Origin of the sequence: Streptomyces sp. NPDC088254 (assembly GCF_044740925.1) — a bacterium.
Classification (GTDB): domain Bacteria; phylum Actinomycetota; class Actinomycetes; order Streptomycetales; family Streptomycetaceae; genus Streptomyces.
Map to the genome: position 1 here is coordinate 458,798 of NZ_JBIURQ010000001.1, position 57,326 is coordinate 516,123.

Below are 57,326 nucleotides of genomic sequence, written 5' to 3' on the forward strand. Positions count from 1 at the left end.
ATCAGCATGGAGTCGGCGCCGAGGTCGTCGAAGAAGTGACTGTCGACTGAGACGTGGTCGGTGCCCGTGATGTCGGCCAGCACTCCCGCGTAGCGTTGCTCGCATTCGGCGAGAGTGGCCAGAGAGTCACCCGGATCCGTGGTCAAGACGTCGTAAGAGTTCCCCATGAGTTGGGTCCCTTGCAATATCAGAGCGGTCGATGCAGCGCGCTGAACTACATGAACGAGGTCCCCGTACCTGCATGGACTGCTGTGGGAGCTGGGGTCGGAACGCAGCTGAGTGATCGCCCACCTTGACCGTGGCAATTTTGGCCGGCCTTGCTCAACGGTTGATCCGGCCGACTAGATCGACAACATTCCTTGCGCGGCAACGCTTCCCTCGACCGCAGGGCCAAGAGGCTGGCCGATGGAAGTTCCTTCCCCATCAGCAACCGCCGCTGTGAAGAGCTGTGAACAGTGGCCGCCAGAACAGAAAACCATGGTCTTTTCCCAGGGTACGACTGTGCGCGGTACGTGCAATGGGGGCGAGCTGACGCCCGCCGATGAGGAGAGGCGGGAGCGGGTGCGGCTGGAGACGGGGTTTCCACCCTGGCCTATGAGCCCAATGCCGGAAAGTCAGGGCCTGTGGATCACTGACTCGCCGTCTTGATCTTTGATGGAAGGGCGATTCCGGCCGCGCCGGCGTGGTGGTGGAGGTTTTCCAGCGTGGTGAGTTGGTCGGTGGGCTCGATTGTGTGCTCCGACTTCTCCACTGCCTGTTGTCTGTCCGCTCGCGTCGAACAGCGCCCTGGATCAAGTGAGTTGGCCGATGCTCAGGCATGGGCCCTTCCCATGAGCCACACGCTGCACCGGGGCGACGCCCTGACCGTGCTGAAGTCCCTCCCGGACGAGAGCGTCAACGCCGTGATCACCGACCCGCCGTACAACTCCGGCGGACGGACCAGTTCGGACCGCACCGGCCGTACCGCGCGAGCCAAGTACGTCACCAGCAACTCAGCCGATGCGCCCTGGAACATCAGTCGGTCCGGACGCCGCCTGCGCCTCGGATGACCTGCCCGGCGTTCCACCTTGGGGAGCAGCGGCTCGACGCAGGGCGAGGCCGGCCATCCCGGACTGAATCGTCCAGATGCCTGCCGCCTCGGAGGAGTCGATGAGCGTGTTCAGTCGCGCGCGTGGGGGTGGACGTACACGGGGTGCTCCCCGACGTCGGCGTACGCGCAGCGGTCGAGCACGGCAGTGGCGGCGACCCGTCCCAGCACCGTAGCGACGGGCGTGCCTACGCGCGCATAGGCTGGTGATGTCTCGCCGAACCGGAGCGGACGCCATGAATGCAATCCCGAAGGGACCTTCCTGGCTACATCGGAGGCGGTCGCGCCATCCGTTTGCCGGGCAGCCACGTAATCGTCGCGAGTCCCTGCTGAACCCGCGCAGCATCGCCGGGCGGGTGTTCCTCATCGAGATCCTCATCGTCGTGCTGCTGGTCGCGGCCGGGGTGATCTCTGTTGTGCTTCAGGCGGCCCGTGACGCGCTGCAGCACGGGCGTCGGGAATCGGTCGTCGCGGCCCAGACGTTTGCGGGGGCCCCAGGCGTCGCCGAGGCGCTGCGCAGCCCGAACCCGACGGCGGTGCTGCAGCCGCGTGCGGAAGCGGCTCGTAAGAGGGCGGGTGTGGACTTCATCGTCGTCATGAACACCAACGGGATTCGCTACACGTACCCGTACCCGGAAGAGATCGGGAAGAAGTTCGTCGGCACCATTCAACCGTCGCTGGAAGGCCGCACCACCATCGAGCAGGCGGGCGGGCCGCCTCTGCCGGCGGGTCGGGGAACGGCCGTCCAGGCAGTGGTCCCCGTGACCGATGCCGACGGCGAGATCGTCGGCCTGGTGTCCGCCGGGATCACGGTAAAGAACCTGGCGAGACTGTGGATGCCGCAGCTGCCGATCACCTTGGGTGCCGGTGCGGCCGCGCTGGCTCTGGCTGCCGGCGGGACAGTTCTGGTGTCCCGGCGCCTGCAGCGGGAAACCCATGGCCTGGGCCCGGCCGAGATCACGCGCATGTACGAGCACCACGAGGCGGTCCTGCACGCGGTACGGGAAGGGGTGCTGATCACCGACGCAGGCGGACGGTTGCAGCTGGCCAACGATGAGGCGAAGCGGCTGCTGAATCTGTCGGCGGACGTGGAGGGACGGCATGTGCGGGAGCTGGGTCTGCCGGTGGAGATCACGCGCATGCTGGCGTCGGGGGAGGCGGTCACGGACGAGGTGTACGAGGTGGAGGGTCGGTTGCTGGCGGTGAACAAGCGGCCCACGTTCCCGCACCGGGCCCGAGGAGGCAGCGTGGTGACGTTGCGGGACACCACGGAACTCACGGCGGTGTCGGGACGGGCAAAGGCGGCCCGGTGGCGGCTGGATCTGCTCTATGAGTCGGGGGTGCGGATCGGGACGAAGCTGGATGTGGTGAGTACGGCTCAGGATCTGGCTCAGGTGGCGGTACCGCGGTTTGCCGACGTCGTCACGGTCGATCTGCTGGATGCGGTGCTGGAAGGCGATGAGCCCACGGCGGACAATGGGGGACAGCTGCGGCGTGCGGCAATCAGCGGCGAGCAGCAGGCTTTGCCGCTGTACCCGGTGGGCGCAAAGGTCCCGCTTCACCCGGCGACGCCGCAGATGCGGGCGTTGGAGCGGGGCCTGGCGGTGCTGGAGGCGGACCTGCGACACGCGCGGGCGTGGCAGGAGCAGAACCCGGATCGCACGCGCGGGGCGCTGGAGCTGGGCGTGCATTCGCTGGTGACCGTGCCCCTGCAGGCGCGAGGCGTTCCGCTGGGCGTGGCGAACTTCTACCGGATGGGGGATTCGCCGGCGTTCGAGCAGGAGGACCTGTCCTTCACGGAGGAGTTGGCCGCGCGGGCGGCGGTGGCCATCGACAACGCGCGACGGTTCACCCGCGAGCACACGATGGCGGTGACGTTGCAGCGGAGTCTGCTGCCGCGGGGGCAGCCGGAGCAGGATGCACTGGCGGTGGCCTGGCGGTATCTGCCGGCGGAGGCAGGGGTGGGCGGGGACTGGTTCGATCTCATCGCGCTGCCGGGCGGGCGAGTGGCGCTGGTGATCGGTGACGTCGTCGGTCACGGATTGCACGCCGCGGCGACGATGGGGCGGCTGCGCACCGCCGTACAGAACCTCTCGGCGCTGGACCTCCCCGTGGACGAGGCGCTCGGGTACTTGGACGACTTGGTCGTGCGTATGGACGAGGAGGAGAGCACCGGCGAGGCCACGGAAGCGCACGGGGGGCAGGGGGTGACGGGAGCGACGTGTCTGTACGCGATCTACGACCCGATAGCAGGAGTGTGCACGGCGGCCCGTGCCGGACACCCCGACCTGGTGGTGGTGCACCCCGACGGGACCGTCACCTGTGCGGACGTGCCGGCATCTCCCCCACTCGGACTGGGTGGCTGCCCCTTCGAAACCCGTGAACTGCACCTGCCCGAGGACTCACGACTGGTGCTGTACACCGACGGGCTGGTGCGGGACCGCACCCGCGACATCGACGTCGGGCTGGTCCGGCTGCGTCGGACGTTGGAGCGAGCCGGGGCGGAACGCACGCCCGAGGAGATCTGTCAGGCGGTGGTCGACGCGATGGTGCCGGGACACCCCTCCGATGACATCGCACTGCTGGTCGCGCGTACCCGGATGTTCCCGCCGCCGGGCGTGGCGGAGTGGGAGGTGCAGCCCGAGCCTGCGGCGGTCGCCTCGGTTCGGGCGCACTGCAGGGGGAAGTTGCGTGAGTGGAGGGAGGAAGAGATCGAGTTCAACACGGAACTGATCATCAGCGAGTTGGTCACGAACGCGATCCGGTACGGATCACCACCGATCAGGGTACGACTCCTGCACGGGCGCTCCTTGACCTGCGAGGTGTCGGACGGCAGCAGTGTCTCGCCGCGTCTTCGCCGGGCGGCCACCATGGACGAGGGTGGGCGGGGGCTGTTCCTCGTGGCCCAGCACGCTCAGCGATGGGGAACGCGGTACACATCCGGTGGCAAGGTCATCTGGGCCGAACAACCTCTTGGCAGCGGTCCGTCAACCGACAAGGTCAGCACACCGGCCGAGGTTCTTTTTGAGCAGTTCGACGATCCCACCCTCTGAGTTCAGACGGTGCTGCACGCCCGTTCTGCACCGAAGACGCGCTCGCCCGTGCCGATGGCTTCCCCTCGTCGGACAGGAGCCGCGGCCCCACTTGCGCTGATGTCGCCATCCGCCGGTCGACGGTCTCTTCGCAGGCGTCGGGCCTGCGACAACGGCCATCCGCCCCCGAGCAAGGGGGCGGAGCCTCTGCCCGTTGGAATGCTGCCCACCGGCTCGGGAAGGGCCTCGAACCCGCCCCCACCACTTTCCGCGCTGACGGGTCGTCGCCGCGCGGCTGCGGGCTTTCCTCGCCCGGCCGAAAATCCGCCACCGCTGGGAACTGACGACTGGCTGGCTGTTCATCGGCATCGGCGTCGCCGCAGCCTCCTGAGAGGGGGTTGGGCATAAGACTTCGAGGGGACGACAGCCTGACAAAACAATCCATCGGCTACCGGTAGTTGAGCTCGGCGAGTTCGGTGGCGAGCTTCCGGGGCATGGCTGTGCGGCCGAGCAGGGGAAGCACCATGTTGCGTGCCCGGCGGGCCATCGGGTTGCGCGTCGTCGCCACGCGGGTCATCCGGTGCGTGAAGGCGACCACGCGCTGGGCGACGGGACGGCGTTGCGCCTCGTAGCCGTCGAGCTGCCCGCCGGCGAACGCCCGGCCCAGGGCGTAGCCGTCCTGGATGCCGGTGTTCATCCCCTGCCCGCCGGCGGGGCTGTGGACATGGGCGGCGTCGCCGGCCAGCAGCAGGCGCCCCGCCCGGTAGCGGTCGGCGACCCGGTGGTGCACCCGGAACCGTGACGACCACGCCAGCTGAGTGACCTTGGCCTGGCCGGGGGCGCGCTCGTCGAGCAGCTGCTGGACGAAGTCGATGTCCGGTGCGGCGGGCGCGTCGTCCACGGTGGCGACGACCCGGTAGTGGCCGCCCGGGAGCGGGGCGACGACGGTGAGGCCCGCGGTGCCGAAGGTGAGCGAGACCTCGGCGGGGCCCGGGGCCCAGTCCATCACCACGTCGGCGAGGACGAAGGACTCGGCGTAGGCGTTGCCGGTGAAACCGACACCCGTTGCTCGGCGCACGGTGCTGTGCATGCCGTCGGCACCGACAGCGTACGCAGCGCGCAGCGTTCGGCCGGTCGTCATGGTGAGTGTCACGCCGTCCTCGTCCTGGACGACGGAGGCGACCTCGTAGGGGCGGTGCACGTCCCCGCCGAGCGCGCGCAGCCGGTCCAGCAGCACGTTCTCGGTCTCGTACTGAGGGACCATGAGCGTGTACGGGTGGGGCGTGGGCAGCCCGTCGAACGGCACGGTCAGCAGTCTGCGGGCGCCGTCGCGGACGGCGAACCGGGTGACCTGGACGCCGCGCGCGATCAGCGCCTCGGAGGCTCCCAGCTCGTCCAGGACCTCCAGGGTGCGGGCGTGGACGACGGCGGCACGCGAGGTGTTCGCCCCCTCGGCCAGCCGGTCCAGGACGACGAAGTCGATGCCGGCCGAAGCGAGCGTCACGGCGAGCGCGAGCCCGGTCGGGCCGCCGCCCACGATGGCGACCTCGGTACGGTCGGGGAGTGCGGTGGTGTTCATGTCGCTTCCCTCCAGGATATGAGTCAACAATTGTTTGCCAACGATTGTTGGCCAACATTCGTTGACATGATGCGCGACCTCGCACTGGAAAGTCAACATGTGTTGGCCTACAGTCGTTGGCATGACGTCACCCGACGAGATCACCAGTACCGACAGGCGCTCGGATCGCACCAAGGCCGCGATCCTGCGCGCCGCACGCGAACGGTTCGCAGCCCAGGGCTACGAGCGCACCACCATCCGAGCCGTGGCCTCCGACGCCGGCATCGACCCCTCGATGGTCATGCGCTACTTCGGGAACAAGGCCCAGCTCTTCGACGCCACACTCGCCATCGACCTGCGCCTGCCCGACCTCACGGGCGTCCCGGCGGACCAGTTCGCCCAAGTCCTGGTGCGGCACTTCCTCGAACGCTGGGAGGGCGACCCGGCCGACGACGCACTGCTCGTCCTGATGCGTTCGGCGGTCACCAACGAGCAGGCCGCGGCGCGGATGCACGAGATCTTCGCGGCGCAGGTCGCCCCGACGCTTGCCGCCGCCCTGGGCCCGGAAGTCGCCGCACAGCGCGCGGGCCTGGTCTCCGCGCAACTCCTCGGCCTCGGGCTCACCCGCTATCTGCTGCGCCTCCCGGCAGTGACCACCCTGACACCGGACGACATCGAAAGAGGGCTGGCCCCGGCCATCCAGGCCGTGCTCGACCCCGAATGGGCGGGCGACACCGCAGCGTGACGACCTCGCCCGCGGAATCCGCTTGAGCTGAAGGCTTGTTCAGCCGGTGTCCTGCACCATCAGCGAGGCCTGCAGTACTCGCAGTCGGTCAGCGGTACAGAACGACAAGGGACGAGAGAAGGAGCGCGGCTGCGGCGGAGAGTGTCAGGATCCTGTAGCGGCTCCAGGCGGCCGGCGCGAGCAGGGACGCCCACGCTCCGCCCGTGAGGGCGGCAGCCCACCAGCCGGCGTTTGTCTGCGCGGCGGCGAGCGGGATCGGAGCCAGTGCGAGCGTCGGCGGGACGACCGCGAGCCGTGGCCTGATGCCCAGTCGCTTGTAGACGGCGAGCAGCCGCTCGCCGACGGAGCGGACCGCTTCGAACCCTTGCTCCTGCACTACGTCCTGGCGATCCTCGGTGCGACGCACGACCAGGCGGCACTGCCGATCGTCGACCGGTTTCGTCACCACCCCCACCACGATGTGCGCAGGGAGGCGGCAGGGGCAGTGAACGAGCTGCAGTGGAGCCGGCAGAGGCGGCACAGCAGCTCTGGGGGCCGGCCGTAGGGCAACCGCATTGGCCATCGCCGCCCCCGGACCCCCGCTTGCCGCGGCCCGGTGCATGCCGGATATCGCCGCGGATCGGGGGGAACGGGAACTTCGCGGTCGGCCTCGGCGACCCGGGGCGTCCGTGTCTTCCGCGTGGAGCCCGTCACCGATACCTCAGGCGGCGACAAGCTCCCGCTCGCGGTCCGGCGTCGTGACGCCGGGCTTCCTGTTCGGCAGCGAGAGGCGGAAGACCTTGCGCCACGCCGAGAACACCTGCTTGGGCAGCGGCCCGGTGACGTACTCCAGCTCGTACTTCTCGAACAGTGCGCGCACCTTCACCGCGACCTCGGCGTACCGGTTGCTCGGCAGGTCCGGGAACAGGTGGTGCTCGATCTGGTGGGACAGGTTGCCGGTCATGAAGTGCATGGCCTTGCTGCCGCTGATGTTCGCCGAGCCCATCATCTGGCGCAGGTACCACTGGCCGCGCGTCTCGCCCTTGATCGACCGGCGCTCGAAGACCTGCACGCCCTCGGGGAAGTGCCCGCACATGATCACCGAGTGGGACCAGAGGTTGCGGACCAGGTTCGCGGTGAACGTGGCGGCGAGCGTCGGGAGGAACGACGGGCCCGACAGGAGCGGGTGGATCACGTAGTCCTTGAGCACCTGCTTGCGGATCTTGCGGCCCACGGCCCTGGCCCGCGCGCGGAACTCCGGGTTCTTGCGGCGGCGCTTGTGCAGGTTCTTGCCGAGCTCCAGATCGTAGGCCGCGATGCCGTACTCGAAGAAGCAGGCGTTGATGAAGTTCCACAGCGGCTGGCCGAGGTGGAACGGGTGCCACTTCTGGTCCTCGTCGACGCGCATGATGCCGTAGCCGAGGTCGTTGTCCTTGCCGATCACGTTGGTGTACGCGTGGTGCAGCTCGTTGTGCGAATGCTTCCACTGGTCGGCCGGCGAGACGTGATCCCATTCCCAGGTGGTGGAGTGGATCTTCGGGTCCCGCATCCAGTCCCACTGGCCGTGCAGGATGTTGTGGCCGATCTCCATGTTGTCCATGATCTTCGCCACGGACAGACCGGCGGTGCCGATCACCCACGCGGGCGGGAAGATCGAGAACAGCAGCACGCCCCTGCTGACCAGCTCGAGCTTGCGCTGCGCCGAGATGACCTTGCGGATGTAGGCGGCGTCCTTCTCGCCGCGGCCGGCGATCACCTCGTCGCGGATCGCGTCGAGTTCGCGGCCGAGCTCCTCGATCTGCTCCGCGGTCAGGTGGGCGGTGGGGTCGATGGCGGTCAAGGTGCTCCTACCGTTCGATGTCGCACGGGCCCGCCGCGGCGGACACGCAGGTCTGGATGAGGACGCCCGGCTCGGCCTCGGTGATCTCGCCGGTGCGCAGGTCGCGGACGGCGCCCGCCTTGAGCGGGGTGATGCAGCCGAAGCAGATGCCCATGCGGCATCCCGAGGGCATGAGCACGCCGGCCCCCTCGCCGACGTCAAGCAACGGCGTGGCGCCGTCCGCGTCGACGGTCTTGCCGGTGGTGCTGAACGTGACCTCGCCGCCTTCGCCGGCCACGACAATGCTGGGGCGGAAGCGTTCGGTGTGCAGGCGTTCATGGACGCCGTGCTCGGCCCAGTGCTCCTCGGCGGCGTCGAGCAGGCCCGCGGGCCCGCATGCCCAGGTCTCGCGCTCGGCCCAGTCGGGCACGAGTTCCTTGAGACGGGCGATGTCGAGCATGCCGTCCGTGTCGGTGTGCACCTCGGTGAGCTGAAGCTTCTTGTCCGCGACCAGGGCGTGCAGCTCGTTGCGGAAGATCACGTCGTGCGGCTGCGGCGCGCAGTGGACCATGACGACGTCGTCGAACTCGGTGTCGCGCAGCATGCCCATCACAGGCGTGATGCCGCTGCCGGCCGTCAGGTAGAGGACCTTGGCGGGCTTGGCCCGCGGCAGCACGAAGTCGCCTGTCGCCTGGTCAAGCTGGATCAGCGTGCCCGGCTTCACCGCGCGGACCAGGTGGTTGCTGACCTTGCCGTCCGGGATCGCCTTCACCGTGATCGTGACGCGGCCGTCCCGGCGGTTCGTAGGCGAGGTGATGGAGTAGGCGCGCCACAGGCGCACCCCGTCGACGTCGACCCCGATCCGCACGTACTGACCGGCTGTGTGGCCGCGCCAGCCCCGTCCCGGTCTGATCACCACAGTCGCGGCGTCATCCGTCTCGGGGTGCACGGCCTCGATGCGCCCGCGCAGGTCGGCGCCCGCACGCAGCGGGCTGACCAGGTCGAGGTAGTCCGACGGCAGCAGCGGCGTCGTGACCATCTCCAGCAGTTTCCACGCCCCGCTGCGGAGGGCTGCACTCGTCATGACTCCAGCTTGCTGCGCCTCAAGGCGTAAAGTCCTGACCGCAGGACGTAAATCTGGCCGACTGAATTGTTCGCAGGGAACAAAAACGTGAGCCATGCAATCCAGAGAGCCAGCGAACTGGCTCTCGATGAGACGACGGTCACCGCACTGCGGGCCGAGCTGAAGACCACCGCCGACGAGGTCGTCCAGGCGATCATCGACGAGGTCCCTCCCTACGCCAACGCCCTTTCGGGCCACATGGGCGGCACCATCCGCCGAGCCGTCCGCACCGCCCTCGGGCACTACCTGGACCTCGCGAGCGGGAACGCCACAGGCGGCGACGCCGGTGACGCGGCCTACGAGCTGGGCCGCGGCGAGGTGCGCGACGGCCGTTCGATGGACGCCCTGCTCAGCGCGTACCGCGTCGGCGCCCGCGTGGCCTGGCGATGCCTGGCAGCGGGCGCCGTACCCGCAGGCCTGCCCGCCGCCGAGGTCGCCAAGTTCGCCGAGCTGACGTTCGCCTACATCGACGAGCTCTCCGCCGCGAGCGCCGCGGGCCACGCCGACGAACTGGCCGCCCAGGGCAGGGACCACGAGCGCCACCTGGAGCACCTGGCCCGCGACCTCCTCGCCGGCGCGAGCCCGGACGTGCTGCTGACCTCTGCGCAACGGGCCGGGTGGCAGCCCCCGGTCTCACTGACCGCGGTCCTGCTGCCCACCGCCCAGGCCCGGCCTGCCTACCGCGCGCTCGACCCGAGCACCCTCGTCCTCGACGATCTGCCGGACGCCACCGGTGTGCTGCTCGTCCCCGACGCCGACCGACCACATCTCCTGCGACGACTGGCCGACCGCACCGCCGTGGTCGGCCCGGCCCGCCCATGGACCCGCGCGTCCGCCTCGTACGCACGAGCCGTACGCGCGCGCTCACTCTCCTCAGACATCCGCGACACCGAGGCACACCTGCCCGAGCTGGTGCTGAGCGCCGACGTGGACGCGTTCGCAGACCTGCGCGCCAAAGCCCTCGCACCGTTGCGGACCTTGCCTGACGCGACCGCACGCCGACTGGAGGAGACGCTGCGGGCGTGGCTGCTGCACCAGGGCAGACGGGACGAGGTGGCGGCGGCGCTGTTCGTCCACCCCCAGACCGTCCGGTACCGGATGTCGCAGCTGCGGGAGCTGTTTCCGGACCTCGCATCGCCACACCGGGTTCTTGAACTGACGTTGGCGGTCGGTCTTCGGGGCGACTGACGAGTACTGCCTCGGCCGCCGGTCTCCGGGGCGACCGACGAGTACTGCCTCGGCCGCCGACGACTACGGACGGGGCGACCGCTCAGCCTGCGAGGGCCGGCACCGTGCGTCGTACGGCGGCTTCTCCTCGGAAGGAGTGACGGGACGGGGTGACAGTGGTGCTGCCGCCTTGCCGCGTCCGGTACGCCAGCGCCCCGAGCGTCAGCGGTCAAGGTCGCGGAGTACTCCACCTGGCCGGTGACGGCGGCCTCGAAGAAGGGGCCATGGCCCGGTGCAGGCGCTGTTCTTCGGCCGGGTCGATCGCGACCATCACGGGGGACTCGGCCACGCAGTTCGGTCAGGTGACGACCGGTAGGACGGACCACGACCAGCCGGCCGGTCGGGCGCAGCACACGGTGGAACTCGGCGAGGTTGCGCGGAGCGAACACGTTCAGCACGGCATCGGCCACCGCGTCGGCGAGCGGAGAAGGGGCGGAAGACGTCCCAGGCCGCCGCGGCAGCTCGGTCATGGGCCCGGGCGGCCGAGCGCAGCGCGCCCGCCTATGTGTCCAGAGCCAGACCGCGCGCCGGGCAGCCGGTCCGGCACGCCGGCCAGGCAGTAGCCCGTGCCGCGGCCCACCTCCACCGTGGCCCGCTCACCCATGGCGTCGGCCGCCAGGCGGGCCCCGACCTGGCGGATCGGGGCGTAGGCGCCCGTCGCGAGGAACCGGCCCCGGGCCTGGACCATGGCCGCATCGTCGCCGCTGGTGGCGCGGGCACCCGTCAGCGGGCCGACGTAGCCGTGGCAAGCTCTGTCGAAGGTGTGGCCCGCCGGGCAGCGCAGTGCGCCTCGGTCGGGGTGCAGCCGGCGCGTGCGGCACGTAGGGCCGCGCAGCAGGTCGAGGGACAGTTCCAGGGCAGAGGGAAGTGAGGCCGGCAGGAGGCACTCCTGGCAGGGATGACGGATGGAGACCGTGCCTGCGCGTGCGCTCGGACCGTCACTGCCTCAGGAAGTGATGGACGGCGGGGGGAAGATGGTTCATGCGCCAGGCACGCCGAGGAGGGTGACGCCCTCCGGCCTCGCCCTCGGCGTCTCCCGGTCAGAGGGAGCAGCAGTGCGGGGTGCCCGTGAACGCCATGTCATGAGACTGCAAGCATCTGTGAAGCCCCATCCACCTCAGGGGAGTTGAGAGAGCCGCATGGCTGACGACTGCTTCGGGCATCCACGACTCGCCGCGATCTATGATCCGCTCGACCCCGACCGCGGGGACCTCGACGCCTACCTCCGGATGGCGGAAGACTTCGGGGCGCGCCGGGTCCTCGACATCGGCTGCGGCACAGGGGTGTTCGCCCTCCTCCTTGCCGACCGCGGGATCGAGGTCGTCGGCGTCGACCCCGCCCGGGCCTCCGTCGACGTCGCCCGGGCCAAGCCGGGCGGTGAGCGGGTGCGCTGGATCTGCGGTGACGCGACCGACCTCCCGCCCCTGCGGGTCGACCTCGCGACGATGACGGCCAACGTCGCCCAGGCCATCGTCGATCCGCACGTCTGGCGGGGGACGCTGCGGGGAGCCCGCGAAGCGCTGCGGCCGGGCGGGCACCTGGTCTTCGAGACCCGGGATCCGGCCGGACGGGCCTGGGAGGAGTGGACCCGCGAGCACTCCTACCGGGTGACGGAGATCGCGGGCGTCGGCCCGGTCGAGAGCTGGGTCCGGCTGATCGAGGTGAGCGGACCGCTGGTGACCTTCCGCTGGACCTACGTCTTCGCAGCGGACGGGCAGGTGCTGACGTCGGACTCGACCCTGCGCTTTCGTGAGCGTGAGGAAGTCGAGACGGATCTGATCGCTCACGGCTTCTCGGTGCAGGAGGTCCGCGATGCGCCCGACCGGCCGGGCAAGGAGTTCGTGTTCCTCGCACGACGCTCCTGATCCACGTTCACGTACCGCCTCGAAGACCGCGTCACCGACCGTCTCGGCGCGGCCAGGGGCGAGCGCCGCCGACCTGGTGGGTCAGGCGGAGGGGCCACCCACCAATATCGGCAAGTTCTTCACCCGCCACACCGGCGTCACCCCGGATCCAGGTCCGCGCGACCGGCATGCCGTCGATCGACGACTTCGCCTTCACCGGCCGCGGCGACACCCTGCTCGCCGCCCGCGACGACGACGAGGCCGACCTCGTCCGCCCCGACGGCACCCACACCGCCGTCCTCACCGCGGCCGACGGCCTGCGGACCCCCACCTCCGTCGCGGTCCACGCACACAAGGTCTATGTCCCCGGCGCCGCCTGCCTCACCGGTGCGGACCCCGACCTTCTCACCGCCCGCCTCGACCGCTGACAGTGCGGCCTCCCGGCGCGGGAGGCTCCGCGCTGACCGTGCTGGTGTGGGCGTAGCGACCTCAGGTGTTATTCAATGAGGTGTGCGGTCAGGGATCTCGGGGCCCGTCGCACGGACCTGAGTACGGCCCCGGCGCCGCCCCCGCCGGGAATGCCTGAGAGAGCCGTATGGACTCCACCCCCTCTCCCTCGTCCTCTTCGGCGTTCGACCTGGTCAGCAGCGCCCTGGGGCGCTACATCCCGCGCGGTGGGGCGGCAGCGCCGGTCGGCCCCGCCGACGCGCAGGGCGACCGCACGAACTGTCGCCGTGTGTCCGACGGTCCGTCGGGCGGCAGGCAGGACCAGATCCTCGGCGCGGTCAACATGGACAGGGACCTGAGGATCACCCGCTGCAACCTGGAAGCTCCCGTCTTCGCGGGACTGGACGTCATGGCAGGGAGTTCCTTCGTCGATCTCCTGCCGCCCGGGGACGTGCCGACGGTCACCCGGCGGCTGCGGCAGGTCCTGGAGACGGGGGAGGCGCACGTCGCCCGGATCCAGCGCCTGCGGCGCGGCGACGGGTCGGAGCTGGTGGTCTCGATGAGCATCCTGCCCGCCGCGCCGCCGCACGAGGGCCTGACCGTCTCACTGATCGCCATGGCCCGGCGGCTGCACCTGTACGCGGCCGAGACCGCGATCGGCACCTCGCTGGACATCGGCGAGACCGCGCAGTCGCTGGCGCAGTCCCTGCTGGCCTGGGGGGACGTGGCCGCCGTCGACCTCGACTTCACCGTGTGGACGGGCGAGGGCGTCACCGGGCAGCGACAGGGGCGCATCCGGCTGCGGCGGGCGGCGCTGGTGCCGGACCGTGTGTGGCCCGAGGGCTATGTGACGCCGGGCGACGACCTGCCCGGCGACGCGAGCCTGCTGCTGGCGCAGGCGATACGGCGGGACGACGCCCCGCAGACCATCGTCATCCCCGACCGGGAGGCGGTCGAGCGGGTCCTCGGCAGTCCACGCGTCGTGCGTGCCCTGGTGCCCGGCGAGCGGTCGGCGGCCGTGGCGTGCGTGCCGCTGGTCCTGGACAGCGAGCCGCCCGTCGTCCTGGGCCTGGCGGAGATCTGGCGGCGGGCGGACGCGCCCTTCCACGACAGCGAGCTGTTCGACCTTCAGGAACTGGTCGCCAGGACCGCCCATCACGTCGACCTCGCCCGTCAACACCAACGTGAGCACACGCAGGTGCTGGCCCTGCAGCGCCGGCTCCTGCCCCGGAGCGGCGACGACACCATCGAGATCGCCAGCGTCTACCAGCCCGCCACCCCCGACAGCGCGGGTGTCGGCGGCGACTGGGTGAACAGCTTCCCGCTGCCGGACGGACGTACCGCACTGGTCGTCGGTGACGTCGTCGGGCACGGCCTGGGAGCGGCGGCGACCATGGGCCAGCTGAGCATGGAGGCCCGGGCCCTGCTGTCCGCGGGGCTCGCGCCGGACGAGGTGCTGGAGCACCTGGACGGGACCGTGACGCTGCTGGACGACACCGAGTCCGGGCTGACGGCCGGCTACAGCGCCCTGGGCTCGACCTGCTGCATCGCCCTCTACGACCCGGTCAGCCACCGGGTCGTGCTGTCCAGCGCCGGCCACCTCCCCCCGGTCCTGATCACCCCGGACGGGCAGGCGGGCCCGCTCCCGGTCCGCCCCCACCCCGGACTGGGGGCCGAGTTCGCGCTCCGCGAGCCGTTCCACGTGCACACCTTCGGCGCACCTCCGGGCTCCCTGCTCGCCCTCTTCACCGACGGTCTCGTGGAGGACCGTGCCCTGTCGATCGACGAGGGCATCGCGAGACTCACGGACACCGTGTCCGGGGTGCACCCCTGGGACTCCCTCCAGCAGGCCGCACGGCACGTCGTCTCCTCGCTGGTGCCCGCGAGGCAGCGCGACGACGTGACCCTGCTGCTCGCGCGGATGATCGGCTACCGCAAAGGGGACACCGCGACCTGGCGGCTGCCCGCCCGCGACGACGCCCCCGCACGTGCCCGCGCGCAGGTCTCCGCGCTGCTGCGGAACTGGCGCACCAGGGCCGACACCCGGGACGACGTGCTGCTCCTGGTCAGCGAACTGGTCACCAACGCGGTCCGTTTCGCCGCCGGTCCCGTCACGGTACGGCTGATCAGGACCGGTCACGGCCTGTTGTGCGAGGTGGGGGACACGGGCAACGGCAGGCCGAGCCTGGGCCGGGGCGGCCTCTTGGACGACGGCGGCCGCGGCCTGCACGTCGTGCACCGGCTCACCAACCGGTGGGGGGTGCGGTGGACGGACACCGGCAAGGTGGTCTGGGCGGAAGTCGCGCGGTGACGCGACCGCGCGGTGAGGCCGCGGTCGGCGAGGCGGGGTGTCACCGGATCCGGCGGCGGCACCCGGACACCCGACCTCAGCCCGCTGATTCCGCTGCGGGCGACTGCGGGCGGATCTACAGCCACTCGCCTTCCAGGGCGGTGGCGGTGAGGCCCGGCGCCGCCGCGTAGAGGACGGCGCGGCTGCCCGGCTTCTGTCCTGCGTCGTGCGCCCGCCGCATGATGTCGAACACGGCGGCGCCTCCGCGGTTGCCGCTCGTGTAGCTGTCCCGGCTGTGGTCCAGCAGTCCCGACGGCCAGGCGTCCGGCATGGTCTGCTCCATGTACTCCAGCACCCGGGTTCCGCCGGGGTGGGCGAGCAGCACGTCGGGGTGCCAGGAGTCGGGGTCGTCCTGGTACCGGAGGCGCAGCCACTCCCACATCGCGGTGACCGTCTCCTGCACGGCGCGCGGTCCCCGCCGGTCCATCACGAAGTGGGTGCCGTCCGCCCGCGTCTCCAGGCGGTGCAGGTCCTGTGTGCCGGGCAGGGTGTGGTGCCAGGCGGCGTCCAGCCGCAGCACCGACTCGCGTCTGGTGCGGCCCGTGACCACCGTGGCGACCGCGGCGTCCGCGAACAGCAGACGGACGATCAAGGACTCCAGGGTGTCGTCCGCGGGCTGGTAGGTCGTGCTCAGCGCCTCCGAGATCACGACCAGGACCACCCGGTCGGGGTCCGCGGCCACGAGCTCGGCGGCGAGCGCCAATGAGCGGGTGCCCGCGATGCAGGCCCACTGCGTGGCCGGCAGCAGCATCACGTCCTCGCGGAGGCCGAGCCTGTTGGCCAGGGCGATGTCCAGTCCGGGCAGAGCGGGGGTGGTGGAGTGACTGGTGATCAGGCAGTCGACGTCCGCTGTGTCCAGCCCGGCGATCTGCAGGGCCCCGCGCGCCGCACGCTCGCCGTAGGACCGCACGGCCTCCCAGGCCGGCGCCGTGCGCTCCTGGACGGTCTGCGGCGCGGGCACCGCCTCCAGCGCGGCGATCACGCGGTCCACGTCCTGCCGGCTGAACCCGTCGTTCGCCAGGGCCTCTTGGGCCGGCCCGATGTCCGCGGCCCGCAGGGCGCCGCCCTCGCCCGGTGCGACGGCGGCCTCCAGCGGCAGCATCCAGCCGCGCGTCTCGATGCCGGTGCTCGCGGCGATGCCGTCGATGCGCGGCTCCCAGGCCGCGCGCGGATGGCGGTCACGCACCTCCGCGACGATCTGGCTGGTCCGCACGGCGTGCTCGCCGTGTATCACGGCGGGAGGGCAGAGATAAGCGGCCATGGTGGGGCACCTTTCCAGGGGGAACCGGCGGGGAGGTCACGAGTGCTGTGCGATGGGTCACTTCGGGGTCGCGCGCCCAAGGGGTCGCCGGCGAACTCCACTTGGGGAGTCGCCATCTGCCCTCGAGCATGGACCGTAAAGGGACATTTCCGCTGTGATGCACACAACTCAGACGGCCTCTCGGTGTGTGACGCGGCACACACCGGCGAAACGCTTGGTATGAGCAGCGCTTGACCTACCGTCAGCCGGGGCGGCCGGCGGGCGTCGGTGTTTCGCCTTCTCCGGCTGCGGATTCATCGCTGGTGACGCCAGGGGAGCCGTGCGCTGAACTTTCCGCCCCACCTGGGGTAATGTCCCCTCCGATTTCAGCTGCCGACCGAACGTGTGTCGGTACGGGGCGTGCGGGAGGACGGCGACACGATGGCATCAGGGGTGGGCGACGGCGGGTCCGTGGACCTCGATCAGGCGCGGTTGGAGGAGTTGAGCCCTGAGCCCCTGCTGACCCGGGACTACGAGACCCGCCCCTCGCTCGTGTACGAGCGGCTCAGGGAGCGGCACGGCCCGGTCGCGCCGGTCGATCTGCTCGGCGTGCCCGCCTGGCTGGTCATCGGCTACCGCGAGGCGCTCCAGGTGCTCCAGGACGACGACGCCTGGCCCAAGGGGCTGGAGAACTGGCGGGCCCGCACGCAGGGCGAGGTGCCGGCCGACTGGCCGCTGGGACCGTCCCTGGAGGTCAACCACATCCTGATCCAGGGCGGCCCCGGCTACCGGCCGCTGCGCACGGCCTGGGACGCGGCCCTGAAGCCCTTCCAGGACCCGCGCCACGCCCAGGCGAAGCGGCTGAAGGCGGCCGTCACCGCCTACGCCGACGATCTGATCACCCTCGTCGGACAGGCCGGCGGCACGGGCCTCGCGGACCTGTCCGCCCAGTTCTCCCGCCCCCTGCCGTTGATGGTGGCAAGTCACCTGCTCGGCTTCCCCGGTTCGCAGGGCGACGACGCCCTGATGGACATGTGGCGGGTGCTGGACGCCGGCCCGGACGCCGAACCCGCCCTGGAGCGGCTGCTGGCGACGCTGACCGAACTGGCCGCCGCCAAACTGGAGAAGCCCGGGGACGACTTCCCCTCCTATCTGCTCGCCGCCCACCCCGAGCTGTCCCTGGACGCGCTCGCCCGCGAACTGTTCATGCTGCTGGGCATGACCTCCGACCACGTCGGCATCCTCATCTCCAACACGGTCGTCGAGGTCGTCTCGGGCGAGGGCGGAGTACGGGCCAGCCTCTCCGCCGGGATGGTCAGGGAGTCCATGAACCGGGTGGTCATGCGCAAGCCGCCCCTGGTCAACTTCGTGCCGCGCTTCGCGGCCAAGGACACCCCGCTCGGCAACTACACGATCCGCGCGGGCGATCCGGTGTGGGTGTCCTCCGCTGCCGCGCACGCCGACCCGCTCTTCGCCGACGGCATGGCCGCGAGCACCATGGTCAGCACCCGGGCGCACCTGTCCTGGGGCGCGGGCCGGCGCCAGTGCCCGGCACGCGAACTCGCCTCGACGGTCGCGGCGGTCGGGGTGGGCCGGCTCTTCGAGCGCTTCTCCCACCTGGACTTGGCGCTCCCCGCGGATCAACTGCCCTGGCGGTCTTCGCCGTTCATGCGGGGCCTGCGCTCGCTCCCCGTGCGGTACGAGCTGGTCCCGCAGTCCGTGGCGCCGCCGGCGCTGCATGCGGCGTCCGGCGCGGACTCCGGCGCCGAGTCGGCGCCCGGGCCCACCGGGACGATGAGCGCCGACCCGTCGGCCAGGCAGCGCTCCTCCCTGTGGCGCTACCTGACAGGCCTGATCCGCACGGGCCGCTGACCGGGCGACACTTCGGTATTCTGACGGTCTGTCACACCTCGCCCCTGAGCAGGCGGCCCGGGTTGGCGACGCGGAACGCGTACGCCGCCGCGCCGCCCAGGCCGAAGCCGGGGTGGCGCGGCGGGCTCGCGTACGGCCGGTCCGAGCCCTGGACGACGGCGTCCACGCCGAGCGAGCGGACGACCGCGTCGACGCCCGCCGGACCGTACGACGACGTCTCGACGTACACGTCCGGGTCCGCGTCGACGAGGCTGCCGTCGCCCCGGGCCGCGAAGCGCTCGCCGTGCAGCGGGGCCAGCCCCGCCAGCAGGGCGAAGCAGACCCGCAGCCGCGGATGCCGGGGCCGGCCGAAGGCGCGGAAGGCGAACCAGGCGGCGTGCATCTGCTGGACGTAGGGGACCATCGCGGGCCACCAGGGCGGCCCCTCCGACCCGCCCGCCGCCGGCCCCGGGTGCACGAACAGCGGGAGGCCGCGCTCCTCGAGCAGGTCGAGCAGCGGGGCGCAGCGCGCGTAACCCGCCGCGTCGGCAAGGGCGTTCGCCGGAAGCTGGAGACCGGCGAAACCCTGGTCCAGGACGGCGGCCGTCGCCCCCGCGTCGACGTCCCTGACGCACGCGGCGGCCCACGCCCCGAACGGTTCCGGCAACGCGGCCGCGTCCTCGTGGTAGGCGTCCAGGAGCGGCCGCGCCCGGTCCGCGGGCAGCCACTCGACGCCGAGCGGGCAGGACAGCGACACCAGCGCACGGCCCAGCCCGTCGCCGGCGGCCAGCTCGGCGCGGCGGGCCACGTCGTGGTCGGTGGGGGAGACCCGGTAGGGCGCCTCTCCGGCGAGGTGCAGGGTCCAGCCGTCGAGGAACGGCGGCTCGTCGCGGGCCCGCAGCGCCGCCAGGAAGGCGGCGCCCCACAGATGCTGGTGTACGTCGACGCTGGTCAAGACGCTCCTTCCGCAACGGCGCGCAGCGCACCGTGGACGTCGTCAGCCCCCAGGATGTCCCAGCCGCCCCCCTCCCCGTCCACCAGGGCCGGACCTGGGCCGGCTCCCCGTCAACCAGGGCCGGACCTGGGCCGGCTTCCTGTCAACCGCCGATCTCCACCACCCGTGCCCACGCGGGCGGCCTGTCCGGGACGTAATCCGGGTCGTCCTCGTCCCAGGAGCCGGCCGACAGCGGCCGGGGGAACAGGCCCACCACCGTCCGGCACGGCGGCTGTGCGCTCGGCCAGGGCGTCTGGCCGTCGGTCAGGACCACGATGACGTCCGGACGCGCCTGCGCCCGCAGCGCCCTCGCGAACCCCGAGCGCAGGTCCGTCCCACCACCGCCCACCAGTGGGATCCCCTCGCCCTCGCACAGCGGGTGCACGACCCGGGCCGAGGCGTCGCACGACAGGACGGAGACCAGGTCACGACGGCCGCCCACGGCACGGGAGATCGCCGCGACCTCCACAAGCGCGCTTCCCAGCTCGGAGTCGCTGACCGACCCCGAGGTGTCGATGATCACGGACACCCGGGGCGGACGCCGCCGCAGGCTCGGCAACACCACGCCGGGCAGGGCGGAAGAGCGGCGCGCGGGCCGCCCGTAGGAGTAGTCCTCGCCCGCGCCCGGAGCGGACGCCGCCGAGCGGACGGCCGCGCCCAGCAACTCCCGCCACGGCTGCGGCGGATGGAACGCCTCCTCGGCCCACCGCCGCCACCCCCGCGGCGCGGAACCGGGACGCCCGGTGATGCCCTGCGCCACCCGGAAGCGCACCGCGTCCCGCTGCTGCTCGCTCAGGCCGTGCGCCCCGTCCGGGCCCAGCTCCCACGCCCGTTCGCGGCCGTCGGCGCCGCTGCCGCAGTCCAGCCACGCCAGGTCCTTCAGGCGCGGCCCGAGCCGGAACATGCGCAGGTAGTCCTCCATCAGCTGCCCGCCGGGCAGCCCCAGCAGCTCGGGCAGGGCGGCACCCTCGGGCCGGAGCAGCCCGTCGCCGAACACGTCGTCGTTGATCTCGAAGTCCGCGGCGATGTTCAGCCGCAGGCGCTCGCCCGGGCCGGTCAGCCCGCGCTGCCGCGCCACCCGGTCACCACGCCCGTGGTGGTCGCGCAGCAGGTGCGACACCTCGTGCACCCACACCCCGGCCAGCTCCTCCACGGGCGTGCGGTCCACGAACGCCGGCGAGACATAGCACCGCCAGTGCCGGTCGACGGCCATCGTGGGCACCTGCCGGGACTCCACCGTGTGCAGCGCGAACAGGGCCGTCGCCAGGTAGGGACGCACCCGGGCGGCGTGCAGACGGGCCGCGAAGAGCTTGTCGAGGTCCAGGGCTCCCGGTGGGTCCGGCGTCCGGGCGCCTTCCTGTGTGGCCACGTCCACCGTGCCGGCTTCGCGTTCGCCGCACCTGTCCGCGTTCACCGTCCTGCCTTCGCGGCCGCGGCGGCGCGGGTCGCCGTGCGAGTCGCCGCCTGGTCCGCGCGCCGGGACATGGTCACCACACCGGCGAGCCGCTCGATCGACTCCGGCACGTTCCAGTCCCCTTGGCGCAGGGAGGCCAGGGTGGTCGCCGGGACGACGACCAAATCGGGGGCGCCCGTCTCCACCGCCCGCACGAGCAGCGCCCACGCCGCGTCCCAGCGCTGCTCGTCCGGACGCCGCCGCACGGCGTCCACCACGCCGTCGAGCGCGGCCTGCCGCAGGTCGCCCCGCTCGGGCAGCTCGGCGCCCGCCGGATCGGCGAGCAGCGTCTCCGGGTCGGGGAGGTCCATCCGGTCCAGGCTCGCCAGCAGCTCCAGCCCAGGACCGTCGCCCACGGCGCCCCGCACCAGCAGGGACAGGACCTCCCGGGAGGAGCCCGCCGCGGTCGCGAAGGCGACCAGGGTCATCGCCATCTCCCAGCTCCGGGGCGACGGCCAGGCGCCGCCCCGCCGGGTCTCGCTGCCGGGCAGCCGGTGCACCAGCGTCGGGCGGGTGGCCAGCAGCCCGCACACCGCGCGCCGCGCGAAGTCCACGGCGTCCGCCAGCTTCCCGGCGTCCAGCCGGGGCAGGGTCGCCCGGGGCCAGGTCCCGCCGAGGCCGCGCACCACCACCTCGGGGTCGTGGGCCCACTGCACATGCACGAACCGGTTGGCCAGCGGCGCGCTCAGCTCCCATCCGTCGGCAGCCGAGGACCGGGGGTTGGCGGCGGCCACGATCCTCACCCCGGACGGCAACCGCAGCGCGCCGATCCGGCGTTCCAGCACCAGCCGCAGCAGGGCGGCCTGGACGGCGGGCGGCGCGGTGGACAGCTCGTCCAGGAACAGCAGCCCCTTCCCGGCCCGCACGAGCCGTACGGCCCAGTCCGGCGGGGCCATCGGGACACCCTGCTCCGCGGGATCGTCCCCGATGACGGGCAGCCCCGAGAAGTCGGACGGCTCGTGCACACTCGCGATCACCGTGGTCAACGGCAGATCCAGGGACGCGGCGAGCTGGGTGAGCGCCGCGGTCTTGCCGATGCCCGGCTCACCCCACAGGAGCACGGGCAGATCGGCCGCCACGGCGAGCGTCAGGGCTTCCAGCTGGTCGTCGGGGCGCGGTTCGGTCGCGGTGTCGCGCAGCAGACGCAACAGTGAATCGGCGAGGTCGAGTTGAGACGCCTCGGCAGGCTCGGAGCGGAGGACGGAGTCCATGGCGAACGGGGTGCGTGTGGGCATGGGTGATCACCATCGGTATCTCGGAGGGGGGTGACAAGGAGTGGCGTAGCGTCAGAACAAGCAGCAAAAAGAACAGTTGCCGGAGTGATCGGTCGTCGGGCCCGGCGAGCCGGCGCGAGTCAGTGGAAGGCGCGGCCGTCCGGGTGTGAACGGCTGCGGCGTGAACGGGTGTTGCGCCGGCGGCGCTCGCCGCGGTCCTCGGTGCGGAAGCGGGCCGGCTGGGGGTCGGAGAGGCCCGCCCGGTACAGCCCGTAGGTGATCCGCCGCAGGGCGGCGTCCTCCAGCGCGTCCCGCAAGGGGCCGCCGCGCACCACCGCGTCCGGGCCGAGCAGACCTTCCACGACGGCCAGCGCGCCGGCGATGTCACCGTGGTCGAGCCGTTCGCGGACGCCGGTGAGGCAGTCCGGGCGGCGGTGCGCGTCGTCGACGGCCTGGAGACAGGGGAGCGGAGTGCCGGTCAGCGCGACCAGCAGCTCCTCCCGCCTGAGCTCGTCCGGATCGTGGTCGAGCGGGGCCAGCGCCCCGTCGACGAGACCGATCCGGTGCGTGGCTCCCCGGCACTCCACGAGCCGTGGCGCGCCCGCACGGTCCGGCGACGGGCGCGGCTCGGCCGGCGGCGTGTGGCCCGGCACCAGCGCCGAGGCGACCAGCGGGTGCAGCCGGTCCGCCTCGATCGCACCGGCGCGCAGCAGCGCCAGATCGGGGAGCTCCCAGGTCGCCGCCTCGGGCAGGACCGGCAACCCGGAGCCGACGACGTCCTTGGTCGCGGCGGTGATGCGCGGGACGGGAGGCCCGCTGCCGCCCGCGAGCAGCTCCAGGAGCAGCCGCTGCCGAGCCCCGGACCGTACGACGACCGCGCCGACGCCGGCGCTCCGGCCCTCCGCGCGTAACAGGATCTGCGCCTCGCCGGCCCACCGGTGGACGGCCCGACGACGATCCTGGCGGAGACCGGCAAGAGGCGGGGCGTCCCAAGGATCGGGGTGAGGCGGGAGCTCGGGGAGACCGGGTGGGCCGGGAAGCGCCCCCAGGAGCTCAAGGCCGGCGTCGGGACCGATCTCCGGCCGGTCCGCCCCCGACCGTGCCCTCAGCTCGTCCGTCCTGCGCGCGTCCCACAGGTGACGGTGCAGGTCCAGGCGGTGACGCCGGTGCGGACGGGGGTGCGGGTGGCGGCCGACGCCGACGGTGCGGTCGGTCCCGTCCCACAGGGCGAGGCTGATCCGCTGACCGGCGTCCGCCCAGGCCGGCGGCGTGCGCGCCACGAGGTGCAGCGGGCGGGGCCTGCCGCGGCCCGTGCCGTCGTCGTCGACGTCGTAGCGCGCCAGTGTGAGGGTCAGACCGGGGCGCAGCAGGCCGTCGGGAGCGATCCTCGGCATGTGCCAGCGCAGCAGGTCCGGCGCCAGGTGCCGCAGGTCGGCCCGTAGTCGGGCGGTGAGTTCCCGGCCGTGGGTGCGCGCCACGGCGCGGAGTCGGAGATCGACGTCGACGCCGGCTGCGGCGCACGCGCCCGCCCAGTCCCCGGCGTGGCGCCGGGCGGTGGCGGTCTCGATCATGGAGGGCGGCACGGCGAACTCGCGCACGCGCAGCCAGAACGAAAGGCGGGAATCCCCGTTCGCGGTCGAAGTGAGCATCAGCGCTCACCTTGCGCGGACGGGACCCCCGATCTGGTGTCGGAGTGAGTGGTCATCGCGGGCGAGCGTAGTGCCCGTCCGCGTGACCTGTCACTCGATTAACGTCCGGGCGTCCGGGCCCGGTTGTCGGCTGTCCGGCTGCTCAGCCCATGCTCTTCGAGCCGTCCAGGGCCTCGCGGATGATGTCGGCGTGGCCGGCGTGCTGGGAGGTCTCGCCGATGATGTGCAGCAGCACCCGCAGGGCCGACCACCGGGCGCCGGGCTCGAACCACGGGGCGACCGGCAGCGGATGGGACACGCTCAGGTCGGGCAGCGTGGCGACGAGCTCGTCCGTGCGGCGGGCCACCTCGGCGTACTCCTTCAGCACCCCGGCCAGCGTCTCGCCGGGCAGCATCCGGAACTCGTCGGCACGCCGGGCCCAGTCGGCCTCGGTCATCTGGTCGAAGTCGCCCATCGCCGAAGGGCCTTCCAGGATGAAGTCCCCCCACTTCCGCTCGACCGAGGTGACGTGCTTGATGAGCCCGCCCAGACACAGCTCGCTGACGGTGGTGCGCCGCCCCGCCTCCTCGTCGCTGAGGTCGCGGGTGGTGAGACGGAGGAAGTTCCGGTGGTGGGCCAGGGCCGCCAGCAGGTCGGCGCGCTCGCCGGCGGCGGCCGGGGCCGCGGTGCCCTGACCGGTGGTGTCGGGGGCGAGGGGCTGGTTCGCGTTCATCGTGATCTCCGGCTCGTCGGCGGTGCTGTTCCGTGGACAAGCACCACAGTAGGAGCCGTGTAGGTCAGATCATGACCTAGAAGGACGCGTGGAGGAACGCGTCTCGCCGGACGCGTTCCAGGCCCCCGCGCACAGCGCCCGCTCCACCTCCCGCAGGTAGACGGCGGAGGCCAGCCAGGCGCGGGCGAAGCGGTCCGTGTCCGCCGGGAGCAGGCGGCCGAACGCGTCGCGGGAACGGTCGGCGGCGGCCGCGTGCAGCCCGTCGAGGCAGTCGCCCGCCGTGGCGAGTCCCAGGCGGCGCAGCCGGCCGCCGTCGCCGCCCGCGCCGCCGCCGGGGAGGGCCAGGACACGGCGTCCGCCGGAGACCGTCTGGTGCACCCTGCGGCGCAGGAGGTGCAGCGGCGCCTCGTCCGCTGCGGGGATGGGCAGGGACACGGGGACGGCGCCTTCCGACGCGGGCAGGTCGGCGTGCTGGAGGCGGTCCAGGCCCAGATCCACCCGGGCGGCGCGGTCGGCGGGGTGCTCGACGGCGAGCAGCAGGGCGCGGGGCAGCGGGCCGGGCGTCAGCCGGGCGACGATCCGCAACCGGGCGCCCCGCGCGGCGGCGAGCAGACGCAGGTTGTCGCGGTGGGGGAGGGCCGGGTCGTCGTGGGCCGCCGCCAGTCGGAGCGTCAGCCCCTCGCAGTCGGCCAGCAGACACTCGCCTGCCGCCTCCCGGATCGTGCCCGCCAGGGTCACGTCGAGGAACAGCAGGCCGTGCGCGTCCGGCCCGCCCGCGAGGGCCCGGCCGACCTGCTGGGCGACGGGAACCGCCCACAGCCGGGCCGTCGGCCCCTCGTGCCAGGACGCACCGGACGCGCGGACCGCCCGCACCCCCGCCCCGGCGCCGAGCCGGCCCGTGGGGGAGACGGTCGCACCGGACACCGCGAGTCCGGCGCGGGACAGTTCACGGGGGGTCAGGGCGGTGTCGCCGATCCGTACGGCGCGGTCGGCGGCGCCGGTCACCCGGCCGGGGCCGCCCGGCGCCACGTCGGACACCGTGTAGAGGCGGCCGTCGGCGTCGGCGGTCCAGGTGACCGCGCCCGCGTACCCCGTCGCCGTGAGGACGGCCTCCGAGAACAGCCCGTACAGACGGAGCGAGCCGTCCGGACGGTACGGCTGACGTGCGGCGCCGCGCAGTCCGGCCAGGTCCGCCCCGGTGGCCGCGGGTAGCCGGTGGGCGACAGCCAGGGCGTCACACACGGTGTCCGCCAGATCCGCGAGCCGGTACGCGGGGTCGGCGGAGCGGGCCGCGCGCACCCCGGTGACCACGGCGACCGCCGAGGCGGAGGCCCGGGGGAGTGCGGCGAGCCGTGCGGAGTGCGCGGCGCGCAGCAACTCCGCCTGGAGGACGGCCCCGGCGCCGTCCGTCCCGGCTTCCAGGACGGCGGCCGTCGCCTCGAACACCGCGCGGGCGGCGTTGAGTTGAGCGGGCGTGACGGTATCGGGGGCCGGTGCTCCGCCCCCTGTCTGTGGCGGCCCCGCCTCACCTCGCGGCGGTTCGGTATCGCCTCGCGGCGCGTTCGCGTGCTCATCGGCCGGGGCTGCGGCTGCGGTGGGGCCGGTCCGGGGGGCCGCAGCGTCGTCGACGGCCACCGGTGCGGCCGAGGCCGCCGCCGCGCGGTGCAGGCAATCCGGTGCGAGCAGGCACCCGCAGCGGATGGCGTCCGCGCGGTTCACCGCCCCGCCCGCCGTGTGCAGGACGAGTTCGGTGTCGTCGTCGACGGCGATCCGTACGATGTCGCCCTCGCGGACGACCGGACGCGCCGTGAGCTTGGCGACGCCGGCGTCCAGCCGCTTGCGCAGCCGCGGCGACAGCGCCCCGACGAGCTCGGCGGTGACGGACGGGTCGACGGGAGGCAGGCCCGGGTTCATGCGATCTTCTCCCCTACCCAGCGGGCGAGTTCGAGCGGACTGAGAGCGGCGACCGGCATGCCCGCGGCGACCAGCCGGCCCGCGACGCCTGTCGAGTAGCGGGGCCGGCCCGTGTCGTCGAGGCTCGCGCAGCCCAGGACGTGGCAGCCCGCGCCGACCAGCGCGCGGACCTCGGCCAGCAGTCCGCCCAACGGATAGCCCTCCTCGAAGTCGCTGACGACCACGACGAGGGTTCGCGAGGGGACGGTGACCAGTTCACGCGCGTGCCGCAGCCCCGCGGCGATGTGCGTGCCGCCGCCCACGCTGACCTCCAGGAGCAGCGACAGCGGATCGTCGATGTGCCCGGTGAGGTCGATGACCTCGGTGGAGAAGGCCAGGAAGTGCGTCGACAGGGTGGGCACCCCGGCCAGCACGGAGGCGGTCAGCGCGGCCCACACCGTGGACGCCTCCATGGACCCCGACACGTCCGTCACAAGGATCAGCCGCCAGTCCGCGGCCCGTTTGGCGCGGGTGCGGAAGACCGGGTGCTCGGGAACGACGTGCACCCTGCCGTCGGAGCTCCGGCGCGCGTTCATCAGGTTCGCCCGCAGGGTGCGGGGCAGGTCCAGGCCGCCGCCCGGGCGCCGGCTGGGGCGCGGCAGGGCTGTGCCGTGCAGGGCGGGCCGCAGACGGGTGGCCAGCTCACGCGTCAGCGCGTCGACCAGTCGCCGCACGAGCGGACGCAGCGCCGCCAGCCGCGCCTCGGGCAGTCCGCCCGCGTGCTGCAGCACCGTCCGCAGCAGGTCCACGGAGGGGCGCACGCTGTCGGCGTCCAGTTCGGCGAGCACGTCCCTGCGGCCCGACGCGGCGGCCGCCGCCAGCACCTCCTCCCGGATGCCGGGGCCGAACAGCGCGGCCAGCTCCTGCGACCACTCCCGCACGCCGGGATACGGCGCCTCCCGGCCACCGCGCCCGCCAGGGCCGGACGGCTCGCCCCGGCTGCCCTCGCCGCGCCCGCTGCCGTACAACTCGTCGAGGGCAGTCGCCAACGAGGCGGCAGCGGGCGGCAGCGCGTCCCCGCGCCGACCGAGGACGAGCCGCCAGCGGTCGGCGGGGGCGAGGAGCCGCTCGTCCTCCGGGGGAACGGCGAGGGGGGAGACGCCCCCGGTGTCGCCCCGGCGGCCGGATGCCGTACCGGTGCCTGCCCCGGCGTCAACCCCGGCTCCTGCGTTACCCCCGGCTCCGGCGTCACTCTCGGCTCCTGCGTTACCCCCGGCTCCTGCGTTACCCCCGCCTCCGGCGTCAACCCCGGCTCCTGCGTCACTCCCGGATCCGACGGTCGCCCCGGCGTCAGCCGCGACCGAGGCCGCCGCGTTCGCCTGGATCCCGCCCGCCTGTGTCGCGTCCGCCCGGGGTGTGTCCGACGCTCCCGCCCTGCCCCCGCCCCCGGCAGGCAGCAGGCCCAGTTCGCGCAGCGCCTCGCGGGCCGTGAGGTCCGACCGGGTCCAGGCGGCCAGCGCGATCGGGTCGACGCCCTCCGTGTCGGCCACGCGTGTGCCGCCGAGACGCTCCTCGACGGCGGTGAGGAGGCGGTCGCGGGCGGCCGGGCTCAGCGCGTCGAACCCGCCCCGCAGAGCCGGAAGCCGGTCGAGGAACTCCCGGTCCTTCAGCTCCGAGATGCGGTCGAGCAGTGGCTCCAGCGCGGGCACGGCCGCCTCCAGCAGCGGGCCCGCGACGGTCAGCAGCCCGGTGAGGCGCGCGGTCAGCGCGGACCGCGCGTCAGGGTCGACGGCCCCGTCGACCCACGAGGCGACGCGCTCACCGAAGTCCCGGGCGTCCTCGTGACCGAGCAGGACCCGGACGGCGCCGGCCGCCCCGCGCATCAGTGGAGAGCCGTCGGTGGCCAGCCGGCCGAGCGCATCGGTGAGACGGATGCCGCCCGACCGATCGGCCCGCTGGGCCAGATCGAGAAGGGCATGCGCGTCGGCCCGGTCCTCGGACCCCGTCAGTCCGTCCACCTGCCGGACCGCGGCCGCGGTGAGCAACTCGGCCGCGTCGGTCACCCGGTCCGCGCGCTCCGCAGGATCGAGCCCCGCGAAGTGGCCGGCCCGCAGTCGGTCCAACAGGGCCAGTCCGGCGAGGAGTTCGGGCAGGGTGCCGGCCGGCGGCAGCACCTCGGCGACGTCGTGGAGCCGTTCGTCCGTGAGCGCGCCCAAGCCGCACTCCGCCGCGCCCGCCAGTCCCGCCGACACCTGCGCGGCCGTCGGTCCGCCTTCGTCCCGCTCGGCGCGCCGCCGCTCACGCAGCACACCCTCGGCGGCCTGCGCCGGGGTCACGCCGCGCATCCCGGCGGCGGTCAGCATCGCGGCCGTGGCCGGCGTCCAGCGCACCTCCCAGCGCGAGGTGAGAGCCTCAGCTCCGCCCGCGCCGACGACCTCCCTGGCCTCCCCGTACGGCACCCCGCACACCGTCAGCCGACGCAGCAGCAGCTCGCGGCGGCGGTCCAGGTCGGAGCGCAGCGGGTCCAGACGCAGATCACGGGCCTGTCCCTCACCGCCCTGCGCCGGCCCGGGCAGTCCGAGCGCCGCCACCTCGTCCTCGACCGCCGGGGCGAGTCCGCTGCGGGGCGCGTCCGGCGCGGGCCGCCCGGTACGGCTGCCGACGAGCACCCGCTCCATCGCCCGCGCCACCGCCCGGCCCCGCCCGTACGGCTCACCCTGTGCGAGGACCGTCTGCACCGCTTCGACCAGCTCCCCCCGGCCGGCGGCGGGCAGCCCCCTCAGCCGGGCGAGGTCGGAGGCGAGGCGGACGATCTCGCGGGCGTCGGCGGGGCCCGACGGGTGCCCGAGGGCGCGCAGCTCCGCGCACACCCGCACGGCCGCCCGCGTCAACGCCTCCTCCAGCGCCGCCGGATCGCCGGCCGCGCGCAGCACCATGTCCTGCCACTCCGGGTCCCGGATGCCCGCCGGGTAGCCGGAGCGCTCGTCGAGCAGGGCGTAGGCGTACGGGATGAGCGACGTCGTCCACGCGGAGCCGCTCGTTCCGTCCGGCGCCTGCGCCGCGTCCCCTGGGACCGGTCCCACCAGCGCGGGAGCGTGGAAGGCCCCGACCACGGCGGCTGCCCGCTGCCCGCCCGCCGTCGCCTCGGCCAGCCGGGCCCGCATCCACCGCTCGCGCCCCAGGTCCACCCCGGGCACCCCGCCCTGCGCGACCGCGTCCGCGCGCAGTGCCCACCCGGTGAGCAGGGCCGCCCGGCGCAGCGACTCTGGCGGCGAGCCGGGGGCGGTCGCCTCGACGAGCCGGTCCCACAGATCGTCGCCCGGCCGCCCCGTCAAGCGGGCCCGCAACGCCCCGGCGAGCCCCGGCCTCCCGCCCTCGGACGCGGGCTGCCGCCGGTCCTCCTGCCAGGCCCGGTCGGCGAGCGGCAGATCGCAGGCGACCACCGGCGTCCCGCGCCGGGCGGCCCACCGCACGGCGGCCAGCTCGGGCGAGAAGTCGGCGAACGGATAGAACGCCGGCTCTTCACCGCCCCGCCCGCCCCCGGGAGCCGCGGCGAGCGCGACCGGGGCCACCGTCTCCTCGTGTCCGAGCCACGGCAGCCACTCCTGCATCTCGGCGGGCAGTTCGACGAGCAGCACGTCCGGCTCCGCCGCGTCGAGCAGCGCGGGCACGGCGGCGGCCAGCGAGGGCGCGTGGTGCCGCACACCGATCAGATAGGGCGCGTCCGGCCCGGTGAGGACGGCGAGCGCTTCGGCGGGCGTGCCGGTCAGGGTAGCGAGCGTCCCAGCGGGCATGCCGGTCCCGCTCTCGGCGCCGTCGCCGGGGCCGGACAGGGCAGGGGCGGGGGAGAGGGACACGGCGTCAGCCCTCCAGGACCGTGCGCAGGTCCCACAGGGTGCGCCAGGTGGCGGATCCCTGCTCGGCGCGCCGGCGGACCGGGCCGTCCCAGTAGCCGCGCAGCCGCGCCGCGTCGGCGGGGTCGTCCTTGCGGACCACACCGAGCAGATGCCCGGGCAGCAGACCGAGCACGTCACGGTCGCCGGGGAAGTACGCCGCGGCCAGCGCCAGCGCGCCCGCGACGGACACGGCCTCGGCGGTGCTCATCACCGTCGACGGCCGCTCCACCTCCCACCCCTCCGCGGACCGGCCCTCGCGCAGGTCCCGGAAGGCGGTGACGAGGGCCTCCAGGACGGCGTCGTCGACCTGGAAGGGCGCCCCGGCCCGCTCCACCGAGGCCCGCGCCTGACCGCGCACCAGCGCCGTCTCCGAGTCGAGGTCCGAGATCGGGCCCACCGTCTCGAAGTTGAACCGCCGCTTGAGGGCCGCGGACATCTCGGAGACGCCCTTGTCCCGCAGGTTGGCGGTGGCGATGAGGTTGAAGCCCGGAGCCGCGTGCGCCAACGCGTCGTCCGTGCCCGACAGTTCGGGAACGGCGATGCGCCGCTCGGAGAGCAGCGACACCAGAGAGTCCTGCACCTCGGGCAGACAGCGCGTCACCTCCTCCACCCGGGCGATGCCGCCCCGCCGCATCGCGGTCAAGACCGGCGAGGGCACCAGCGCCTGACGGCTGGGGCCCTGCGCGAGCAACAGGGCATAGTTCCAGCCGTACTTGAGCTGGTCCTCCGTGGTGCCGGCGGTGCCCTGCACGACCAGGCCGCTGGTGCCGCAGACCGCGGCCGACAGCAGCTCCGACAGCATCGACTTCGCGGTGCCGGGCTCGCCGACGAGCAGCAGGCCCCGCTCGCCCGCCAGAGTCACCACGCACCGCTCGACCAGTGCCCGGTCACCGACGAACTTGCCCTCGACCACGAGCCGGCGCGGCACCCCCTCGGGAACGTGCGCGCCGTCGGGCAGCTTCAGGGCCCGGCCGTCGCTGCCCATCACGAACGTGACCACCGCACGCGGGGTCAGTCGCCAGGCCGGCGGACGCGGTCCGTCGTCGTACGCGGCGAGGAAGGCCAGCTCGTCGGCATACCGATCCTCGGGCGGCGCGATCTGGCGGGCGGACGCCGACTCGGAGGCGGAACCCGGGTCGGACAGGGGGGCGGGGACAGTGGTCATCGGCGCGGGTTCTTCCGGGTAGGGCGGGCGGGACGGGTGCGGCGGACGGACGTCATCGGCGTCGGCCCCTGCGCGTTGCGCGGGTGGTGAGCTCCTCGTACGCCGGGGCGTCGCCGGACCGGACGCGGGCCCACGCCCGCTCGAACAGCTCCGGCACCGGCAGCAGCGGGACGGCGCGCGCCGGGCCGAAGACCGGGTAGAGGCCTTCCTTCCAGATCTCCACCGGCAGCGCGGGAGCCTTCAGGTCGCGCCAGCCGCAGGGCAGGAAAAGAGTGCGCCCGGCACGCGGCCGCCTGGCCTCCACGACCAGGCCGGTGGCGGCGAGCTCGGCCCGGGCCTTCTTCAGCCGCGCGGGCTTCCAGCCGGTCCAGCGGGCGCAGTTGCGGTCCGTCGGATCCGGCAGCGCCAGCAGCTGGAGGTAGAGCGCCGCCGTGTCCTCGCCGAGCCGGTGCGCCTCGGCGACCTCCGTCACCAGCCCGGGCACGCTCACGGTCGGGTCCTGGGCGTGCCCGGCGAACTCCCCGCCACCGGTTCCGGCCGCGACCGCGCCGGCCAGCTCGTCGTCGAGGATCGTGCGCAGAGCCCGCAGGCCCATGCCACGCCCGGGCCCGACGAGCCCCTCCACCAGCCCGAACACCGGGTCCGTCGGCCCGGACAGCGCGGCCGGGCGCACCAGGACCGCTTCCTGCTCGCCGTACCACGGACGCAGGACCAGTGCCTCGCCCAGCGGGGTCAGACCGTCGGCGTCAAAACCGCCGCCGTCGGTCAGCCCGTACGCCTTGCGCAGCCCGACCGCCGTCGAACCGCCCTTCTCCGCCCAGGAGACGTCGAGGTCGAGCAGCAGTCCCGGATCGGCGACGCGGCGGCGCAGCGCGGCCAGGCCCTCGGGCAGCGCGGCACGCAGCGGGTGCCCGTACGGCAGCGCGTAGGCGAGCCCGGCCAGCGCGCTCACCGCCTGCGTCAGCTGATACCGCCCGGGCAGCGCCTCGGCGTCGTCGGGGACGAGCTCGCCGCCCTTGTCGGGGCGCTGCACCGTGGTACGGCTGATCCAGGGGGTCCGTGCCGGATTGAGCACGGCCTCGGCGGACCCCGCCGGCACGCCCGTGAGGCCGAGGTCGGCCGCGAGGTCCTCGGGCAGCCGCACGAACCCGCCGAGCCGCTCCTGCCACACCCGGCCCGCGGCCGCCGTGTCCGGACCGGCGGCCCACAGGTCGCCGGGGCTCGCGGGCAGCAGCGCCCCGATCAGCGCCGCCCGGTCACCGGACCTGAGGGAACCCAACAAGCCCTCGGCAAAGTGCTTCTGACGTGGCTTCAGACCGATCGCCGTGAGCGTCTCGGTGGAGATCTCGGAGGGCTTGCCCACGAGCAGCAACGCGGCCTGCACGGGACCCAGTCCGCCCCGCGTCGCCTCCGCCAGGGCCGCCGGAGCCTCCGGCTGCCAGGGCGCGGCGCCCTTGTCCCGGATCAGCCCGGTCACCACGGCGAGCGCCTCGGCGTCGAACAGCGGGGGGCGCGCGGTCTCCTTGGTGAGGACGAAGTGCGCGATCGCACCGAACGCACCGGCCGGGTCGTGGTCCAGGGCCAGCCAGTTCACCGTCCCGCTCCCGCGGTCCACGCTCTGGCAGCCCAGGATCACGACGGTCCGGCCCTCACGGCGCAGCACCTGGCCGACACGCTCCTGCTTGTCGTGCGGCTCGCTCAACACGACCTCCCGCAGCGCGCCGCCCCCCGAAGCCGCCAGCGGACCGTCCACGACCGCCTCGAACAGCAGGAGCAGCGCCTCCCGGTGCGCCTCGGTGAGGGCCGGGGACGCGGCGCGGTAGGCGAGTGGACGCAGCGCGCCCAGCACGGACGGCCAGACCAGGCCGATGCCGGGGACGGTGAACTCGTCGCTGCGCCACCCGTCGCAGTCGGCGTCGAGCGCGGAGCGCCGGGGCAGCGGCTTGCCGTCGGCGGGCTTCCCGGACAGCACATGGTTCACCGCGCGGATCTGCCGCAACGCGGTCCAACTGGCCCTGCCGTTCCACCAGCCGTGCTGGTCGGCGAGGCCGGCGACGGCCTCGCGCAGCGTCTGGTCGTCGCCGTGCTCGGGACTGAGCTCGGCGAACATCCCCTCGGTGCGCCGCCGGTCCGTCTGCGGACGCCGCTCCGGGGGTGCGACGAAGGAGGCGGTCGACTCCGCCAGGCGCAGCACCGCCCGCACGAGCGAGGCGACGCCGGTCAGCACGCGCGGTTCGGCGAGGTCGGGCAGACAGCGGGAGACGACCTCACGCAGGACCTCCTCGACGGAAGGCGCGACGGTGGCGCCGCCCGCGGTGACGACGGCACCGGAGGACGGAGCCGTCCCGGCGGAAGTCCCTTCCGTGGTCGCGCCGTTCGCCGCCGCCAGGGCCGCACGCTTCAGCAGCGCCGTGCGCTCCGCGAGCGCCTCGGCCCCCGCACTCAGCAGTTCGGCGGCGCGGGCGTCGCTCAGCGAGCGCAGCAGGGCCGACGCCCGCTCGTCCCGTGGCCGCAGCGCGTGCCAGAAGTCGACCGGCGGGACGAGCCGGGTGCCGGCGGCGAACTCCCCACCGCGCTCCAGCGGCGTCAGCCGCCCCAGCTCCCCGGCCGCGGACGTGTCGTCCCCGGCGTACAGGGCGATCTGCCGGTGCAGGGCGACGACGACGGGCTCGGCGCCCCCGGGCAGCCGCAGCGCGCCCACCGGAACGCCCTGCCCGCGCTCCTGCGCCGCCGGCAGGGCGACCGTGCGCCCGTCCGGCGTCCCGGCGACCGTGCGGGCCTCGGCCCCCTCGCCCTCCGTGCGCACCCAGCGGCCGAGCACCGTGCCGTCCGTGCCGAACGGGCTCTGCTCCAGGCCCGGTCGGAGGGGCAGAACCGCACAGTGCCGCTGCCGCAGGCTCGCGCCCTCCAGGATTCCGGTCCGCAGGAACGCGGGCAGCGAGGCACGCCCGTGCGTGCCGGTGGCCGGGTCGTACTCCAGCCAGACGTGGTGCCGCCCTTGCCGGCCCTGGCGCCAGTACGAGGTGCCGTCGCCGAGGATCGGGCGCGAGGCAGGCACCACCGTGTCACCGGCGTGCAGCGTCCGCCCGCCGGTGGCCCGACCGCCGCCTGGCAGCGGCAGGGAGGGCTCACCCGCGTCCCCGCTCGCGAGCCATCGCGCGGCCCGCTCGCCGCCGACGGTGAACACCTCGTGCGGCCGGGCCGACCAGTAGCCGCGCTGCTTGTTGTCCTGCCACCACATCACCAGCAACTCGCCGTCCGTGTAACGGAACGTCGGACGCTGCCAGCGGTCCAGCTCGACGGGCAGCCGCAGCTCGTGCTCCAGCCAGATCCCCTGCGGGCCGACGACGATCGCCAGGTGCCGGCGCGAGAGGATCAGGGCGGGCCAGGCCTCCTCGACGCGCAGGACGTCCTCGCGGTCGCTCCGGGTCCGGGCGTCGAGCCGCTCCAGAGCCTCCTCGAGCGCGGGCCAGCCCAGCTCGTCCGGGATGCCGGCGCGCAGTGTACGGCCGAGCAGCGGACCGGTCTGGTGGGCGGCGGCCTCGGCGACGGCGGCCGGAGCGACCCGGGCGGCGACCGCGCGGAACGGACGGAGCCGGTCCAGCGCCTCCCGCGCCGCGGGCAGGCCGCGCGCGGCCGTCAGCGCCTCGGCCGAGTCGTCCAGCCACTCCCGCAGCACGTCGGCGAGCACCGGGTGCCCGGCCAGCCCCTCCACCAGCTGGTCGTCGGGGCGTTGACGGCTCAGCATGCCCACCGAGCGGTACAGCAGACGCCGGTGGCGCGGGTGCGCCGCGAGGGCGGTCAGATCACGCCGTCCGGGCCGGGGTTCCTTCAGCCACGGCCCCAGCGGCAGGAACACGTCCCGGCCGGCGTCGGGCAGCGTCAACGGCACGTCCCGCGCCGCGCACAGGTCGTACAGGTCGAGATCGGCGCCCGCGTGCCGGCGGCTGGTGAACAGGTCCACCGGGCGGCCCTGCGCGCGCAGTCGCGGCGCCATCCGCTCCACCAGCGCGAGTGTGGCCGGCGAGCGGCTGCTGAAGGCGGCGCCGTGCTTGCGGTGCAGCGACCACCGGCTGAGCCAGTCCGCCGCGTCCACGTCGCTCGTCACCGCACCGGCAGCGTCCGGGTCGTCCGCCGTCGCGCTCGCCGCGTCCGGGCCGTCCTCCGCACCGGTCAGCAGCAGATCCGCGCCGGTTTCCGCGAGCAGCGCCAGCCACGACTCGTCGTCCGCAACGGAACGGCCCAGACCCGCGGGCATGATCTCCAGCAGTCGGCGCCTCACCGCCGGCCGCTCCTCGGCCAGGGCTTTCAGGGTCGTCCGGTAGGCGTTCCAGAAGGAGACGGGCGCCCGGACCACCGCGGGCGAGGCGATCAGGTCGGCGACCAGGGCGCGCTCCTCGGCCGCCCGGTCCAGCCCGGCGGCCTTGATCAGCCCGCGCGCGTCCTGCGGCAGCGACGCGTACGGCGGCATGCCGGCCGCGCAGCGCTCCACCGCCAACTGCCGGAACTGCGCCCACGCCTCGGCCGGGCTGAGTCGCGCCCCCAGCGCTTTCACGTGCTCCTTGAGCGCCTTGACGGTCAGCGCGCCGGCGAAGGCGAACTCCAGGAACACCGCCCGCTGCCGCTCCTCGTCCACGGCCAGCGCGTGCACCCGCTCGGCCTCGCGGGCCTTGCCGAAGAAGGCGGCGGCGTAGGCGGTGTTCTCGTGCTGGAGGAAGACCCGGGCGGCCTGCTCGTAGAAGGTCGGCAGGAAGTGCGGCACGGCCCGCCCGAGTCGCTCGCCGAGCGCCTCGAAGCCCTCCTTGGCGGTGCCGGGGCGGGACTTGGCCTGCCGGGCGAGCCGCTCGACGTCCTTGACCAGCGCCAGCGCGTGGTGGCCGTTGGCCGGATCGTTGACCAGCGCCCACGCCGGGAAGCCGAGCGTCTCCTTGCGGACCTGGCCGACCTCGGGCGCCTCCGGCTCCCGGGCCAGCCCGAGGAAGTCCAGCGCGAGGTCCTCGGCCTCCCCGAGCGTGCCCGGCACGAGCCGCACGACGCTGCGGCCGGCCAGCGCCGCATGGGTGTACGTGCGGACGGTGAGGACGTCGGCGTCGGCCCGGTCGGTGGAGCCGGGCGGCAGTACCGCGCCCGCGTCGAGCAGCGCGGCCGCCGTGGTCTCGTCGTAGGTCGTCATGCCGCCCGCTCCTCGTCCTCGATGTCGCGCCCGGCGTACAGCGCGGCCGCCATGCGCATGCCCTCCGACCAGGCCACCGGCCCGACCTGACCCAGCTTCAGCGCCCTGCCGGCGGGGTCGGTGAAGACCAGCGGGCCGGTCTCCGTCTCCTCATAGCCGTCGTAGTCGCCGACCCACACCCGGGCCTCGACGCCGCGGCCGTCCTCCAGGACGGAGCAGACGGCGTGACCGCCCCGGACGCGGTAGCCGAGCTGGGCGGCCCGGCCGTGCAGGAAACGCAGCTGTTTGAAGACGCCGCCCGCGTACTCCTCGACGGAGGAGGCCTCGACGTCGAGCCCGGCGGGCCGGCGCCAGACCTCACGGAAGAGCTGCCGGGCACGCTGCTCGACACCGAGTTCGACGGCGAACTCCCGCAACTCCTCCAGGTCTTCGAGGAGAACGGGGTGCGGCAGCCGGACCAGGTCGGGGGTGATGCGTACGGTGTCGCCGTCGAGGTCGACCAGACCGAGACCGCGCTCGAGGTCGGCGTCCCGCAGGAAACCGGCCACCTCGCCGTCGTCCCCGGTGACGACGAGGTCGCGCAGGGCGGACTGCCAGGCCGGGTCGGGCCACACCCGGGCGAGGACGGCGAACGGCACCGGCAGCGAACGCACCATCCACCGCTCGACGTCGCTCAGGCACCGCTGTTCGTGCCGCTCCAGCCACTCGACGAGCTGACGCAGCCCCACCACGGCCGGATCGTCGGCGATCTTGGACGGCACGGACTTCAACCGCCGCCCGGCCGCGTTGCGGCACACCACCTCGCCGTCGTCGAGGGCGACCTCGTAGTCGCCTGCCGACACCCACCCCATGCGTGCCTCCCGCACCCGCAGTGATCAAGTGTCGGGAACTGTAGATCAGGCCACTGACAACGGGGTCCGTGCAAGCGGCCGCCCGGCCGTGGGGGAGGTGGAAAGCGCAGGTCGGCGGCCTGTCGGGCGTGTCCACCGGCAGAGGGGGACGTCTGCGGCAGGACGGGTTCCGGTCATCGCCGGAAGGTCACGCGGAGCCGCGACACGCCGACGGCCGTGGGCCACGCCGGACGCCGACGGCCGTGGGCCACGCCGGACGCCGGACGCCGGACGCGGGGCGCACGTGCCCCGCGTCCGCGCCCGGTCAGCCCTCGACCCAGCCGTGGTTCTTCGCGAACTGCGCCAGCGCGCCGCGGACCTGGAGGATCTGCTCCGCGGTCAGCGAGGGCGCCGCCGTCAGCAGCGTCTCGGTGACGTCCCGGGTGAACTCCTCAGTGCTGAGCACATCGCATAGGACGTCGTCGTCGGCCGCCAGCGGCTTGCCGTCCTCGCCTCGCGCGAGCCGCACCCCGGACGCCTTCGGCCCGCGCTCGCCGTCCTCGATCTCGAACTCCACCACCACGCCCCGCCGCACCTGCGACTCGGGCATCAGCATGTCGTTCACATGCAGAAAGACGTCCTCGCCACCGTCGTCGGGCGCGATGAACCCGTAACCGCGCTGGCTGTCGAAGCGCACCACACGACCAGCAACCATCCCAACCCCCAGCAACCTCGAAACACCACGCCGGGGGCCCGCCCTAGGCGGAGCCCGCCCGACGGCCCACGAGCGACTCCCGCGGGCTCACTGTGCACGGTACAGCGCGGCGGACGGCCCGGCGCCGCACACCCGGCGGGCGACGGGGACGGGTCGCGGGGACCCGCCGCGCGCCCCGTACGCGACCCCCGCGCGCCCGCTACGACTGCTCCGCCTGCTCGGCCTTCTCCGCGGCGCGCTTCTTCAGGCGCGCCGTCTCCTTGCGGACCTCGGCCTGGGTCGCGCGCTCCTTCTCCAGCCACTCGGGCCGCTCGTCCTTCAGGGCGTCGATCTGCTCGGTGGTCAGCGCCTCGGTGACGCCACCGCGGGCGAGTCCCGCGATGGACACGCCCAGCTTCGCCGCGACGACGGGACGGGGGTGCGGGCCGCTCTCCCGGAGCGCGCGCAGCCATGCGGGCGGGTTCGCCTGGAGCTCGTTCAGCTCGGCGCGCGAGACGACACCCTCCTGGAACTCGGCGGGGGTGGCGGGGAGGTACACACCCAGCTTCTTCGCCGCGGTCGCGGGCTTCATCGTCTGGGTGCTCTGCTGCGACTTCATGCCGCCCAGCCTATCGGCCGCCGGGGGAGCCCCTGACCGGGGCCGGTAACCTGGCGGGATGACCGACTCGGCGGATTCCCCCTCGTTCCGGCTCGCATACGTCCCCGGAGTGACACCCGCCAAGTGGGTGCGGACCTGGGAGGAACGCTTCCCGGGCGTCCCCCTCACGCTCGTCCAGGTGACGCCCGCCGAGGCCTTCGACACCCTGCGCGACGGCAGCGCCGACGCGGGCCTCGTACGGCTCCCGGTCGACCGGACCGTGTTCAGCGCGATCCCCCTCTACACCGAGACCACCGTCGTGGTGGTCCCCAAGGACCACCTGCTCACGGCGGCGGACGAGGTGACCCTCGACGACCTCGCCGACGAGGTGGTCCTCCACCCCCTCGACGACGTCCTCGGCTGGGACCGGCCGCCCGGCGAGGCCGCCTTCGAGCGCCCCGCGACCACGGCCGACGCCGTCGAACTGGTCGCGGCGAACATCGGCGTCCTGGCCGTGCCCCAGTCGCTGGCCCGGCTCCACCACCGCCGTGACCTGACCTACCGGACGCTCGTGGACGCGCCCCGGTCGGACGTCGCTCTGTCCTGGCCGGAGGACGCGACGACCGAGCTGGTGGAGGACTTCATCGGGATCGTCCGCGGCCGCACCGTCAACAGCACGCGCGGGCGTGCCCCGCAGCAGACCCAGTCGAAGGCCGCCGACAAGCGCGAGCCGCGCAAGCGGGCGGCGGGCAGGACGACCGGCGGCGGCAACACCGCGAAGGGCCGCACCGGCGGTGCGAGAAGCGGCGGCGCCAAGGGCACGGGAGCCAAGGGCGGCGGTTCCAGGTCCGGCGGCGTCAAGCGGGGCACGGGCAAGCCGCGCCGCCGGTCCTAGAGTGCGTCTCGGGCGCATCTCGAACGTCCCGGCGCGCTCGCGCGGGGCGTCGTGCCAGGTCAACGTCCGGGCGCGGACCGTCCGATCGACTCCACCAGGGGCAGCAGCCGGTACGGCACGCGCTCGCGCAGCGCCACCTCGGTGCGGGTGCGGACCACGCCGGGGAGACTGATCAGCTTCTGGATGACGTCCTCCAAGTGGGCGTTGTCACGCGCCACGACCCGGGTGAGGAGATCGCCGCCCCCGGTGATCGAGAACGCCTCGACGATCTCCGGGACAGCGGCCAGCGCGTCGCCCACGTCGTCGAGGTGGCCCTGGGTGACCTCGATGTGCACGAACGCCAGCACCGGGTGGCCGAGTGCGGCGGGGGAGAGGGTGGGCCCCGTTCCGGTGATCACGCCGTCCCGCTCCAGCCGGTCCAGGCGGGCCTGCAGCGTGCCGCGCGCGACGCCGAGCACGCGCGCGTACTCCCGCACGCTGGTCCGCGGCTGTTCCAGCAGCAGCCGCAGGATGCGGGTGTCCAGCTCGTCCACGGCCATGGCGCCGGACCTCCTCGTGCCTCGGTGTTCCGCCGCGCTCGCGGAACCCCCGCCGACTGTACCAATGGCCCGCCGGGCAGGGACTTCGCGAGCCGTCTGCTCATGGCCTCGCACCAGGTACGGCGGAGGGCACCAGGACGAGCGTGCCGTCGGCGTCGGCGGCGACGCGCCCCCCGTCGCTGATCCGGCCCAGGACGTCCCGCAGCCAGGCGCGGTCCTCCGGTGGCGCGTGCTCCAGCCGCATCCTCCGGGCACGCAGGGGCAGCATCCGCATCTCCGTCAGCCGCCCCGGGTCGGCCCCGCCGGCGCCGGCCTCCAGGGTGACGAGGTAGGCGATCCGCAGGTCGGCGCGGTACTCCTCGTAGCCGGCGATGCCCTCGTAGTCGTCGATGAAGTCCCCGCAGCCGTGGAGGACGAGCCGGCCGCGGTAGACCTCCGGGCGGCGCGGGTGGTGCGCGGAGTGGCCGTGGACCACATCGACGCTCCCGTCGACCAGCAGGCGGGCGAAGCGGACCTGCTCGCGGGCGACGCGGTACCCCCAGTTCGAGCCCCAGTGCACGGAAACGACCACGAGGTCGCCCGGACGCTTGGCCCGCCCCACATGACGCACCACCGCGGCGGCCGTGCCGGCCGAGAGCTCGGGGACGTAGGCCACTCCGGACGTGCCCGGTGTGGCGGCCCAGGCGGGCGGCACACCGGCGGAGGGCGCCGCGAGGGCGAACACCAGTACCCGTCCGCCGTCCGGAAGGGCCGCCACCGCCGGCGCGTACGCCTCCGCCGGGTTCCGTCCCGCGCCCGCCGTGCGCAGACCGGCGCCGCGCAGGGAGACGAGCGTCTCCTCGAGGCCCGGGCGGCCGAAGTCGAGGACATGGTTGTTGGCCAGTACGCACACGTCGGGGCGGGCCACGGCGAGGGCGGGGAGGTTGGCCGGGTGCATCCGGTAGTGGACCGCCTTGTCGAGCGCGAAGGCGCTGCCGCGCGTGACGGACGTCTCCAGGTTCAGAATGCGTACGTCCGGGTCCCGCTCCGCCAGCCACCCGAGCGCCTCACCCCAGGGCCACGCCGGGTCGACGGGGGCGGGGACGGGCCCGTTGACGGCCTCCGCCAGCCGGACGTAGGACCGGGCGTCCCGCACGTAGTCCTCGCGGAGCTCGGGACTGCCGGGGTGCGCCAGGATCTGGTCGACGCCGCGTCCCAGCATCACGTCACCGCACAGAAACAGCGTCACCACGCCGCCGCCCATGCCCCCAAGGTAACCCCGCGCCCACCCGCTCCGCCCGGGACGACGGACAAGCCTCCGACGTGGGACGTCACACCTCGACGGTCACCGCGCACGACCACCCGTACGGGTCCGGCCCGATGCGCAACTCGTGCCATCCGAGACAGCTCGGCACGGGACCGACGGCCTCCGCATCCGACAGAGCGACCACCGCCAGCCGCACGTCCATCCCGTCGTCGGTGGGCTCCGCCTCCACGTCGACCGGCACCTGCCCGCAGGACTCCAGCCGGTGGGCCACCTCGTCGAGCAGCGCGCTCAGCAGGTCGTCGTCGCTGCACTCGGCCAGCTGGAACCGCTCGACGGCTGTGGGCCGCACCGCCGTGATGTCGGCGAAGCACTCCACCATCCCGAGCGCCGCCTCCACCAGGCAGCGCTCACGGCTCGTGCCCCACGCGTCGATGCGGACGTCCTCCGCGTGCTGTACCGCCCGGTGGCCGCTCGAACCGAACCGCCGTGCCTGCCTGTCGTCATCGGTGTCGCCGACCATGACCACCACCTCGGGGAGAGGGCGCTTCGCCGATGCGGGTACCCGGGACCCGGTGGATCATCCGAGGAAGGAGGTGAGGGCGACGATCTCCGAACTCATCCGGGTGCCCGTCGCGGGCGGCGCGCTCATCGGTGAACTGGAGGCGCCGACGCAGGCCCGCGCGTTGGTGCTCTTCGCCCACGGCAGCGGCAGCTCCCGCCACAGCCCCCGCAACCGCATGGTCGCCGCCGAACTGCGCACCGCCCGACTGGGCACCGTGCTGGTCGACCTGCTCACCGACAGCGAGGGCCGCGAAGACCTGGCGACGGGCGTACACCGCTTCGACATCGAGCTGCTGGGCCGGCGTGTGACCGCCGTCGTCGACTGGTTGACGGCGGAGCCTGATCTCAGCGGGCTTCCACTCGTCCTGTTCGGCGCCAGCACCGGGGCCGCGGCGGCTCTCGTGGCCGCAGCCGAGCGCCCCGACCGCGTCCTGACCGTGGTGTCCCGCGGCGGACGGCCCGACCTCGCGCAAGCCGCCCTGAGCCGCGTACGGGCGCCGGTGCTCCTCGTCGTGGGCGGCCGGGACCCGCAGGTGCTCCGGCTCAACGAGCAGGCGGCCCGGCGGCTGCGCGCCCCGCACGCCCTGCGCGTCGTGCCGGACGCCACCCATCTGTTCGAGGAGCCCGGCGCACTGGAGGAGGTCGCCGCGGCGACGAAGGAGTGGTGCGACGACCGCCTGAGGGCGCTTCGCGGGGAACGAGGCCGTCATGCGGTTCCATGACCGGGCCGAGGCCGGACGCGCCCTGGCCGAGCTGCTCTCGGCGATGCGGGAGCAGGGCGCCCTGCCCGATCCCGTCGTCCTCGCCCTCCCGCGCGGGGGTGTCGCCGTGGCCGTGGAGGTGGCCCGGGCGCTCGACGCCCCGCTCGACGTGCTCGTCGTCCGCAAGATCGGCGCGCCGCACCAGGAGGAGTACGGCGTCGGCGCGCTCGCCGGCGAGGACGTCCTCTACGACGAGGCGGCCCTCGAACGGCTCGGCCTCACCGAGAGCCGACTCGCCCCGGTCGTCGAGCGTGAACGCCGAGAGCTCCAGCGCCGCGAACGGCTCTACCGGCAGGGCCGCCCCGCCCCCGACCTGCGGGGACGGACCGCGATCGTCGTCGACGACGGACTGGCGACCGGCGGCACGGCCCGCGCCGCGCTGCGCGCCGTACGGAGGCTGGCGCCCCGGCGGACCGTGCTGGCCGTGCCGGTCGGCTCACCGGAGGCGGTGACTCTCCTGCGGCCCGAGGCCGACGAGGTGGTCTGCCCGTACCAGCCTGTGACCTTCATGGCCGTCGGACTCTGGTACGAGGACTTCGAGCAGCTCTCGGACGACGACGTGCTGGACGCCCTGCGCACGGCCGGCGGACGACATCCCGGCCGGGCCTGAGCCGCGCGGGTCAGGTTCCGGTGATGTTGATCATCCAGGGGATGCCGAAGCGGTCCGTGCACATGCCGAACACGTCGCCCCACATCTGCCTCTCCAGCGGGACGCCCACCGAGCCGCCCGCGGACAGCTTCTCCCAGTAGCCGCGCAGCTCGGCCTCGTCGTCGCCGCTCAGGCTCACCGAGAAGTTGTTGCCCGGCACGTACTCCATCCCGGGCGGGGTGTCCGCCCCCATCAGGGTGAAGCCGCTGCCCGTCTCCAGCATGGCGTGCATGACCTTGTCGGCCTCGGGGGCGTCCGGCTTGCCGTACTCTCCGAAGGTGTTCACGGTCAGCGTTCCGCCGAAGACCTCCTGGTAGAACTCCATGGCCTGGCGAGCGTCGCCGGCGAAGCTGAGGTACGGGTTGAGTCGTGAACCCATGAGAAACCTCCCGAAACGGACGAAACGTTCGATGCGCGCAGACTAGCGTGAGCCTCCGACACTCACCCCTCGTCGCGCCGCCCGCCAACGCGGGTCATGCGGTCGGTGTCGGAGGGGCGCCGGTGGCGGTGACGCCGCCTTCGTGGGCCAGGGCGGTGCGGTGAGACGTCTGATCCATTGGGCCTCCATCGGCCGGTGACGGGGCTTACCCGCTGTGCCATTGGCGCAGTCTGTGGGGAGGCGGTTGAGCCAATGGGCCGCGGGGTGTTTAGCTTTGTCCCATCCATGTAACTTGCGGTGCCGCGTAGCGCCGGACGGCGACGAGGCCGGGTCCGGACCGCGGCGCCTTCGTCGTGTCTGCTTGTCGTGCGCCACCCCGGACGACCGCCGGCAGGACGCGAACCACCATGAGGGGGGCGGCGCACCGCCGTGAAAAGGATGTTCGTGGCTCCGGACCCGGGGCGCTCCAGGCTGCGGAACGCGACCCGCGCCGTCATCGGTGTCGCCGCCGCCGTCGCCGTCTCCGAACTCTGCGGGCTGTCGCTCACCGCGTCGATCACCGGCGGGCTCGCGGCGCTGCTCGCCCTCTTCACGGTCACCGATGCGACCGTCCGTGCCCAACGGCTCACCACTGCCCTGCTTCCCGTCGCCGGATTCCCCGTACTGGCGCTCGCCACCGCACTGCACGACCTCACCCCGGCCCGTGACGCCGCGTTCATGGCCATCGTCTTTTTCGGGGTGTACGCCCGCCGCTGGGGCCCGCGGGGCCACGCGCTGGGGATCTTCGCGTTCATGAACTTCTTCATCACACAGTTCCTGCACGCGGGGCCGGCGCAGTTGCCCGAGTTGTACACCGCCATAGGCCTTGCCCTCTTCACGGCCGGCGTCACGCGTTTCGTGCTCTGGCCCATCGAGCGTCACACCCCACCCGCGCCGGCCCCACCGGCCCTGCCCGGCACCGGATTGGCGCGGCCCACCACCCGGCAGGCCTTCCAGGTCACTGCCGCCTCGACGCTCGCGCTTCTGGTCGGGCAGCTGGTCTCCGAAGAGCGCTGGTACTGGGCCGTCGGCACCGCCTGGTGGATCTTCGTCAACACGGCTTCTCGCGGCGAAACCCTCGTCCGCGGTTTCCGCCGGATCATCGGAACCGTGATCGGTGTCCTCGTCGGCCTGCTGGTCGCCGGCCCGCTGCACGGCGCCCCCGCCCCGACGGCCGCCCTCATCGCCGTCTGCGTGTTCGGCATCTTCTACACCGCCGCCGTCTCCTACTCCTGGATGATGCTGGCGGTGACGGTCATGGCCAGCCTGCTCTACGGCCTGCTGGGCGTGCTGGACCGCAGCCTGCTCGGCCTCCGTCTCGCAGAGACCGGTGTGGGCGCGCTGTGTGCCGCGCTGGCCGTGGCCCTCGTCCTGCCGGTCACCACGCACGCCACGAACGACGCCTGGATCCGGCGGGCACTGCACTGCGTCCACGCGGCCACCACCCAGGCGACCGCACGCCTCGCCGGCGACCCGCAGGGCGACCCGGCCCCGCACGCCGCCGAACTGGAACTGTTGCTCGGCCGGGTACGGATGGCTCTCGCTCCGTTGGTGCACCCTCTGAGTCCCTTCCGTGCTCGGAAAGCCCGTGCCCGTCAGGTCATCGCGTTGCTCGACGACTGCGCACGCGAAGTACGGGGTCTGGTGGCCGTCGCTGCCGATTCCGTCGCGTCGCACGACGCCGACCTGGTCGCCGCCTGCACGCGAGTCGAGGCCGTGCTGGAAGCACTCACTGCGAGTGACCTGGGACGCAGGGGGGTGGAGTCCGCCACCGCTGAGAGGCCTCAGCGGGACGAGACGGAGTCGGCCCTCATGCACCTGCGCGGCCTGGAGAAGGCTCTGTCGGAGCTGGCGATGCCGCTCGCGTCGGCTCCGCGTCCTTCACTCGTCCGTTCTTGATCGGGAGGAAGAGGGCCGACCGACGGCGCGGCCCCCTCTGCCGGACGGCCCACAACTGTTCGTGCTGCCGGTGACGACCCATACCGTCACCGACGCCTGGATCCAGCGCACCCTGCGCTGCGTACACGCCTGCACCGCCGAGACCGCGGTACGCCTCGCCGGCGACGACACGGCGGCCCCGGCCGGACGCGTCGCCGAACCGGAGCACTTGCTCGGCCGGGTGGGGCTGCCGGTCGCCCCGCTCGTCCACCTCCGCTCAATCCCCGTGCTCGGCCGAAAGCGCCGCGCCCGCCGGGTTCTCGCGCCCTCGACGCCCTGCGCCCGCGAGATCCGCGGCCGGTCGCCGTCGCGGCCGCCCCGGAGGCCTCCCACGACGCCCGCCGCTTGCTGCGGGCCCAGGACGCGGTCGCGGCCCTCGCCCACGGCCCTCGCCCACGGCCGCCCCGACCGCCCGGCCCTCACCGTGCACGCCCCGCAGGCCACGCACCCCGCCCTGGCCCCCCCTGCACAGCCCCGAACAAGCCCTGACGGAACCGGCCCACCCGCCGAGGGCCCCGGCGTAGCGGCAGCGCCCCGCTCCACCGCAGCACGAAGGGCCCGCTCCTCGTGCCGGAAGCGGGCCCTTTCGTCGTGGCGGGGGCGGCACGCGCACGCGTGCTAGCGGACCGGGGCGCCCTGAGGCTGCTGCGGGGCGATGCCCAGCGCGGTCGTGTACTTGGCCAGGGCGAGCTTGCCGATCGCCGGGTACGGGCCGAGCGCGTCGGCGGTGGCGCAGCCCGCCTCCCTGGCGGCCTCCTCCAGCAGCGTGGCGTCGATCTCCGGGCCGATGAGGTACGGCGCGAGGGCCAGCTGCTGGGAGCCGGAGGAACGCAGCTGCTCGGCGACGGAGGAGATGGAACCCTCCTCGTCGAGCGCCGCGGCCATCACCGGCACGGCGAGACGCGCGGCGAGCAGCATGCCGGTGATACCGGCGGCCTGCACCGCCTCGTCACCGCCCACGGACGCCAGGACGATGCCGTCCGCGGCCGTCGCCACGGTGAACAGGCGGGCGCGGTCGGCGCGGGCCAGGCCCGCCTCGGACAGCCGCACGTGCAGCGCCTCGGCGAGCAGCGGGTGCGGGCCGAGGACGTCGGTCAGCTCGGCGGCGATCCGGCTCTCCATGACGGCCTGGCGGATCCGGCGCAGCAGCGCGCTGTCCGGGCCGGCCAGCAGCGGCACCACGACGGCGACGGGGCCGTCGGGCTCCTTGACGTCCATCCCGGCGGCGACCGCCTGCTCGTAGCGGGCGGTGCGCTCCTCGGCGGCGAACGCCAGCACGGCCTGGATGCTGGGGAACTCGTGGTCGCCCCCGTCGACGTACCCGATGCGCGCGTCGAGGCCGGGGAGCTCGGAGCGGGCGATGCTCACGACCTCCTCGGCCAGACCGCGGGTGGCGGCGCTCGGCGTGCCCGGCACCGCGAGAACGAGCGCGGGCGCGCCCTCGGGAGCCGCCAGCGGCTCGGGTCGGCGGTGCCGCCCGGGCTGGCGGGGGCGCGGCATTCGTACAGGCAGGCCGGACGCGGGCCCAGTGGGGGAGCTCATGGCGCCGCATGTTACTGGCTTCTTGGGCTCCCTTGTTCGGGGAGGGTGCAGGTGAGCGGTATCCGTCCGGTTTTGTCTGATGAGTTACGTACGGATCAGAAGTGATCAGCATGTTTTTCGGACGACTTGCCCCCGAAGGGGGCCAATCCCCCTTTCCTGTCAGGACTCGTGGTTCAGCACATACGTCATCGTCTGGTCACGCGGCAGGGTGAACGCCTCCGTCGCCAGCGCGATGCCGATACGGACCGCGCCGTGCAGCGGATCGCCTTCCGCCGGCACCCGGCGCGCGTACGGCAGTCTCCGCGCCAGTTCGGCGTCCAGCGGGGCGAGGAGGGGGTCACCCAGCTTCAGCAGGCCGCCGGTGACGGCGACGCACACCGCATCGCCGGCGGAGGGCTCCCCGCCGTCCGGGCAGACGGCGGCGGCGGAATCGGCCATGTGCCGGGCCGCCGCCCGCAGGATGTCCGCAGCGACCGGATCACCCGGAGCACACTCGGCCACCTGGGAGGCGAACGACGCGAGGACGGCCGCACGGTCCGGGCGCGGGTAGAGCAGCCCCGGCAGCCCGGGCATGGGGCCGAACTGCTCTTGCGCACAGGCCAGAAGCGCGGCGGAGCCCCCGGAGCGGCCGTCGTGCGCACGCAGGGCCGCCTCCAGTCCCGCCCGGCCGATCCACGCGCCACCGCCGCAGTCGCCCAGCAGATGACCCCAGCCGTCGGCCCGTCGCCACGCCCTCAGGTCCGTCCCGACCGCGATCAGCCCGGTGCCGGCCGCGAGGACCGCGCCCGGCCGCTGCCCGAGCGCGCCGACGTAGGCGGTGACGGCGTCGGCGGCCAGGGCCGTGGTGCGCACGCCGAACTCCCGCGCCAGGGCGGACGGCAGTGCGGCGCGCAGAGAGTCGCCCAGCGTGCTGAACCCGGCGGCTCCCACGACCACCGTCGCCAGCCGCTCAATGCCCGTCTCCGCCGTCAACGCGCTCACCAGCGGGACGAGTTGTTCCAACAGGTGCGCCGGGTCGATCCCCTGTCCGCCGGTGCGAACCGGGACGGCCGACGACCGCTGCGCCACGGTCCCGCGTCCGGCTGTGCCGAGCGCGACCCGCAGACCGGAGCCGCCCGAGTCCACGGCGAGAACACCGTGCTCGCGGGCGAACGGCAACGCGTCCTGCCGCGTCCACGGCGTCAGTTCATCGTCGGGATGCAACAGGCTCCCCTCCTTCCCGGACACCGGTCGTGGGTGAGGGCTTGCGTGTCGCGCCGGGGCGCCGCGCCCACCAGTAGAGTAAGGCGTCGTGGCACCACGACCCTTGCATGAACTTGTCGAAGCAGGCTGGGCGAAGGCTCTCGAACCTGTGGCTGAACGCGTCGCGGCCATGGGGGACTTCCTCCGGGCCGAGATAGCGGCGGGCCGGACCTACGTCCCGGCCGGGGCGAACGTCCTGCGGGCCTTCCAGCAGCCGTTCGACGACGTCCGTGTCCTGATCGTGGGACAGGATCCCTACCCCACACCCGGGATGGCGATCGGACTGAGCTTCGCGGTCTCGCCGGACGTGCGTTCGCTGCCGGGGAGCCTGGAGAACATCTTCCGGGAGATGCACTCCGACCTCGGGCTGCCCAGGCCGTCGAACGGTGATCTGACGCCGTGGACGCAGCAGGGCGTGCTGTTGCTCAACAGGGCGCTGACGACCGCCCCGCGCAAGCCCGCGGCGCACCGGGGCAAGGGCTGGGAGGAGGTCACGGAGCAGGCGATCCGGATGCTGGCCGCTCGCGGCAAGCCGCTGGTGTCGATCCTGTGGGGCCGTGACGCGCGTAATCTCCGTCCGCTGCTGGGGGATCTTCCGGCGATCGAGTCCGCTCATCCGTCCCCCATGTCGGCGGACCGGGGCTTCTTCGGCTCGCGTCCGTTCAGCCGGGCCAACGACCTGCTGCTGCGGCAGGGCGCGCAGCCGGTGGACTGGCGACTGCCGTAGAGCACGACCGTCCGTAGAGCACGACCGTCCGTGGAGCACGACCTTCCGTGGGGCATGGCCGTCGCGCCAGGCGCCCGCCCGGCCACGGCTGCCCGGATCCGGCCGAGCGGGGAGAGAGGGTGAGCCGCGCGGATCCCGCCGCGCGGCCGGCCTCACACCGGCACGCGGACGAGCCGGAAGCGGGGATCACGTCATACGCGGTGCCCATCAGCACTGCTGCGCGTACGTCAGGGCGGTGCAGCGGCGCGCGGCGATGTCCTGCCGGTGCCTGTGATCAGGTTCGGGGTGCAGGCGACGGGGTCGACCACCTGGCCGGCCACCTGGGACCAGGTCCCGCAAGGGCAGCGTCCGCTACCGCGCCGTCGTGGAGTTCGCGTAGCCGGACGCTCGCCGATCCCGCCCGCCGCGGACGCCGGCGAAGCGCTGCCGGACGGGGACGTCGGCGTCATCCGACCACCGCTGCCCGTACGCAGAGGACGTCCGGCAGGTGGGAGGCCAGTTGCCGCCAGGTGTCGCCGTCGTCGGCGGAAGCGAAGACCTCGCCGTTGCGGTTGCCGAAGTACACGCCGGCCGGGTCCGCGTCGTCCGTGCAGAGCGCGTCGCGCAGCACGGTGCCGTAGTGGTCCTCCTGCGGCAGGCCCGCCGTGAGGGGCTCCCAGGTGCGGCCCGCGTCCGCCGTGCGGAACACCCGGCAGCGGTGCTCGGCGGGCACCCGGTCCGCGTCCGCGTTGATCGGGAAGACGTACGCCGTGTCCCCGCGCATGGGGTGCGTGGCGGCGGCGAACCCGAAAGTGGACGGCAGCCCCTCGCCGATGTCCGTCCAGTGCGTGCCCGCGTCGTCGCTGCGGTAGACGCCCCAGTGGTTCTGCAGGTAGAGCCGGTCCGGATCGGCCGCGTCGCGCGCCACTTTGTGCACGCACTGGCCGAACTCCGGGTCGGGGTCGGGCAGGAACACGGCGGAGACACCGGAGTTGGACGGCTCCCAGCTCGCACCGCCGTCGGCCGTGCGGAACACGCCTGCCGTCGACACGGCCACCGTCACCCGGCGTGGGTCGCGCCGGTCGGTGAGCACCGTGTGCAGGCCCTCCCCACCGCCGCCGGGCACCCACTGCGCGCGCGTGGGGTGCTCCCAGAGCGGGCGGACCAACTCGAAGCTCTCCCCGCGGTCCTCGGACCGGTACAGGGCCGCCGGTTCGGTGCCCGCGTAGACCACGTCCGGTTCCGCCACCGACGGGTGCAGTTGCCACACCCGCTCAAGGGAAGCCCCCGTGTCCTGCGGGAACTTGACGGCCGGCGTCGCCGGTTCCGTCCACGTCCGGCCCAGGTCGTCGGAGTGGAACACCGACGGACCCCAGTGAGCGCTGTCACCGCCGGCGAGGAGCCGCGGACGGTCACCGCGGGTGTCGACGGCGACCGAGTAGATCGCCTGCGCGTTGAAGTAGGGCGATTCGTCGAACTGCCAGGCGCCCCCGCGCCTGCGCCCGATGAACAGGCCTTTTCGCGTCCCCACCGCGAGCAGTACCTCTGTCATTGCGATCACCTCCGCTGTACCGCGACGGCTTTGTCCCGGCATCGGCCAGTCTGCACCCCACCACTGACAGTCACCCGCTCTAGCGCGTCGACGCAGGTCACGGCGGCGATGGCGGGAAAGGCCGGCATGGTCTCGGCCACATTCACCGCAGCCGGGGCTTGGACCGGCGAGAGCGTGGAACCGGCGGGACGGAGGGATTCGCCCTGAGCATCAGGACCGCCCGCACCGTATGGGAGGGCGCCGGGATGTTCGCGCGCTCATGAGGAGGAAGCCTTCGATGGCGTTCCGTGGTCCGAAGGTGTGGCTGTGGCGTTGGCGGCGCAACCCGCTCAAGCGTCGCGCCGACGTGGTGGAGGCTTGGGTGGTGCTCGGCGCGTGGGCGCTGACCGTTCTCGCCGGGGTCCTGGCCGGCTGGGCGACCGCCCGTTCCGTCGAAGACGGTCTCGCCCGGGAGCGCGTCGAGTGGCGGGCCGTCGCCGGACGGCTGACCGAGCAGGCGCCGGGCAAGGCGTCCACGCGCGCGGGCGCCGCCAGCGGCGACAGGGTGTGGGCCAAGGTCGACTGGACCGCCCCCGACGGCTCCGCCCACACCGGCCAGGTCCGGGTCGCCCCCGGCAGCACGGCCGGCACCCGCGTCACGATCTGGACGGACCGTCAGGGACGCCTGGTCACCAAGCCGACCACCGCCGACCAGGCGCGCGTGCGCGCCGCCCTCGTCGGCGTGCTGGCGGGCGCCGGCGCGGCGACCCTGCCCTTCGCCGGCGCCCGGGTCCTGCGCACCCGCCTCGAACGCCGGCGCACGGACCAGTGGGACACGGACTGGGCCCGCTTCGACGCCCTGCGCGGCAAGCCCACGGGCTGACCCGGACCCCCGGTGGCCCGCGGCGGACCACCGGGGCACCCACCCGCTCCGTCCGTCCCGCGGGAAGCGGCGCGACCCCACACGACAGCGGCGCGCCGGCCCGCACAGGGGCCGACGCGCCGCTCGGGGCGTCCTCGGATCAGCCGTGGTACGTGATGTACCCGTTGCCGTCCGCGTCGTTGGCGCGTTTGGTGTAGGCGTGCGTGTCCGCCGCGGCGCCGCCCGGCTTGAGCAGGTAGATGGTGTCCTTGTCGTTGTTCCAGATGAAGTTGCAGTTCTGGCGGTAGGCGACGTTGCCGGCGTCGGACTCGGTGCCGCGGCCACCGCGCAGCGTCACGTAGTCGCCGGGCTCGAGGGTGTGGTTGGCGGTGAAGGTGTACTTGTTGCCGCTGGCGTCCTTGACGGCGTAGCCCTTGAGGTTGACCTTCGCGGTCCGCGAGTAGTTCTTGATCGTCAGGTACTCGTTCTTCGCGTTCCCGCCGGAGCACCGGTTGGAGTCGGCGCCGGGGGCGTCGTACTGCACGCCCTTCACCTTGAGCGGGGACGAGTACTCGGCGGCCTGGGCCGGAACGGCGGCGACCGCGGTGATCGCGACGACCGCGCCCGCCGCGGCCACGGCCGTCAGCGCGTGAGGAATGCGTATGCGCATGAGGAAATGCCCCCCTGATGGTGCGATTGAAGTACGGGGAGCATAGCCAAGGTGATCACTGCGTGTGGGAAATGTGCGCGAAACGTGAAGTGCTGACCTGACGGGAGCTATCGTTCGGTCAGCGCCCTCCCCAGGATGCCGTCGACGTCCGCGCCGCCCGGCCCGTCCGGCAGGGTGCCGAAGGCGTGACCCCAGTCGCCGCCGAGCCGGGTCGCGCAGAAGGCGTCGGCGATCGCCGGCGGGGCGTACCGGACCAGCAGGGACGCCTGGAGAGCGAGCGCCATCCGCTCCACCAGCCGGCGCGCGCCGCCCTCCGTCCCCTCGCTGAGCCGCACGCGGAGCGCGCCGACCGCGGCGTCCAGCCGGGCGTCCGCACCCCGCGCCGCCGCCAGTTCGTCGAACAGGACGTCCGCGGTGGCCGGCTCACGGGTCAACGCCCGCAGCACGTCGAGGGCGTTGACATTCCCCGAGCCCTCCCAGATCGACAGCAGCGGCGCCTCGCGGTAGTGCCGCGGCATCCCCGAGTCCTCGACGTAACCGTTGCCGCCCAGGCACTCCAGCGCCTCCGCGGTGAAGGCCGGACCCCGTTTGGTCACCCAGTACTTGCCGACGGCGGTCGCGATCCGCCGGAATGCCTGCTCGCGCGCGTCCCCGCGCACGGCGCGGTCGGCGGCGCCGGCCAGCCGCAGGGTCAGGGCGGTCGCGGCCTCCGACTCCAGCGCCAGGTCGGCCAGGACGTTGCGCATCAGGGGCTGGTCGATCAGCCGCGCCCCGAACGCGGCGCGGTGGCGGACATGGTGGCCGGCCTCCACGAGCGTCTTGCGCATCAGGGCGGCCGACATCGTCACGCAGTCCAGACGCGTGCAGTTGACCATCTCGATGATGGTCTTCACGCCCTGGCCCTCCTCTCCTACCAGCCAGGCCACGGTTCCGTCGAACTCGGGCTCGGCGGAGGCGTTGGAGCGGTTGCCGAGCTTGTCCTTCAGCCGCTGGATGCGGAAGGCGTTGCGGCTGCCGTCGGGCAGCACGCGCGGCACCAGGAAACAGGACAGCCCGCCCGGCGCCTGGGCCAGCACCAGGAACACGTCGCACATCGGTGCCGACGTGAACCACTTGTGGCCCCGCAGGGTGTACACCCCGGGCTCGGCCGTGGGCGTGGCCGTCGTGGTGTTGGTGCGGACGTCGGAACCGCCCTGCTTCTCGGTCATCCCCATGCCCGCCAGCAGGCCCCGCTTCCCGGTCGGGACCCGCAGCCCGGGATCGTAGTGACGACTGGTCAGCAGCGGTTCGTACACCTTCGCCAGCTCCGGTTCGCGGCGCAGCGCGGGGACGGCGGCGTACGTCATCGAGGTGGGACAGCCGTGCCCCGCGTCTGTATGACCCCACACGAGTCCGCCGGCGGTGCGGGCCACGTGCGCGCCCGGCCGGGCGTCGGCCCAGGGCGCGCCCGCCTGGCCCTCGGCGACCGCGACCCGCATCAGCTCGTGCCAGCCGGGGTGGAAGTCGACCTCGTCCACGCGGTGGCCGTAGCGGTCGTGGGTGCGCAGCTCGGGCTCGTGCCGGTTGGCGAGTTCGGCCCACTCCTGCGCCTGCGGGCCGCCGGCCAGCAGCCCGAGCCGCCGGACGTCCTCCTCGGCCCACCCGGCGCCCTCCCGGCGCAGTCCCTCCAGGAGGGCGGTGTCCTCGGAGGCGTCGTAAGGGGCCAGGGGCGGGGCCTGGTTGGTGACGTCGTGGGTGCCGGACCGCTCGTGCGGGAGTGTCGAGACCATGCGCCCATGTTGCACTCTCGATGCGGCCGCAGCAATAGTGCAACACGGTGGGTGCACGTAAGGTACGTGACCATGCGGATGAACGTGTCAGCGCGGCCCGGCGAGGTCGACCTGCGGCCCCTGTCCGCGCGGTCGGTCGTGCTGAGCCTGCTGCTCGGCACGCATCCGCCGGAGCTGCCGGTGCGGGAGCTGGTCCGCGCGGTGGAGCCCTTCGGGGTCGGCGGATCCACGCTGCGGGCCGCCCTGAGCCGCATGGCGGCCGCCGGCGACCTGCGGCGCACCGACACCGGCTACCGCCTGAGCGACCGCCTGCTGGCCCGGCAGCGCCGCCAGGACGACGCGGTGCGCCCGGCCACGCGCGCGTGGGACGGCGACTGGGAGATGGTGGTGATCACGGCCTCGGGTCGCGGCCCCGCCGAACGCGCGGAACTGCGCGCCCGCCTCACCGCCCTGCGCCTCGCGGAACTGCGCGAGGGCGTCTGGCTGCGCCCCGCCAACCTCGCCCGGGCCCTGCCGGACGACCTGCGCGAGGTGGCGCAGCACTACACCGCCCGCCCCGGCCCGCCCGAGCGCCCGCTGGCCGCGGCGCTCTGGCCGCTGGACGCCTGGGCGGTCACTGCCCGGGCCCTGCTCGCGCACATCGGCCGGGCGCCCGGCCCGGCCGATCGCTTCACCGCTTACGCGGCCGTCGTACGCCACCTGCTCGCCGACCCCGTTCTCCCGCCCCGGCTGCTCCCCGAGGGCTGGCCGGGCGCCGATCTGAGGGCGGCCTACGCGGACTACCGGCGGGACGTGGCCGAGGCGGTGCGGGCGTGAGACGGGGGCGGCGAACGGCCGTCCGGCACCCGGTACTCGATGCCCGGCGCACGTGCGGCGGCCGTACGGAGCGCTGTGTGGGGAGCGCTCCGTACGACCGTCTTCACCGTGGGGGGCCTACCTGTAGGTGATGTCGGAACCGGAGTACTTGCAGTACGTTCCGTCGGCGTTGGTGCCGTTGGTCGTCGGTTCCTTGCCCGTGTTGTTCCCGATGTACTTCTGGCACGGGATGATCTTCTTGCTGCCGTCCCCGATGATGGTGATCTTCTTCAGGGACGCGCTGTCGCCGTAGTTGGTGTTGATGCCGGCGAGCTTGCCGCCCTTCCAGTTCACCTCGATGCTGTTGAGGTTGATCGTCCGCTTGTACTGCGTCGAGCAGTTGCCGCAGGAGCGGACGAAGGTGCCGAAGTTCTTCACGGCGAAGTCGGAGATGTTGAGCGTCCCGGCGCCGTTGAACTGGAACACCTTGTCGCTGGCTTCCTTCGCCCCGCCGCCGGACACGGTGTACACGTTGGACGACGAGGAGCCCCGGAACGTCGCCGCGTCCTCGCCGACGTCCTCCCACCAGACGTTCTGCAGGGTGCAACTGCCCTTGCAGTGGACGCCGTCGGCGGCGGGGGCGCCGATGATGACGTTCTTCAGGACGGTGCCGGGGGCCAGTTCGATGAGGGGGCCCTGGTCCTCGTCCTGGCTGCCGCTGCCCAAATCGCCGGTGCCGTACAGGCGCTTCATCCCGTAGTCCTTGGTGCCCGAGACCTGGATGGTGGAGGACACCCCCTGGCTGCCGTTGGCGGAGGGCCAGGTGGCGGCGCTGGCCGGAGTGGAGAGCGCGCCATCCGCCATGATCATGCCAATCGACAGGCCCAGGGCGGCCAGCGTGCCGGTCAGCGCGCGCACGGTGCGTGAGCGTGGCGAAGAAGTCATGTCCCGAATCCTTCTTCCTGTTGGGGGATATGGGGGGAGGTCAGAGCTTTCCGGAGCCCGCGCCGGCCGTCACCGAGGCGACGACGGACGAGGCCGGCTCCGTGGTGTAGCTGTACGGGGCGCTGGTGAACGTGCCGGTCCGGGAGATCTCGGTCGCGGCTCCGCCGAGATCGTTGCCGCGGAGGTTGGCGAATCCGTCGACGTCGCTGCTGCGGTTCGTGGTGACCGCGACCTCGGTCGAGCGGAAGACGTTGTTCTCCACCAGCATCTGCGCGCCCATCCGCGAGTGCACCGCGGTGTCGGCGCCCACGACGTAGTTGTCGTAGAAGTGTCCGGTGCCGAAGCGCAGGCTCGGGATGCGCGAGTAGACGTCGCTGAAGTGGTTGTGGTGGTACGTCACCTTCAAGTGGCCGGTGTCCTGGCTCGCGTTCTTGTCGCTGTGACCGACGAGCGAGCCCTTGAAGTGGTCCTTGAAGGTGTTCCAGGACACCGTCACGTTGTCGGAGCCGTGGTTGATGTCCAGCAGACCGTCGTAGTGGTCCTTGTCGTGACCGCGGTCCGCAGAGAAGGAGTTGTGGTCGATCCACACCTTCGTGGACGACTCCACGGTGACGCCGTCGGACGGCGCCAGCGGCTTGCTGATGTTCAGGTTGCGGATGACGACGTTCGTGACCTTCTTCAGCCGCAGTCCGCCGCCGGTGAACCCGGACGACGAACCGACGCCCATGACCGTGGTGTTGGACCCGACGTCGACCTGACCGCTCAGCGTGATCAGACCGTCGACCTTCACCACCTTGGCCGCGTTGCCGGTGACGGCCGTCTTGAAGGCGGCGAGCGTCGAGACGGTGACGGCTGCCGTACCGCCTCCGCCGGTCGTCCCGGCGCCGAAGCCGATCGGCGCGCTCTCCGCGGCGCCGGCCTGCTGGGGAGAGGCGAGGACCGTCGCGCCGGCGAGCGCGAGTGCGAGCACCGTCGCCGTCAGAGTGGACCTTTGCGCGTGTGTACGTGGGGGGCCTGTACGCATGCGGGTGCGTCCCTTCGAAAGGGCTTGCTCGGTCGTATACGTGAATAACGTGCTGAGATCTGAACGTCGTATCCAGGCAGAATGGTCAGGTGGGGGCCTGAGCCGGCAGCTCGTCCACACTGCTGAACGGAACGTAGAGGGCAAGCGCTTTCTAGTCAACGGTTTGCGCGGAACGCGTTCCGCCGCCCCCTGTCCTCGGCGCGGGGGTGCCGAGACGTGGCGTGGGAGCGCTTCCATGACGGGCGTGTGCATGCCACCATGCGAGCGGACGCCCTCCATCCGGCGTCGGACCCCGCTGTCCGTGCAGCCGGCCGGGCGGACCACTGCTGAGCCGCCTTTCGCGTACTGAGCCGCCGTCAGAAAGGACCAGCACGTGCACACACTCAACCCGACCTTACGAGCGCTGCGTTCGGCGCTCGGCGCGCTGGTGCTCCTGCTCACCGGTGCCCTTCTCACCGCCCCCACCGCCACCGCGAGCCCGCGGTCCGCGCAGACGCCCGTGCCGGCCGCCGCCCTCACCGAGGTCACCGGCTTCGGCGCCAACCCCAGCAACCTCCGGATGTACGTGTACGTGCCGGCCAACGTGGCCGCGCGCCCCGCGGTTCTCGTCGCCGTCCACTACTGCACCGGCTCGGGACCCGCCATGTACTCCGGCACCGA

General features: G+C 73.3%; 43 protein-coding genes and 3 pseudogenes (1 of these 46 cut by a window edge). 16 read left to right on the plus strand and 30 right to left on the minus strand.

Annotated features, from left to right (window positions below):
* Positions 1-830: 830 nt before the first annotated feature.
* A pseudogene (locus ACIOC0_RS02045) lies at positions 831-998 on the plus strand (site-specific DNA-methyltransferase); the annotation flags it as partial.
* 105 nt (positions 999-1,103) lie between these two features.
* On the opposite strand, the pseudogene ACIOC0_RS02050 reads toward ACIOC0_RS02045, so the two are convergent.
* A pseudogene (locus ACIOC0_RS02050) lies at positions 1,104-1,258 on the minus strand (N-acetyltransferase); the annotation flags it as partial.
* A gap of 65 nt (positions 1,259-1,323) precedes the next feature.
* Between ACIOC0_RS02050 and ACIOC0_RS02055 the strand changes: the two are divergent.
* The gene (locus ACIOC0_RS02055; RefSeq protein WP_402151188.1) at positions 1,324-4,140 is read left to right on the plus strand and encodes a SpoIIE family protein phosphatase; all 2,817 of its coding nucleotides are present in this window, start codon (positions 1,324-1,326) and stop codon (positions 4,138-4,140) included.
* Positions 4,141-4,567: 427 nt separating this feature from the next.
* On the opposite strand, the gene ACIOC0_RS02060 is transcribed toward ACIOC0_RS02055, so the two are convergent.
* Complete coding sequence (locus tag ACIOC0_RS02060) at positions 4,568-5,698, minus strand: FAD-dependent oxidoreductase (protein ID WP_402151191.1); 1,131 nt, start codon at positions 5,696-5,698, stop codon at positions 4,568-4,570.
* A 121-nt stretch (positions 5,699-5,819) separates the two neighbouring features.
* Here ACIOC0_RS02060 and ACIOC0_RS02065 point away from each other — a divergent pair, with 121 nt between their 5' ends.
* Positions 5,820-6,422, plus strand: a complete 603-nt coding sequence (locus ACIOC0_RS02065; RefSeq protein WP_402151194.1) for a TetR family transcriptional regulator — start codon at positions 5,820-5,822, stop codon at positions 6,420-6,422.
* A gap of 88 nt (positions 6,423-6,510) precedes the next feature.
* Here the strand turns inward: ACIOC0_RS02065 and ACIOC0_RS02070 are convergent, their stop codons facing one another.
* From ACIOC0_RS02070 to ACIOC0_RS02080, 3 genes are all read right to left on the minus strand, one after another.
* Entirely contained in the window at positions 6,511-6,870 is a 360-nt protein-coding gene (locus tag ACIOC0_RS02070; RefSeq protein ID WP_402151197.1) for a hypothetical protein, read from the minus strand.
* Positions 6,871-7,122: 252 nt separating this feature from the next.
* Positions 7,123-8,241: a fatty acid desaturase family protein gene (locus ACIOC0_RS02075; protein ID WP_402151200.1), complete on the minus strand. Its 1,119-nt coding sequence runs from the start codon at positions 8,239-8,241 to the stop codon at positions 7,123-7,125.
* Positions 8,242-8,248: 7 nt separating this feature from the next.
* Positions 8,249-9,304, minus strand: a complete 1,056-nt coding sequence (locus ACIOC0_RS02080) for a ferredoxin reductase (protein ID WP_402151202.1) — start codon at positions 9,302-9,304, stop codon at positions 8,249-8,251.
* An 87-nt stretch (positions 9,305-9,391) separates the two neighbouring features.
* Here ACIOC0_RS02080 and ACIOC0_RS02085 point away from each other — a divergent pair, with 87 nt between their 5' ends.
* On the plus strand, positions 9,392-10,531 hold the full coding sequence (locus ACIOC0_RS02085; RefSeq protein ID WP_402151204.1) for a PucR family transcriptional regulator: 1,140 nt from the start codon (positions 9,392-9,394) through the stop codon (positions 10,529-10,531).
* A 206-nt stretch (positions 10,532-10,737) separates the two neighbouring features.
* Here ACIOC0_RS02085 and ACIOC0_RS02090 read toward each other — a convergent pair.
* Positions 10,738-11,450: pseudogene (locus ACIOC0_RS02090) on the minus strand (methyltransferase type 11); the annotation flags it as partial.
* A 259-nt stretch (positions 11,451-11,709) separates the two neighbouring features.
* Between ACIOC0_RS02090 and ACIOC0_RS02095 the strand changes: the two are divergent.
* The 3 genes from ACIOC0_RS02095 to ACIOC0_RS02105 all read left to right on the plus strand — a co-directional run bounded on the left by ACIOC0_RS02095 (position 11,710) and on the right by ACIOC0_RS02105 (position 15,172).
* Positions 11,710-12,435, plus strand: coding sequence for a class I SAM-dependent methyltransferase (locus ACIOC0_RS02095; RefSeq protein WP_402151206.1), 726 nt, complete (start codon positions 11,710-11,712; stop codon positions 12,433-12,435).
* Positions 12,436-12,602: 167 nt separating this feature from the next.
* On the plus strand, positions 12,603-12,842 hold the full coding sequence (locus ACIOC0_RS02100; protein WP_402151208.1) for a hypothetical protein: 240 nt from the start codon (positions 12,603-12,605) through the stop codon (positions 12,840-12,842).
* Between the two features lie 167 nt (positions 12,843-13,009).
* A complete protein-coding gene (locus tag ACIOC0_RS02105) occupies positions 13,010-15,172 on the plus strand; it encodes a SpoIIE family protein phosphatase (protein WP_402151211.1) in 2,163 nt (720 codons plus the stop codon).
* Between the two features lie 115 nt (positions 15,173-15,287).
* Here ACIOC0_RS02105 and ACIOC0_RS02110 read toward each other — a convergent pair whose 3' ends face one another.
* The gene (locus ACIOC0_RS02110; protein WP_402151213.1) at positions 15,288-16,472 is read right to left on the minus strand and encodes a type III polyketide synthase; all 1,185 of its coding nucleotides are present in this window, start codon (positions 16,470-16,472) and stop codon (positions 15,288-15,290) included.
* Between the two features lie 420 nt (positions 16,473-16,892).
* Here ACIOC0_RS02110 and ACIOC0_RS02115 point away from each other — a divergent pair, with 420 nt between their 5' ends.
* Positions 16,893-18,323 carry a cytochrome P450 gene (locus ACIOC0_RS02115; RefSeq protein WP_402151216.1) on the plus strand — a complete coding sequence of 477 codons (1,431 nt, stop codon included), beginning with the start codon at positions 16,893-16,895 and terminating at the stop codon, positions 18,321-18,323.
* A gap of 31 nt (positions 18,324-18,354) precedes the next feature.
* On the opposite strand, the gene ACIOC0_RS02120 is transcribed toward ACIOC0_RS02115, so the two are convergent.
* The 12 genes from ACIOC0_RS02120 to ACIOC0_RS02175 form a co-directional block, all read right to left on the minus strand.
* Positions 18,355-19,257 carry an amidohydrolase family protein gene (locus ACIOC0_RS02120; RefSeq protein WP_402151218.1) on the minus strand — a complete coding sequence of 301 codons (903 nt, stop codon included), beginning with the start codon at positions 19,255-19,257 and terminating at the stop codon, positions 18,355-18,357.
* 142 nt (positions 19,258-19,399) lie between these two features.
* A complete protein-coding gene (locus tag ACIOC0_RS02125; protein WP_402153140.1) occupies positions 19,400-20,665 on the minus strand; it encodes a VWA-like domain-containing protein in 1,266 nt (421 codons plus the stop codon).
* A 41-nt stretch (positions 20,666-20,706) separates the two neighbouring features.
* Positions 20,707-21,984, minus strand: coding sequence for an AAA family ATPase (locus ACIOC0_RS02130; RefSeq protein WP_402151221.1), 1,278 nt, complete (start codon positions 21,982-21,984; stop codon positions 20,707-20,709).
* Between the two features lie 119 nt (positions 21,985-22,103).
* Positions 22,104-23,612: a hypothetical protein gene (locus tag ACIOC0_RS02135; RefSeq protein ID WP_402151223.1), complete on the minus strand. Its 1,509-nt coding sequence runs from the start codon at positions 23,610-23,612 to the stop codon at positions 22,104-22,106.
* Positions 23,613-23,754: 142 nt separating this feature from the next.
* Complete coding sequence (locus ACIOC0_RS02140) at positions 23,755-24,324, minus strand: DinB family protein (protein ID WP_402151226.1); 570 nt, start codon at positions 24,322-24,324, stop codon at positions 23,755-23,757.
* A gap of 69 nt (positions 24,325-24,393) precedes the next feature.
* Positions 24,394-26,238, minus strand: coding sequence for a hypothetical protein (locus tag ACIOC0_RS02145; RefSeq protein WP_402151228.1), 1,845 nt, complete (start codon positions 26,236-26,238; stop codon positions 24,394-24,396).
* Entirely contained in the window at positions 26,235-30,011 is a 3,777-nt protein-coding gene (locus ACIOC0_RS02150; protein ID WP_402153142.1) for a DUF5682 family protein, read from the minus strand. The genes ACIOC0_RS02145 and ACIOC0_RS02150 overlap by 4 nt, the downstream gene beginning before the upstream one ends.
* Before the next feature lie 67 nt (positions 30,012-30,078).
* Positions 30,079-31,278, minus strand: a complete 1,200-nt coding sequence (locus ACIOC0_RS02155; protein ID WP_402151231.1) for an AAA family ATPase — start codon at positions 31,276-31,278, stop codon at positions 30,079-30,081.
* 52 nt (positions 31,279-31,330) lie between these two features.
* Positions 31,331-36,451 carry a hypothetical protein gene (locus ACIOC0_RS02160; protein ID WP_402151234.1) on the minus strand — a complete coding sequence of 1,707 codons (5,121 nt, stop codon included), beginning with the start codon at positions 36,449-36,451 and terminating at the stop codon, positions 31,331-31,333.
* Positions 36,448-37,302 carry a DUF4132 domain-containing protein gene (locus tag ACIOC0_RS02165; protein WP_402151236.1) on the minus strand — a complete coding sequence of 285 codons (855 nt, stop codon included), beginning with the start codon at positions 37,300-37,302 and terminating at the stop codon, positions 36,448-36,450. Before ACIOC0_RS02165 ends, ACIOC0_RS02160 begins: the two co-directional genes overlap by 4 nt.
* A 304-nt stretch (positions 37,303-37,606) precedes the next feature.
* Positions 37,607-37,996 (minus strand): cold-shock protein, encoded by a 390-nt coding sequence (locus ACIOC0_RS02170; protein WP_130440339.1) that lies wholly within the window; start codon positions 37,994-37,996, stop codon positions 37,607-37,609.
* 199 nt (positions 37,997-38,195) lie between these two features.
* Positions 38,196-38,594 (minus strand): DUF5997 family protein, encoded by a 399-nt coding sequence (locus ACIOC0_RS02175; RefSeq protein ID WP_402151238.1) that lies wholly within the window; start codon positions 38,592-38,594, stop codon positions 38,196-38,198.
* A 58-nt stretch (positions 38,595-38,652) separates the two neighbouring features.
* On the opposite strand from ACIOC0_RS02175, the gene ACIOC0_RS02180 reads away from it, so the two are divergent.
* On the plus strand, positions 38,653-39,468 hold the full coding sequence (locus ACIOC0_RS02180; RefSeq protein ID WP_402151241.1) for a LysR family substrate-binding domain-containing protein: 816 nt from the start codon (positions 38,653-38,655) through the stop codon (positions 39,466-39,468).
* 59 nt (positions 39,469-39,527) lie between these two features.
* Here ACIOC0_RS02180 and ACIOC0_RS02185 read toward each other — a convergent pair whose 3' ends face one another.
* The 3 genes from ACIOC0_RS02185 to ACIOC0_RS02195 all read right to left on the minus strand — a co-directional run bounded on the left by ACIOC0_RS02185 (position 39,528) and on the right by ACIOC0_RS02195 (position 41,773).
* Positions 39,528-40,007 carry an Lrp/AsnC family transcriptional regulator gene (locus ACIOC0_RS02185; RefSeq protein WP_352247045.1) on the minus strand — a complete coding sequence of 160 codons (480 nt, stop codon included), beginning with the start codon at positions 40,005-40,007 and terminating at the stop codon, positions 39,528-39,530.
* A 100-nt stretch (positions 40,008-40,107) separates the two neighbouring features.
* The gene (locus ACIOC0_RS02190) at positions 40,108-41,250 is read right to left on the minus strand and encodes a CapA family protein (RefSeq protein ID WP_402151245.1); all 1,143 of its coding nucleotides are present in this window, start codon (positions 41,248-41,250) and stop codon (positions 40,108-40,110) included.
* A gap of 67 nt (positions 41,251-41,317) precedes the next feature.
* Entirely contained in the window at positions 41,318-41,773 is a 456-nt protein-coding gene (locus ACIOC0_RS02195; protein ID WP_402151247.1) for an archease, read from the minus strand.
* A 52-nt stretch (positions 41,774-41,825) separates the two neighbouring features.
* Between ACIOC0_RS02195 and ACIOC0_RS02200 the strand changes: the two genes are divergently transcribed.
* The gene (locus ACIOC0_RS02200) at positions 41,826-42,536 is read left to right on the plus strand and encodes a dienelactone hydrolase family protein (protein ID WP_402151250.1); all 711 of its coding nucleotides are present in this window, start codon (positions 41,826-41,828) and stop codon (positions 42,534-42,536) included.
* Positions 42,523-43,185: a phosphoribosyltransferase gene (locus ACIOC0_RS02205; RefSeq protein ID WP_402151253.1), complete on the plus strand. Its 663-nt coding sequence runs from the start codon at positions 42,523-42,525 to the stop codon at positions 43,183-43,185. The genes ACIOC0_RS02200 and ACIOC0_RS02205 overlap by 14 nt, the downstream gene beginning before the upstream one ends.
* 10 nt (positions 43,186-43,195) lie before the next feature.
* Here ACIOC0_RS02205 and ACIOC0_RS02210 read toward each other — a convergent pair whose 3' ends face one another.
* On the minus strand, positions 43,196-43,603 hold the full coding sequence (locus tag ACIOC0_RS02210) for a VOC family protein (RefSeq protein WP_402151255.1): 408 nt from the start codon (positions 43,601-43,603) through the stop codon (positions 43,196-43,198).
* A gap of 438 nt (positions 43,604-44,041) precedes the next feature.
* Between ACIOC0_RS02210 and ACIOC0_RS02215 the strand changes: the two genes are divergently transcribed.
* Positions 44,042-45,541, plus strand: a complete 1,500-nt coding sequence (locus ACIOC0_RS02215) for an FUSC family protein (RefSeq protein ID WP_402151258.1) — start codon at positions 44,042-44,044, stop codon at positions 45,539-45,541.
* 657 nt (positions 45,542-46,198) lie between these two features.
* Here the strand turns inward: ACIOC0_RS02215 and ACIOC0_RS02220 are convergent.
* The gene (locus ACIOC0_RS02220; RefSeq protein ID WP_402151261.1) at positions 46,199-47,122 is read right to left on the minus strand and encodes a sirohydrochlorin chelatase; all 924 of its coding nucleotides are present in this window, start codon (positions 47,120-47,122) and stop codon (positions 46,199-46,201) included.
* A 159-nt stretch (positions 47,123-47,281) separates the two neighbouring features.
* Entirely contained in the window at positions 47,282-48,307 is a 1,026-nt protein-coding gene (locus ACIOC0_RS02225) for an N-acetylglucosamine kinase (protein ID WP_402153144.1), read from the minus strand.
* A 106-nt stretch (positions 48,308-48,413) separates the two neighbouring features.
* Between ACIOC0_RS02225 and ACIOC0_RS02230 the strand changes: the two genes are divergently transcribed.
* The gene (locus ACIOC0_RS02230) at positions 48,414-49,091 is read left to right on the plus strand and encodes a uracil-DNA glycosylase (RefSeq protein ID WP_130440377.1); all 678 of its coding nucleotides are present in this window, start codon (positions 48,414-48,416) and stop codon (positions 49,089-49,091) included.
* Between the two features lie 445 nt (positions 49,092-49,536).
* Here ACIOC0_RS02230 and ACIOC0_RS02235 read toward each other — a convergent pair whose 3' ends face one another.
* Positions 49,537-50,622, minus strand: coding sequence for a WD40/YVTN/BNR-like repeat-containing protein (locus ACIOC0_RS02235; protein WP_402151264.1), 1,086 nt, complete (start codon positions 50,620-50,622; stop codon positions 49,537-49,539).
* 277 nt (positions 50,623-50,899) lie between these two features.
* Here ACIOC0_RS02235 and ACIOC0_RS02240 point away from each other — a divergent pair, with 277 nt between their 5' ends.
* Positions 50,900-51,484, plus strand: coding sequence for a hypothetical protein (locus tag ACIOC0_RS02240; protein ID WP_402151267.1), 585 nt, complete (start codon positions 50,900-50,902; stop codon positions 51,482-51,484).
* A 139-nt stretch (positions 51,485-51,623) separates the two neighbouring features.
* Here ACIOC0_RS02240 and ACIOC0_RS02245 read toward each other — a convergent pair whose 3' ends face one another.
* Both ACIOC0_RS02245 and ACIOC0_RS02250 read right to left on the minus strand, forming a co-directional pair.
* Positions 51,624-52,127, minus strand: coding sequence for a lamin tail domain-containing protein (locus ACIOC0_RS02245; protein WP_402153146.1), 504 nt, complete (start codon positions 52,125-52,127; stop codon positions 51,624-51,626).
* 113 nt (positions 52,128-52,240) lie between these two features.
* Complete coding sequence (locus tag ACIOC0_RS02250) at positions 52,241-53,902, minus strand: acyl-CoA dehydrogenase family protein (protein ID WP_402151270.1); 1,662 nt, start codon at positions 53,900-53,902, stop codon at positions 52,241-52,243.
* 72 nt (positions 53,903-53,974) lie between these two features.
* Between ACIOC0_RS02250 and ACIOC0_RS02255 the strand changes: the two genes are divergently transcribed.
* Positions 53,975-54,718, plus strand: a complete 744-nt coding sequence (locus tag ACIOC0_RS02255) for a PaaX family transcriptional regulator C-terminal domain-containing protein (RefSeq protein ID WP_402151273.1) — start codon at positions 53,975-53,977, stop codon at positions 54,716-54,718.
* 117 nt (positions 54,719-54,835) lie between these two features.
* Here the strand turns inward: ACIOC0_RS02255 and ACIOC0_RS02260 are convergent, their stop codons facing one another.
* A complete protein-coding gene (locus ACIOC0_RS02260) occupies positions 54,836-55,642 on the minus strand; it encodes a pectate lyase (RefSeq protein ID WP_402151275.1) in 807 nt (268 codons plus the stop codon).
* A 40-nt stretch (positions 55,643-55,682) separates the two neighbouring features.
* Positions 55,683-56,666, minus strand: coding sequence for a polysaccharide lyase family 1 protein (locus ACIOC0_RS02265; RefSeq protein WP_402151278.1), 984 nt, complete (start codon positions 56,664-56,666; stop codon positions 55,683-55,685).
* A gap of 373 nt (positions 56,667-57,039) precedes the next feature.
* On the opposite strand from ACIOC0_RS02265, the gene ACIOC0_RS02270 reads away from it, so the two are divergent.
* Positions 57,040-57,326, plus strand: partial view of a PHB depolymerase family esterase gene (locus tag ACIOC0_RS02270; RefSeq protein WP_402151281.1) — the 5' end (the start) only. 1,039 nt of this gene lie beyond the right edge of the window; 287 of the gene's 1,326 nt are visible here — the first part of the coding sequence; it begins with the start codon at positions 57,040-57,042; its stop codon lies off the right edge, out of view.

What these genes read in the sequence shown, in the direction of transcription:
- ACIOC0_RS02055 (WP_402151188.1), top strand. Translation starts at nt 1,324, where the DNA reads ATGAATGCAATCCCGAAGGGACCTTCCTGGCTACATCGGAGGCGGTCG.
- ACIOC0_RS02060 (WP_402151191.1), bottom strand. Translation starts at nt 5,698, where the DNA reads ATGAACACCACCGCACTCCCCGACCGTACCGAGGTCGCCATCGTGGGC.
- ACIOC0_RS02065 (WP_402151194.1), top strand. Translation starts at nt 5,820, where the DNA reads ATGACGTCACCCGACGAGATCACCAGTACCGACAGGCGCTCGGATCGC.
- ACIOC0_RS02080 (WP_402151202.1), bottom strand. Translation starts at nt 9,304, where the DNA reads ATGACGAGTGCAGCCCTCCGCAGCGGGGCGTGGAAACTGCTGGAGATG.
- ACIOC0_RS02095 (WP_402151206.1), top strand. Translation starts at nt 11,710, where the DNA reads ATGGCTGACGACTGCTTCGGGCATCCACGACTCGCCGCGATCTATGAT.
- ACIOC0_RS02100 (WP_402151208.1), top strand. Translation starts at nt 12,603, where the DNA reads ATGCCGTCGATCGACGACTTCGCCTTCACCGGCCGCGGCGACACCCTG.
- ACIOC0_RS02105 (WP_402151211.1), top strand. Translation starts at nt 13,010, where the DNA reads ATGGACTCCACCCCCTCTCCCTCGTCCTCTTCGGCGTTCGACCTGGTC.
- ACIOC0_RS02110 (WP_402151213.1), bottom strand. Translation starts at nt 16,472, where the DNA reads ATGGCCGCTTATCTCTGCCCTCCCGCCGTGATACACGGCGAGCACGCC.
- ACIOC0_RS02115 (WP_402151216.1), top strand. Translation starts at nt 16,893, where the DNA reads ATGGCATCAGGGGTGGGCGACGGCGGGTCCGTGGACCTCGATCAGGCG.
- ACIOC0_RS02130 (WP_402151221.1), bottom strand. Translation starts at nt 21,984, where the DNA reads ATGCCCACACGCACCCCGTTCGCCATGGACTCCGTCCTCCGCTCCGAG.
- ACIOC0_RS02135 (WP_402151223.1), bottom strand. Translation starts at nt 23,612, where the DNA reads ATGCTCACTTCGACCGCGAACGGGGATTCCCGCCTTTCGTTCTGGCTG.
- ACIOC0_RS02140 (WP_402151226.1), bottom strand. Translation starts at nt 24,324, where the DNA reads ATGAACGCGAACCAGCCCCTCGCCCCCGACACCACCGGTCAGGGCACC.
- ACIOC0_RS02145 (WP_402151228.1), bottom strand. Translation starts at nt 26,238, where the DNA reads ATGAACCCGGGCCTGCCTCCCGTCGACCCGTCCGTCACCGCCGAGCTC.
- ACIOC0_RS02150 (WP_402153142.1), bottom strand. Translation starts at nt 30,011, where the DNA reads ATGCCCGCTGGGACGCTCGCTACCCTGACCGGCACGCCCGCCGAAGCG.
- ACIOC0_RS02155 (WP_402151231.1), bottom strand. Translation starts at nt 31,278, where the DNA reads ATGACCACTGTCCCCGCCCCCCTGTCCGACCCGGGTTCCGCCTCCGAG.
- ACIOC0_RS02160 (WP_402151234.1), bottom strand. Translation starts at nt 36,451, where the DNA reads ATGACGACCTACGACGAGACCACGGCGGCCGCGCTGCTCGACGCGGGC.
- ACIOC0_RS02165 (WP_402151236.1), bottom strand. Translation starts at nt 37,302, where the DNA reads ATGGGGTGGGTGTCGGCAGGCGACTACGAGGTCGCCCTCGACGACGGC.
- ACIOC0_RS02170 (WP_130440339.1), bottom strand. Translation starts at nt 37,996, where the DNA reads ATGGTTGCTGGTCGTGTGGTGCGCTTCGACAGCCAGCGCGGTTACGGG.
- ACIOC0_RS02175 (WP_402151238.1), bottom strand. Translation starts at nt 38,594, where the DNA reads ATGAAGTCGCAGCAGAGCACCCAGACGATGAAGCCCGCGACCGCGGCG.
- ACIOC0_RS02180 (WP_402151241.1), top strand. Translation starts at nt 38,653, where the DNA reads ATGACCGACTCGGCGGATTCCCCCTCGTTCCGGCTCGCATACGTCCCC.
- ACIOC0_RS02185 (WP_352247045.1), bottom strand. Translation starts at nt 40,007, where the DNA reads ATGGCCGTGGACGAGCTGGACACCCGCATCCTGCGGCTGCTGCTGGAA.
- ACIOC0_RS02190 (WP_402151245.1), bottom strand. Translation starts at nt 41,250, where the DNA reads ATGGGCGGCGGCGTGGTGACGCTGTTTCTGTGCGGTGACGTGATGCTG.
- ACIOC0_RS02195 (WP_402151247.1), bottom strand. Translation starts at nt 41,773, where the DNA reads ATGGTCGGCGACACCGATGACGACAGGCAGGCACGGCGGTTCGGTTCG.
- ACIOC0_RS02205 (WP_402151253.1), top strand. Translation starts at nt 42,523, where the DNA reads ATGCGGTTCCATGACCGGGCCGAGGCCGGACGCGCCCTGGCCGAGCTG.
- ACIOC0_RS02210 (WP_402151255.1), bottom strand. Translation starts at nt 43,603, where the DNA reads ATGGGTTCACGACTCAACCCGTACCTCAGCTTCGCCGGCGACGCTCGC.
- ACIOC0_RS02215 (WP_402151258.1), top strand. Translation starts at nt 44,042, where the DNA reads ATGTTCGTGGCTCCGGACCCGGGGCGCTCCAGGCTGCGGAACGCGACC.
- ACIOC0_RS02220 (WP_402151261.1), bottom strand. Translation starts at nt 47,122, where the DNA reads ATGAGCTCCCCCACTGGGCCCGCGTCCGGCCTGCCTGTACGAATGCCG.
- ACIOC0_RS02235 (WP_402151264.1), bottom strand. Translation starts at nt 50,622, where the DNA reads ATGACAGAGGTACTGCTCGCGGTGGGGACGCGAAAAGGCCTGTTCATC.
- ACIOC0_RS02240 (WP_402151267.1), top strand. Translation starts at nt 50,900, where the DNA reads ATGGCGTTCCGTGGTCCGAAGGTGTGGCTGTGGCGTTGGCGGCGCAAC.
- ACIOC0_RS02250 (WP_402151270.1), bottom strand. Translation starts at nt 53,902, where the DNA reads ATGGTCTCGACACTCCCGCACGAGCGGTCCGGCACCCACGACGTCACC.
- ACIOC0_RS02255 (WP_402151273.1), top strand. Translation starts at nt 53,975, where the DNA reads ATGCGGATGAACGTGTCAGCGCGGCCCGGCGAGGTCGACCTGCGGCCC.
- ACIOC0_RS02260 (WP_402151275.1), bottom strand. Translation starts at nt 55,642, where the DNA reads ATGACTTCTTCGCCACGCTCACGCACCGTGCGCGCGCTGACCGGCACG.
- ACIOC0_RS02265 (WP_402151278.1), bottom strand. Translation starts at nt 56,666, where the DNA reads ATGCGTACAGGCCCCCCACGTACACACGCGCAAAGGTCCACTCTGACG.